The sequence below is a fragment of the Kitasatospora sp. NPDC058063 genome, from assembly GCF_042885395.1.
GTDB lineage: Bacteria > Actinomycetota > Actinomycetes > Streptomycetales > Streptomycetaceae > Kitasatospora > Kitasatospora lactacystinica.
In genome coordinates this window covers 118,878-173,383 of record NZ_JBHVSD010000021.1, presented here as the reverse complement: position 1 = coordinate 173,383, position 54,506 = coordinate 118,878, and the positions used below count along the sequence as shown (strand labels likewise).

58 protein-coding genes and 2 pseudogenes are annotated in these 54,506 nt (G+C 73.2%); 36 read left to right on the top strand and 24 right to left on the bottom strand.

Annotated elements, in window-relative coordinates; genetic code table 11:
* Window positions 1-78: 78 nt before the first annotated feature.
* The gene (locus ACFVUY_RS31180) at window positions 79-744 is read left to right on the top strand and encodes a GDSL-type esterase/lipase family protein (protein WP_387692489.1); all 666 of its coding nucleotides are present in this window, start codon (window positions 79-81) and stop codon (window positions 742-744) included.
* Between the two features lie 44 nt (window positions 745-788).
* On the opposite strand, the gene ACFVUY_RS31175 is transcribed toward ACFVUY_RS31180, so the two are convergent.
* Window positions 789-1,688 carry an endonuclease/exonuclease/phosphatase family protein gene (locus ACFVUY_RS31175; RefSeq protein WP_387692487.1) on the bottom strand — a complete coding sequence of 300 codons (900 nt, stop codon included), beginning with the start codon at window positions 1,686-1,688 and terminating at the stop codon, window positions 789-791.
* Window positions 1,689-1,924: 236 nt separating this feature from the next.
* Window positions 1,925-2,599 carry a M15 family metallopeptidase gene (locus ACFVUY_RS31170; protein ID WP_387692485.1) on the bottom strand — a complete coding sequence of 225 codons (675 nt, stop codon included), beginning with the start codon at window positions 2,597-2,599 and terminating at the stop codon, window positions 1,925-1,927.
* A 145-nt stretch (window positions 2,600-2,744) separates the two neighbouring features.
* Between ACFVUY_RS31170 and ACFVUY_RS31165 the strand changes: the two genes are divergently transcribed.
* The 3 genes from ACFVUY_RS31165 to ACFVUY_RS31155 are packed head-to-tail and all read left to right on the top strand — an operon-like array spanning window position 2,745 to window position 5,123.
* A complete protein-coding gene (locus ACFVUY_RS31165) occupies window positions 2,745-3,440 on the top strand; it encodes a response regulator transcription factor (protein ID WP_387692483.1) in 696 nt (231 codons plus the stop codon).
* A complete protein-coding gene (locus tag ACFVUY_RS31160; RefSeq protein ID WP_387735582.1) occupies window positions 3,437-4,669 on the top strand; it encodes a sensor histidine kinase in 1,233 nt (410 codons plus the stop codon). The genes ACFVUY_RS31165 and ACFVUY_RS31160 overlap by 4 nt, the downstream gene beginning before the upstream one ends.
* A 58-nt stretch (window positions 4,670-4,727) precedes the next feature.
* Window positions 4,728-5,123 (top strand): VOC family protein, encoded by a 396-nt coding sequence (locus ACFVUY_RS31155; RefSeq protein WP_387735579.1) that lies wholly within the window; start codon window positions 4,728-4,730, stop codon window positions 5,121-5,123.
* Here the strand turns inward: ACFVUY_RS31155 and ACFVUY_RS31150 are convergent.
* Both ACFVUY_RS31150 and ACFVUY_RS31145 read right to left on the bottom strand, forming a co-directional pair.
* Window positions 5,114-5,533, bottom strand: coding sequence for a hypothetical protein (locus ACFVUY_RS31150; RefSeq protein ID WP_387735578.1), 420 nt, complete (start codon window positions 5,531-5,533; stop codon window positions 5,114-5,116). The genes ACFVUY_RS31155 and ACFVUY_RS31150 overlap by 10 nt on opposite strands.
* Before the next feature lie 74 nt (window positions 5,534-5,607).
* On the bottom strand, window positions 5,608-5,988 hold the full coding sequence (locus ACFVUY_RS31145) for a winged helix-turn-helix transcriptional regulator (RefSeq protein WP_387692475.1): 381 nt from the start codon (window positions 5,986-5,988) through the stop codon (window positions 5,608-5,610).
* Between the two features lie 191 nt (window positions 5,989-6,179).
* On the opposite strand from ACFVUY_RS31145, the gene ACFVUY_RS31140 reads away from it, so the two are divergent.
* Both ACFVUY_RS31140 and ACFVUY_RS31135 read left to right on the top strand, forming a co-directional pair.
* Entirely contained in the window at window positions 6,180-7,190 is a 1,011-nt protein-coding gene (locus tag ACFVUY_RS31140) for a zinc-binding alcohol dehydrogenase family protein (RefSeq protein ID WP_387735604.1), read from the top strand.
* 98 nt (window positions 7,191-7,288) lie between these two features.
* On the top strand, window positions 7,289-7,702 hold the full coding sequence (locus tag ACFVUY_RS31135) for a hypothetical protein (RefSeq protein WP_387735575.1): 414 nt from the start codon (window positions 7,289-7,291) through the stop codon (window positions 7,700-7,702).
* A 24-nt stretch (window positions 7,703-7,726) separates the two neighbouring features.
* Here ACFVUY_RS31135 and ACFVUY_RS31130 read toward each other — a convergent pair whose 3' ends face one another.
* The gene (locus tag ACFVUY_RS31130) at window positions 7,727-8,167 is read right to left on the bottom strand and encodes a carboxymuconolactone decarboxylase family protein (RefSeq protein ID WP_380636383.1); all 441 of its coding nucleotides are present in this window, start codon (window positions 8,165-8,167) and stop codon (window positions 7,727-7,729) included.
* A 275-nt stretch (window positions 8,168-8,442) separates the two neighbouring features.
* On the opposite strand from ACFVUY_RS31130, the gene ACFVUY_RS31125 reads away from it, so the two are divergent.
* Window positions 8,443-8,961 carry a hypothetical protein gene (locus ACFVUY_RS31125; protein ID WP_387735572.1) on the top strand — a complete coding sequence of 173 codons (519 nt, stop codon included), beginning with the start codon at window positions 8,443-8,445 and terminating at the stop codon, window positions 8,959-8,961.
* Window positions 8,962-8,990: 29 nt separating this feature from the next.
* On the opposite strand, the gene ACFVUY_RS31120 is transcribed toward ACFVUY_RS31125, so the two are convergent.
* From ACFVUY_RS31120 to ACFVUY_RS31110, 3 genes are all read right to left on the bottom strand, one after another.
* Window positions 8,991-10,094 carry an NADH:flavin oxidoreductase/NADH oxidase gene (locus ACFVUY_RS31120; protein WP_387735569.1) on the bottom strand — a complete coding sequence of 368 codons (1,104 nt, stop codon included), beginning with the start codon at window positions 10,092-10,094 and terminating at the stop codon, window positions 8,991-8,993.
* 253 nt (window positions 10,095-10,347) lie between these two features.
* On the bottom strand, window positions 10,348-11,754 hold the full coding sequence (locus ACFVUY_RS31115) for an MFS transporter (protein WP_387735566.1): 1,407 nt from the start codon (window positions 11,752-11,754) through the stop codon (window positions 10,348-10,350).
* A gap of 442 nt (window positions 11,755-12,196) precedes the next feature.
* Entirely contained in the window at window positions 12,197-13,078 is an 882-nt protein-coding gene (locus tag ACFVUY_RS31110; RefSeq protein ID WP_387692463.1) for a MerR family transcriptional regulator, read from the bottom strand.
* Between the two features lie 499 nt (window positions 13,079-13,577).
* On the opposite strand from ACFVUY_RS31110, the gene ACFVUY_RS31105 reads away from it, so the two are divergent.
* Window positions 13,578-15,497, top strand: coding sequence for a protein kinase (locus tag ACFVUY_RS31105; protein ID WP_387735563.1), 1,920 nt, complete (start codon window positions 13,578-13,580; stop codon window positions 15,495-15,497).
* Between the two features lie 31 nt (window positions 15,498-15,528).
* On the opposite strand, the gene ACFVUY_RS31100 is transcribed toward ACFVUY_RS31105, so the two are convergent.
* Complete coding sequence (locus ACFVUY_RS31100; protein ID WP_387735560.1) at window positions 15,529-18,543, bottom strand: BTAD domain-containing putative transcriptional regulator; 3,015 nt, start codon at window positions 18,541-18,543, stop codon at window positions 15,529-15,531.
* Between the two features lie 215 nt (window positions 18,544-18,758).
* Here ACFVUY_RS31100 and ACFVUY_RS31095 point away from each other — a divergent pair, with 215 nt between their 5' ends.
* Both ACFVUY_RS31095 and ACFVUY_RS31090 read left to right on the top strand, forming a co-directional pair.
* On the top strand, window positions 18,759-19,256 hold the full coding sequence (locus ACFVUY_RS31095) for an aegerolysin family protein (protein ID WP_359910672.1): 498 nt from the start codon (window positions 18,759-18,761) through the stop codon (window positions 19,254-19,256).
* A 204-nt stretch (window positions 19,257-19,460) separates the two neighbouring features.
* Window positions 19,461-19,766 carry a hypothetical protein gene (locus tag ACFVUY_RS31090; RefSeq protein ID WP_359910675.1) on the top strand — a complete coding sequence of 102 codons (306 nt, stop codon included), beginning with the start codon at window positions 19,461-19,463 and terminating at the stop codon, window positions 19,764-19,766.
* Window positions 19,767-19,846: 80 nt separating this feature from the next.
* On the opposite strand, the gene ACFVUY_RS31085 is transcribed toward ACFVUY_RS31090, so the two are convergent.
* The 4 genes from ACFVUY_RS31085 to ACFVUY_RS31070 all read right to left on the bottom strand — a co-directional run bounded on the left by ACFVUY_RS31085 (window position 19,847) and on the right by ACFVUY_RS31070 (window position 23,366).
* On the bottom strand, window positions 19,847-21,559 hold the full coding sequence (locus ACFVUY_RS31085) for a DUF4157 domain-containing protein (RefSeq protein WP_387735557.1): 1,713 nt from the start codon (window positions 21,557-21,559) through the stop codon (window positions 19,847-19,849).
* A gap of 161 nt (window positions 21,560-21,720) precedes the next feature.
* Complete coding sequence (locus ACFVUY_RS31080; protein ID WP_387735554.1) at window positions 21,721-22,230, bottom strand: PH domain-containing protein; 510 nt, start codon at window positions 22,228-22,230, stop codon at window positions 21,721-21,723.
* Complete coding sequence (locus tag ACFVUY_RS31075; protein ID WP_387735551.1) at window positions 22,215-22,880, bottom strand: SMI1/KNR4 family protein; 666 nt, start codon at window positions 22,878-22,880, stop codon at window positions 22,215-22,217. The genes ACFVUY_RS31080 and ACFVUY_RS31075 overlap by 16 nt, the downstream gene beginning before the upstream one ends.
* A 75-nt stretch (window positions 22,881-22,955) precedes the next feature.
* Window positions 22,956-23,366 carry a winged helix-turn-helix transcriptional regulator gene (locus tag ACFVUY_RS31070; RefSeq protein WP_387735601.1) on the bottom strand — a complete coding sequence of 137 codons (411 nt, stop codon included), beginning with the start codon at window positions 23,364-23,366 and terminating at the stop codon, window positions 22,956-22,958.
* 92 nt (window positions 23,367-23,458) lie between these two features.
* On the opposite strand from ACFVUY_RS31070, the gene ACFVUY_RS31065 reads away from it, so the two are divergent.
* Window positions 23,459-24,208 (top strand): SDR family NAD(P)-dependent oxidoreductase, encoded by a 750-nt coding sequence (locus ACFVUY_RS31065; RefSeq protein ID WP_387735548.1) that lies wholly within the window; start codon window positions 23,459-23,461, stop codon window positions 24,206-24,208.
* 654 nt (window positions 24,209-24,862) lie between these two features.
* Here the strand turns inward: ACFVUY_RS31065 and ACFVUY_RS31060 are convergent.
* From ACFVUY_RS31060 to ACFVUY_RS31050, 3 genes are all read right to left on the bottom strand, one after another.
* On the bottom strand, window positions 24,863-25,423 hold the full coding sequence (locus tag ACFVUY_RS31060; RefSeq protein WP_387735546.1) for a hypothetical protein: 561 nt from the start codon (window positions 25,421-25,423) through the stop codon (window positions 24,863-24,865).
* A gap of 15 nt (window positions 25,424-25,438) precedes the next feature.
* Window positions 25,439-25,849, bottom strand: a complete 411-nt coding sequence (locus tag ACFVUY_RS31055; protein WP_387735545.1) for an ATP-binding protein — start codon at window positions 25,847-25,849, stop codon at window positions 25,439-25,441.
* Between the two features lie 164 nt (window positions 25,850-26,013).
* Entirely contained in the window at window positions 26,014-26,502 is a 489-nt protein-coding gene (locus tag ACFVUY_RS31050) for an NUDIX domain-containing protein (protein ID WP_387735542.1), read from the bottom strand.
* A gap of 344 nt (window positions 26,503-26,846) precedes the next feature.
* Between ACFVUY_RS31050 and ACFVUY_RS31045 the strand changes: the two genes are divergently transcribed.
* From ACFVUY_RS31045 to ACFVUY_RS31010, 8 genes are all read left to right on the top strand, one after another.
* Window positions 26,847-27,677 carry a helix-turn-helix domain-containing protein gene (locus ACFVUY_RS31045; RefSeq protein ID WP_387735540.1) on the top strand — a complete coding sequence of 277 codons (831 nt, stop codon included), beginning with the start codon at window positions 26,847-26,849 and terminating at the stop codon, window positions 27,675-27,677.
* A complete protein-coding gene (locus ACFVUY_RS31040; RefSeq protein WP_387735538.1) occupies window positions 27,674-27,886 on the top strand; it encodes a DUF397 domain-containing protein in 213 nt (70 codons plus the stop codon). Before ACFVUY_RS31045 ends, ACFVUY_RS31040 begins: the two co-directional genes overlap by 4 nt.
* Window positions 27,887-28,059: 173 nt before the next feature.
* On the top strand, window positions 28,060-28,266 hold the full coding sequence (locus ACFVUY_RS31035; protein WP_387735599.1) for a DUF397 domain-containing protein: 207 nt from the start codon (window positions 28,060-28,062) through the stop codon (window positions 28,264-28,266).
* A 151-nt stretch (window positions 28,267-28,417) separates the two neighbouring features.
* Window positions 28,418-28,618: a DUF397 domain-containing protein gene (locus tag ACFVUY_RS31030; protein ID WP_387735597.1), complete on the top strand. Its 201-nt coding sequence runs from the start codon at window positions 28,418-28,420 to the stop codon at window positions 28,616-28,618.
* 10 nt (window positions 28,619-28,628) lie between these two features.
* On the top strand, window positions 28,629-28,841 hold the full coding sequence (locus ACFVUY_RS31025; protein ID WP_387735536.1) for a DUF397 domain-containing protein: 213 nt from the start codon (window positions 28,629-28,631) through the stop codon (window positions 28,839-28,841).
* Between the two features lie 4 nt (window positions 28,842-28,845).
* Entirely contained in the window at window positions 28,846-29,079 is a 234-nt protein-coding gene (locus tag ACFVUY_RS31020; RefSeq protein ID WP_387735534.1) for a DUF397 domain-containing protein, read from the top strand.
* Between the two features lie 3 nt (window positions 29,080-29,082).
* A complete protein-coding gene (locus tag ACFVUY_RS31015; protein ID WP_387735531.1) occupies window positions 29,083-29,217 on the top strand; it encodes a DUF397 domain-containing protein in 135 nt (44 codons plus the stop codon).
* 150 nt (window positions 29,218-29,367) lie between these two features.
* Entirely contained in the window at window positions 29,368-29,571 is a 204-nt protein-coding gene (locus ACFVUY_RS31010) for a DegT/DnrJ/EryC1/StrS family aminotransferase (RefSeq protein WP_387735594.1), read from the top strand.
* A 50-nt stretch (window positions 29,572-29,621) separates the two neighbouring features.
* Here the strand turns inward: ACFVUY_RS31010 and ACFVUY_RS31005 are convergent, their stop codons facing one another.
* On the bottom strand, window positions 29,622-30,500 hold the full coding sequence (locus ACFVUY_RS31005; protein ID WP_387735529.1) for a glycosyltransferase family 2 protein: 879 nt from the start codon (window positions 30,498-30,500) through the stop codon (window positions 29,622-29,624).
* A gap of 29 nt (window positions 30,501-30,529) precedes the next feature.
* Between ACFVUY_RS31005 and ACFVUY_RS31000 the strand changes: the two genes are divergently transcribed.
* From ACFVUY_RS31000 to pepN, 3 genes are all read left to right on the top strand, one after another.
* Window positions 30,530-30,781 (top strand): hypothetical protein, encoded by a 252-nt coding sequence (locus tag ACFVUY_RS31000; protein WP_387735527.1) that lies wholly within the window; start codon window positions 30,530-30,532, stop codon window positions 30,779-30,781.
* A gap of 10 nt (window positions 30,782-30,791) precedes the next feature.
* The gene (locus ACFVUY_RS30995) at window positions 30,792-31,265 is read left to right on the top strand and encodes a hypothetical protein (RefSeq protein WP_387735524.1); all 474 of its coding nucleotides are present in this window, start codon (window positions 30,792-30,794) and stop codon (window positions 31,263-31,265) included.
* An 82-nt stretch (window positions 31,266-31,347) separates the two neighbouring features.
* The gene (pepN, locus tag ACFVUY_RS30990; RefSeq protein ID WP_387735522.1) at window positions 31,348-33,855 is read left to right on the top strand and encodes an aminopeptidase N; all 2,508 of its coding nucleotides are present in this window, start codon (window positions 31,348-31,350) and stop codon (window positions 33,853-33,855) included.
* 159 nt (window positions 33,856-34,014) lie between these two features.
* Here the strand turns inward: pepN and ACFVUY_RS30985 are convergent, their stop codons facing one another.
* Both ACFVUY_RS30985 and ACFVUY_RS30980 read right to left on the bottom strand, forming a co-directional pair.
* Complete coding sequence (locus tag ACFVUY_RS30985; protein ID WP_387735520.1) at window positions 34,015-34,275, bottom strand: hypothetical protein; 261 nt, start codon at window positions 34,273-34,275, stop codon at window positions 34,015-34,017.
* 8 nt (window positions 34,276-34,283) lie between these two features.
* Complete coding sequence (locus ACFVUY_RS30980) at window positions 34,284-34,595, bottom strand: hypothetical protein (RefSeq protein WP_387735518.1); 312 nt, start codon at window positions 34,593-34,595, stop codon at window positions 34,284-34,286.
* Window positions 34,596-34,827: 232 nt separating this feature from the next.
* On the opposite strand from ACFVUY_RS30980, the gene ACFVUY_RS30975 reads away from it, so the two are divergent.
* The 5 genes from ACFVUY_RS30975 (at window position 34,828) to ACFVUY_RS30955 (ending at window position 38,531) form a co-directional block, all read left to right on the top strand.
* Complete coding sequence (locus tag ACFVUY_RS30975; RefSeq protein WP_387735516.1) at window positions 34,828-35,466, top strand: hypothetical protein; 639 nt, start codon at window positions 34,828-34,830, stop codon at window positions 35,464-35,466.
* Between the two features lie 339 nt (window positions 35,467-35,805).
* Entirely contained in the window at window positions 35,806-36,888 is a 1,083-nt protein-coding gene (locus tag ACFVUY_RS30970; RefSeq protein ID WP_387735514.1) for a WD40 repeat domain-containing protein, read from the top strand.
* 243 nt (window positions 36,889-37,131) lie between these two features.
* Window positions 37,132-37,578, top strand: coding sequence for a peptidase inhibitor family I36 protein (locus tag ACFVUY_RS30965; protein ID WP_387735511.1), 447 nt, complete (start codon window positions 37,132-37,134; stop codon window positions 37,576-37,578).
* 45 nt (window positions 37,579-37,623) lie between these two features.
* Window positions 37,624-38,064 (top strand): peptidase inhibitor family I36 protein, encoded by a 441-nt coding sequence (locus tag ACFVUY_RS30960; RefSeq protein ID WP_387735509.1) that lies wholly within the window; start codon window positions 37,624-37,626, stop codon window positions 38,062-38,064.
* Between the two features lie 32 nt (window positions 38,065-38,096).
* Window positions 38,097-38,531 carry a peptidase inhibitor family I36 protein gene (locus tag ACFVUY_RS30955; protein ID WP_387735506.1) on the top strand — a complete coding sequence of 145 codons (435 nt, stop codon included), beginning with the start codon at window positions 38,097-38,099 and terminating at the stop codon, window positions 38,529-38,531.
* Window positions 38,532-38,636: 105 nt separating this feature from the next.
* On the opposite strand, the gene ACFVUY_RS30950 is transcribed toward ACFVUY_RS30955, so the two are convergent.
* On the bottom strand, window positions 38,637-39,365 hold the full coding sequence (locus ACFVUY_RS30950) for a heparin lyase I family protein (protein ID WP_359910753.1): 729 nt from the start codon (window positions 39,363-39,365) through the stop codon (window positions 38,637-38,639).
* 152 nt (window positions 39,366-39,517) lie between these two features.
* Complete coding sequence (locus ACFVUY_RS30945) at window positions 39,518-40,912, bottom strand: uracil-xanthine permease family protein (protein ID WP_387692420.1); 1,395 nt, start codon at window positions 40,910-40,912, stop codon at window positions 39,518-39,520.
* A 320-nt stretch (window positions 40,913-41,232) separates the two neighbouring features.
* On the opposite strand from ACFVUY_RS30945, the gene ACFVUY_RS30940 reads away from it, so the two are divergent.
* The 4 genes from ACFVUY_RS30940 to ACFVUY_RS30925 all read left to right on the top strand — a co-directional run bounded on the left by ACFVUY_RS30940 (window position 41,233) and on the right by ACFVUY_RS30925 (window position 46,242).
* Window positions 41,233-41,760 (top strand): peptidylprolyl isomerase, encoded by a 528-nt coding sequence (locus ACFVUY_RS30940; RefSeq protein WP_387735503.1) that lies wholly within the window; start codon window positions 41,233-41,235, stop codon window positions 41,758-41,760.
* Between the two features lie 519 nt (window positions 41,761-42,279).
* Window positions 42,280-45,318 (top strand): BTAD domain-containing putative transcriptional regulator, encoded by a 3,039-nt coding sequence (locus tag ACFVUY_RS30935; RefSeq protein WP_387735501.1) that lies wholly within the window; start codon window positions 42,280-42,282, stop codon window positions 45,316-45,318.
* Window positions 45,319-45,457: 139 nt separating this feature from the next.
* Window positions 45,458-45,943 carry a hypothetical protein gene (locus tag ACFVUY_RS30930; protein ID WP_387692414.1) on the top strand — a complete coding sequence of 162 codons (486 nt, stop codon included), beginning with the start codon at window positions 45,458-45,460 and terminating at the stop codon, window positions 45,941-45,943.
* Window positions 45,940-46,242 (top strand): hypothetical protein, encoded by a 303-nt coding sequence (locus ACFVUY_RS30925; RefSeq protein WP_387692412.1) that lies wholly within the window; start codon window positions 45,940-45,942, stop codon window positions 46,240-46,242. Before ACFVUY_RS30930 ends, ACFVUY_RS30925 begins: the two co-directional genes overlap by 4 nt.
* Here the strand turns inward: ACFVUY_RS30925 and ACFVUY_RS30920 are convergent.
* Window positions 46,239-46,433: pseudogene (locus ACFVUY_RS30920) on the bottom strand (hypothetical protein); the annotation flags it as partial. The gene ACFVUY_RS30925 and the pseudogene ACFVUY_RS30920 sit on opposite strands and share 4 nt — an antisense overlap.
* Window positions 46,412-47,074, bottom strand: a complete 663-nt coding sequence (locus ACFVUY_RS30915; RefSeq protein WP_387735498.1) for a CatB-related O-acetyltransferase — start codon at window positions 47,072-47,074, stop codon at window positions 46,412-46,414. The gene ACFVUY_RS30915 and the pseudogene ACFVUY_RS30920, both read right to left, overlap by 22 nt.
* A 223-nt stretch (window positions 47,075-47,297) precedes the next feature.
* On the opposite strand from ACFVUY_RS30915, the gene ACFVUY_RS30910 reads away from it, so the two are divergent.
* From ACFVUY_RS30910 to ACFVUY_RS30890, 5 genes are all read left to right on the top strand, one after another.
* Window positions 47,298-48,200: a SigB/SigF/SigG family RNA polymerase sigma factor gene (locus ACFVUY_RS30910; protein ID WP_359910774.1), complete on the top strand. Its 903-nt coding sequence runs from the start codon at window positions 47,298-47,300 to the stop codon at window positions 48,198-48,200.
* Window positions 48,201-48,283: 83 nt separating this feature from the next.
* Window positions 48,284-48,679 carry an STAS domain-containing protein gene (locus ACFVUY_RS30905; protein WP_380356015.1) on the top strand — a complete coding sequence of 132 codons (396 nt, stop codon included), beginning with the start codon at window positions 48,284-48,286 and terminating at the stop codon, window positions 48,677-48,679.
* Window positions 48,680-48,816: 137 nt separating this feature from the next.
* Window positions 48,817-49,314, top strand: coding sequence for an ATP-binding protein (locus ACFVUY_RS30900; protein WP_387735496.1), 498 nt, complete (start codon window positions 48,817-48,819; stop codon window positions 49,312-49,314).
* Window positions 49,315-49,594: 280 nt separating this feature from the next.
* Window positions 49,595-52,714, top strand: coding sequence for a phosphocholine-specific phospholipase C (locus tag ACFVUY_RS30895; RefSeq protein ID WP_387735494.1), 3,120 nt, complete (start codon window positions 49,595-49,597; stop codon window positions 52,712-52,714).
* A gap of 118 nt (window positions 52,715-52,832) precedes the next feature.
* The gene (locus ACFVUY_RS30890; protein ID WP_387735492.1) at window positions 52,833-54,143 is read left to right on the top strand and encodes a M14 family zinc carboxypeptidase; all 1,311 of its coding nucleotides are present in this window, start codon (window positions 52,833-52,835) and stop codon (window positions 54,141-54,143) included.
* On the opposite strand, the pseudogene ACFVUY_RS30885 reads toward ACFVUY_RS30890, so the two are convergent.
* Window positions 54,140-54,412, bottom strand: a pseudogene (locus ACFVUY_RS30885) (MMPL family transporter); the annotation flags it as partial. The gene ACFVUY_RS30890 and the pseudogene ACFVUY_RS30885 overlap by 4 nt on opposite strands.
* Between the last annotated feature and the right edge of the window lie 94 nt (window positions 54,413-54,506).

The following is a 54,506-nucleotide window of genomic DNA, read 5'->3' as shown; positions in this document are numbered from 1 at the left end:
CCGTCGGCCGCCGGTGTGCTGACGGTGCGGCCCGGCACCTTGGAAGAGGTCCTGCCCCATCTCTTCCAGGGAGCGCACATGACGATCACCATCCGGCCGGGAAGCACCGTGATGTTCACCGGCGACTCGATCACCGACGGCCGGCGCCGGGAGAGCGAGGACGGCCTCGGAACCGGCTACCCGCTGCTCGTCGCGGGCGAGTGGGGCCACCGCTACCCGGACCGGCCGGTGACCTGGCTGAACACCGCGAACGCCGGCGACAAGGCGATGGACCTGGAGGCCCGCTGGCGCACGGACGTGCTCGACGCGCGCCCGGACGTGGTGTCGATCCTCGTCGGGATCAACGACACGGGCTGGCACACCCTCGACCCGCAGGGGTACCCGATCCCCGCGGAGCGCTTCGAGGCGACCTACGACCGCCTGCTCGCGCCCCTCGCCGAGGCGGGCACCCGACTGGTCCTCGTCGAGCCGTTCCTCGTGCCGATCCGCGGCGTCGTCGAGGCCGGCGACGCGGTGCTCATCGGTGAGAAGGAACGCGAGCAGTGGCGCGCCGACCTGGACCCGAAGATCCAGGCCGTGCGCAGGCTCGCCCGCCGGTACGGCGCCCAACTGCTCGCCGCCGACGGCAGGTTCGCCGAACTCGGCGCGACGACCCGACCGGAGCACTGGTCCGCGGACGGCGTCCACCCGACCCCGGCCGGTCACGCCGCACTCGCGGCCGCCTGGCTGCGCCTGGTCGCCTGACCGGGCCGGGAGCACGGTCCCGGCCCGACCGCCGGGCCCTGCCGTCACCCCCGCAGCCTCGCCGCCACCGGGCGGTGGTCGCTGGGGGTGGCCGGGAGGGTCCAGGTGCCGGTGGCGGCGAGGCCGCGGGTGAGCACGTGGTCGATGCGGACCAGGGGGAACGCGGCCGGCCAGCTGAAGCCGAAGCCGCTGCGGGCCGGGGTGAGACGGCGGGCCAGCGGGGCCAGGGCGCGGTCGTCGGCGGCGGTGTTGAGGTCGCCCAGCAGCACGACCCGGTGCAGCGGTTCGGCGTCCAGGGCCCCGGCGAGGGCGGCGATGTCGCGGTCGCGGTGGGCGGTGGCGAAGCCGGAGAAGGTCGTGCGCACCGAGGCCAGGTGGGCGACGTACACCGCCAACGGCCCGCCCGGGGCGCTGACTTCGGCCCGCAGGGAGCGGTTCCAGCCGGGGTCGATGACCAGCCGCCGGGACTCCGTCACCGGGTAGCGGCTCCACAGGGCGACGGTGCCGGTGCGGGCGTGGTGGGGCAGTGCCCGGTCCAGCACGCTCCGGTAGGCGGGCAGGGCCGCGTCGGTGACCTCCTCCAGCGCGACGAGGTCCGGGTCCGCGGCGAGCAGCGCCCGGGCGGTGCCGGCCGGGTCCTGGTTGGCGGCGTTCACGTTGTGGGTGACCACCGTCAGGCCCGGCCCGCCGGCCCCGCCCGCCGGGGCCCCGCCGGACAGCAGCAGCGGCCCGAACACCGCCGCCCACACCGCCACCAGCACCCCGCCCGCGCAGGCCGCCGCCGGTGCCCGGCGCAGCGCCGCGCACAGCAGCGCCGCCACCGCCACCAGGCCGCTCCACGGCAGGGCGCTCTCCCACAGGCTGCCCAGGCCCACACCGAGCTCCGGCACCAGCCGGTGGCCGCCCAGGGCGAGCGCGGTGAGCAGCCCGAGCGCGGCGGGCACGCGCCCGCGCCGCCACCGGGGCACGGCCCGCCACGCGGGTGCGGCTCCCCGCCCCGGTGCGCCCGGCCCCCTCGACGCGAGGAGCCGCTTCAGTGCGATCAGCCACTTCGGCGCGGCCGGCCACGTCGGTGCGGCCCGTCGCCGCCGGCGCGGCGGGCCGGGCCGGGCGGGCGTCTCGGACGGGACGGACGGTACGGACGGTACGGACGGCACGGAAGACGTCACGGCGCGCCCCCTCACCCTGCGGCGTCCGGCAGCGGAGCCGGGCAGGTCCCGCCCGGCGGGGTGAGCAGTTCGAAGTGCCAGATCTCGTTGGCGTACACCTGGCACAGCCCGTACCGGGCGCCGTTCTGGATCAGCCAGTAGTCGGCGCTGGTCGGGCCGACGTCCACCGCCTTGCCGCTGACGTGCGCGGACTTCTCCGGGGTGTTGACGAACTTGCGGGCCTGCTCCAGGCTCCCGTACTTGACCACCCCCCGGTCCAGCAGCCGCTGCTGGTAGGCCTTGCTGCGCCAGCCGGAGGTGACGGTCATCTCGATGCCCCGGGCCCGGGCGTCGACGGCCGCCCGCTGCAGGGCCTCGAGCAGCGGCCCGTCCAGGTTGCCCACGGCGGGGGAGTCGGTGTCGGAGGGGGTCAGCGTCCGGCCGTCGGGTATCTCCCCCTCCGCCTCCGCCGACGCCTGCGTCGTGGCGGGCGAGGCGGTGACGGGCTGGGCGGTGACGGTGGACGCCAGGGTGCGCAGGACGGCCTCGGTGCCCGGCGGGTCGGCGGCGGCGCACGCCCCGGCCAGGGTCAGCACCGCCGTCGCGGCGGCGCCCGCGGCCAGCCGCCGCCGTCCGCTCCGCGCCGCCGTGCCCGTGCCGGTCCCCGTGCCCGTGCCCGTCCCCGTCGGGGTGTCCGTCGTGTCCATTCCTGCCTCCCGGTGTTGCTCGTCCGTTGCCGGACCATTGGAGGAGAACCGGTGTTGCGAGGACGTCTGCGCAGGCCGATACGTTTTCGATAGGTCCCATCGGGTCCAATGGGTACGAACAGCGAAGAGCTAGGGAGAACAGCACGTGCGGGTCCTGGTGGTGGAGGACGAGATCTACCTCGCGGAGGCGGTCCAGGCGGGCCTGCGACTGGAGGCGATCGCCTGCGACATCGTCACCGACGGCGACGCGGCGCTGGAGCGCCTGGCCGTCCACAGCTACGACGTCGTCGTCCTCGACCGCGACATCCCCGGCACCCACGGCGACGACGTCTGCCGCAGCATCGTCCGCGGCGGCCTCGGCTGCCGGGTCCTGATGCTCACCGCCGCCGCCCGCCTGAACGAGAAGGTCGCCGGCTTCGAACTCGGCGCCGACGACTACCTCACCAAGCCCTTCGACCTCGCCGAACTCGTCGTACGGCTGCGCTCGCTGGCCCGCCGCCCGGCCCAGGCCGCCCCGCCCGTCCTGGAGTACGCCGGGCTGCGCCTGGACCCCTTCCGCCGGGAGGTCTACCGGGACGGCCGCTACGTGGGCCTGTCCCGCAAGCAGTTCGCCGTCCTGGAGGTCCTGATGGCGGCGCGCGGCGGCGTCATCAGCGCCGAGGACCTGCTGGAACGCGCCTGGGACGAGAACGCCGACCCCTTCACCAACGCCGTCCGCATCACCATCTCCGGCCTGCGCAAACGCCTCGGCGACCCGTGGGTGATCCAGACCGTGCCGGGCGTGGGCTACCGCCTCACCGACCCCTCCACCGACCCCGGCCAGGAAGGCACCCCGCGGTGAACCCCGACCCCGGCCCCGACCCCTCCGACCCCTCCCACCCCTCCGGCCCCGGGCCCCGCACGGGCGGACGCCGCACCGGAAACCGCCCGCGCCGCCTGACCGCCCGGATGCGCCTGACCCTCAGCTACACCCTCTTCGCCGTCACCGCCGGCCTCCTCTCCCTCGCCGTGGTCTACGTCGGCATGCGCTACGTCCCCAACTACCCCCTCACCTCCTCCAACCCGCGCTACCGCTCCGACGCCCCCTCCCGCCAGGAGATCCTGGACTCGCTGCTCAGGGCCAGCGGCTACGCCCTGGCCCTGCTGACCGCCGTCGGCCTGATCGGCGGCTGGCTGATCGCCGGCCGGGTGCTGCGCCCGCTGCAGGACATCACCCGCGCCGCCCACCGCGCCGCGAGCGGGGCCCTGGAACACCGCATCGCCCTCACCGGGCCGCGCGACGAGTTCACCGACCTCTCCGACGCCTTCGACGAGATGCTGGCGCGCCTCCAGCGCTCCTTCGAGGCCCAGCAGCGCTTCGCCGCCAACGCCTCCCACGAACTGCGCACCCCGCTCGCGATCACCCGCACCATGCTCCAGGTCGCCGCCGCCGACCCGGCCGGCCAGGACTGGGGCCGCCTCGTCACCCGCCTCCAGGACACCAACCAGCGCGGCATCGAGATCAGCGAGGCCCTGCTCCAGCTCGCCGACCTCGGCCACGCCCCGCCCGACCTCGCCCCCACCGACCTCGCCGCCGCCACCGGCGAGGCGCTGGCCGCCGTCCGCGACGAGGCCGAGGCCTTCGGCATCACCCTCACCGCAGACCTGCGCCCCGCCCCGACCACCGGCAACCCCGTCCTGCTGCGCCAGGCGGCCGTCAACCTGCTGCACAACGCGCTGCGGCACAACCTGCCGCCCGGCGCCGGCGGGCGGGTCACCGTCGCCACCGGGGCCGACCCCGAGCGGCCCGGCCGGGTGCACCTGACCGTCACCAACACCGGCCCGCGGCTGACGGAGGAGGCCGTGGCCACCTTCACCGAACCCTTCCTGCGCGGACGCGGGCGCACCGCCGGGACCGACCCGGCCCGCCGCGGCCACGGGCTGGGCCTGGCGATCGTCGCCGCCGTCACCGAGGCCCACCACGGCGAACTCCACCTAGCCCCCGACCCGGCCGGCGGCCTGCGGGCGACCCTCGCCCTGCCCGGCCCGGCCGCCGACCGGGAACGGCCCGGCCCGCGCGCAGCCGGATGACCGGAAAAAGATCCCTCCGCCCGCCCGTCACATCCCCGGGCCGGGATCCGTCGGTGAGGTGACAGCGACCGACAGCCGGAAGGACCGCACCGTGCTCACCGACCTCATGTACGTGACGCTCTACGTCACCGACCAGGACCGCGCCCTGACGTTCTGCACGGAGCAACTCGGCCTGGAGAAGCGCATCGACTTCCCCAACCCCGGCGGACGCTTCCTCACCGTCGGCGTCCCCGGCACCCCGGTCGAACTCCTCCTGTGGGCGCACCCCGCCGCCGCGGGCCGGCCGGACGGGCCGGACGGGACACCCGGCCCGGTCGTCCTCGAAGCGGACGACCTGCGGGCCGACTTCCGGGTGTTCCGCGACCGCGGGGTGGTCTTCGACCTGCCGGAGCCGGTGCGGGCCGACCGGGCGAAGGGCGGTTCCTGCCCCTCGCCGGGCCCGGTTCAGGCATAGGGCCGGAGGTCGTCGCGGTGGGCGGTGCCGCTGCCGTCGGGCCGCCAGGAGCGGCTGTGTCGGGCCATGGTCCAGGTCTGCGGTGCCCGGCGGGCGGCGTCGATCCAGGCCGCGAGTTCGGGGAGCGCGCTCTGCCGCAGGAGGTGCCGGGCCGCGGCCCGTTCGGAGGCCGGGAGCGGGGCGACCCCGATCCGCACCGTGTACCACCACCGGGGGTGGATGCCGCCGCCGTGGTTGGAGGACAGGCCCGGCACCCACTCGACGTGCAGCGCGGTCCCGTCCTCCCACGGGCGGTTGCCGAACTCCAGGTGGGCGGCCTCCGCCTCCTGCGCGCCGAGGACGGTGCGGATGTCGGTCGGGGTGAGCGGCCACGAAAGATCGCGCGGCAGTCGGCGGTTGCGGGCTGGCATGCGCCCGAGGATGGCAGACGCCCCGACGGAAGCGCATGCGCGTTTCGCCCCGGGGCGCTTCGGGCGGGCCGGGCTCAGGCGGGGCCGGGGAAGCGGTCGATGTTGTGCTCCACCCAGGTGCGCAGGTGCGCCAGCGGGACGCAGGCGTCCGCGCCCAGTGCGGTGAGGCTGTACTCGACCCGCGGGGGGACCTCGGCGTGGATCTCGCGGTCGACCAGGCCGTGCTCCTCCAGCCGGCGCAGGGTCTGGGTGAGCACCTTGGGGCTGACGCCCTGCAGGCGGGTGCGCAGCGCGCCGAAGCGTTGCGGGCCGTCCTCCAGGGCGCCCAGCGCGAGGGCGCTCCACTTGTTGGCCAGCAGGTCGAGCATGTCGCGGCAGGGGCAGGCCGCGGCGTAGACGGACCTGGGGTCGGTGCAGTCGGGGGCGTGGGTCCTCGTCGTACGGGTCGTCGTCACCCGCCGATGGTACCCATCGGGTACTGCTTCGGTACCCGATGGGTACCAATGGTCCTTGCGGGTAACCACCACCCCTCGCATACCGTCGCCGACGTGCCCGGACGGCGGTGCGCCGCCCATCCCTTCCGACGAGGAGACCCCTGATGCCCGAGACGACCACGACCCCCGGGACGGCCGCGATCCCCGCGACGATGCCCGCCGTCGCCTACCGCAGGAGCCTGCCGGTCGACGACCCGCAGAGCCTGCTCGACGTCGAGCTGCCCGTGCCCCGGCCGGGCCCGCGCGACCTGCTGGTGCGGGTGGAGGCGGTGGCCGTCAACCCGGTGGACCACAAGGTCCGGCAGAACGCCGACCCGGGCGGTGAGCCGCGGGTGCTGGGCTGGGACGCGTCCGGCACCGTGGTCGCGGTCGGCCCGCAGACGGAACTGTTCGAGGTCGGCGACGAGGTGTACTACGCCGGCGCCCTGGATCGGCCCGGCACCAACTCCCGCTACCACGCGGTGGACGAGCGCCTGGTCGGCCACAAGCCGGCCACCCTCTCCCACGCCGGGGCAGCAGCGCTGCCGCTGACCGCGCTGACCGCCTGGGAGGGCCTCTTCGAACGCCTCGGCCTGGGCACCGGCGGCCCGGAGCAGGGCGGCACCCTGCTGGTGACCGCCGCCGCGGGCGGCGTCGGCTCCCTCGTCACCCAGCTCGCCCGCGCCCTCACCGGCCTGACCGTGATCGGCACCGCGTCCCGCCCGGAGTCGGCCGACTTCGCCCGCCGCATGGGCGCCGACCACGTGATCGACCACGCGCGCCCGCTCGGCCCGCAGCTGGCGAAGGCCGCCCCCGGCGGCCTCGACCACGTCTTCAGCACCGTCGCCACCGACCGCAACCTCGCCGCCTACGCCGAGGCCCTGAACCCCTTCGGCGGCATCGTCGCCATCGACGACTTCGACTCCCTGGACATCGGCGTCCTCAAGGGCAAGAGCATCTCCTTCCACTGGGAGTTCATGTTCACCCGCTCCCTGCACGCCACCGCCGACCGGGCGGTGCAGCACCGGATCCTCGACCGGGTCGCCCGCCTGGTGGACGCGGGCGTCCTGACCACCACCGCCACCCGCGACCTCGGCCCCGTCAACGCCGCCAACCTCCGGGCGGCCCACCGCCTCCAGGAGTCCGGTGCGGCGATCGGCAAGACGACCCTGACCGGGTTCTGAGCCGGTGCCCCGGCGCACCGGCCGGGTCGGGGCCCTCCTGGCCACCGGTGGCTGCGGCGGCGACGGCGGATCCGGTGAAGATCTGCCAAGCTGCTTCGGTGTTCGAATTTCGTCTCTGGCTCGCCGCACTTCCGGAACCCGTACCCGAGGCCGAGGCCCGCAGCTACTGGAACCTGAAGGACCTCCCCACCCCGAACCTCGACGGGGCGCTGAGGCGCGCGGACTACGTCTACGTCGGCGCCTGGCACGAGGGCCATCTGTCGGACGAGCCGCAGTCGGGCCGCTGCCCCGCCGTCAGGATCTCCAACTGGCTGTTCTACCGCGGGACCATCGACCGCTACCAGGCGCCGCTTCTCGACGCCCGGTTGCGGGACGAACTCATCAGGATCCACCGGCCCCGCCCGGGTGACCTGCCGGCGGAGTCCACCGATGCGGAGACGATCGCCGCGTTCCTCACGGCGCACCTCGGTCGGCACCTGCTGCCCGAGGAAGCACCACCGGCCACGGCCTGACACGCCGACGGGCCCGACTGCCGCTCAGCCGACCGACCGGTCCTCCTGCCCGTCCGTCACGACCGGCAGGAGGCCGCGCTCGCCGAACACCTTCTTGGCGACGAAGGTCGCGTTCAGCGCCTTCGGGAACCCGCAGTAGACGGCGGAGTGCAGCAGCGCCTCGACGATCTCCTGCGGCGTCAGCCCGACGTTCAGCGAGGCGTTGACGTGGACCTCCAGCTGCGGCTCGCACCCGCCGAGCGCGGTGAGCATGCCCAGGGTGACCAACTGCCGCTCGCGCGGCGCCAGCCCGGGACGGCTGTAGATCTCCCCGAACCCCCAGGCGACCACCTGGTGCCCGAGCTCGGGGCTCACCTCGCCCAGCGACTCCACCACCCGCCGCCCGGCCTCGCCGTCGATCCGGTCGAGCACCTCGGCCCCGTGCGCGAAACGCTCCCGGCGGACCTCGGCCTCACTCGCGGACATGCTCATCTGCGCCGCTCCTCTCCCGTTTCCCGGCCGCCGACCACGACGGCGGCGACCACGGAAGGAACCGTAGAACTTGGAGTGCACTCCAACTCAAGTCGCCACGCAGCTCCACCTCCGCAGGAAGATTTGCGGCCAGGACCCCCTGAAATGGCATCACCCCGCCCTAACCGGGCCGAAAGATTTCCTGTGGACACGCGGCCCGGCGGGACGGGCCGCGCTGCGCCGGGGTAGCGTTGCCCGTCCGTTCCCGGGTTTCGCGAGATGGAGCAGCCGTGTCCTCGAACGTCTTCCGCAGCGGTATCGGACAGCTGCTCCCCGATCAGGGGCCCGACGGGCTGAGGGTCTGGAGCGTGGCCCGGGCGCCCAGGAGCGCGCTGTACGGTGCCCCCGTCGAGGCCACCGTCCTGCTCGAAGGCACCGACGACCTCGACCGGGCCGATCTTCCCCTGGTCGGCGAGGTGCTCGGCAGGGTCGACCACTACATCGGGACGGGGATCCGCTTCGTGCGTGAGCAGGTGGAGGCCGACCCGGCCTTCTTCGGCCTCACCGAAGCGCAGGCGCGGCCCTACCGCGGCCTGCCCGTCGAGGACTTCCCACTGGACTGCCCGCAGCTCAACTTCTACCTCGACGAGTGGCACCTGCGTTTCGCCGAGGGTCGCCTGCCGATCTGCGACCCCTACGGCCTCGCGGTCGTGTTCGAAGGCCAACGGCCGGTGAGGGTGGAGGACTTGAGCGACGCCACGGCCGTGGACGACGAAGGCGCCGACGGCTCGGGGCGACAGGGGGCCTGAGCAGTCCCCGCCCCACCCGCATGCGGGCGTCAGGCGCGGTGGTACGGGGCGGGGGTGGCGACCTCGCCGCCGAGCGCGGCGGCGGCGTGGCGGGCCCAGTAGGGGTCGCGCAGCAGTTCGCGGCCGATCAGGACGGCGTCGGCGTGGCCGTCGGTGAGGATGTCCTGGGCCTGGGCGGGGTCGGTGATCAGGCCGACGGCGGCCACCGGCAGGTCGGTCTCGCGGCGCACGGCCTCGGCGAAGGGCACCTGGAAGCCGGGCCCGGCCTCGATCCGGGCGTCGGGGACGATGCCGCCGGTGGAGACGTCGAGCAGGTCGACGCCGTGGGCCCGGAGCTCCTTGGCGAGGCGGACGGTGTCCTGCGAGGTCCAGCCCTCGCGGCCGTCCTGCGGGTTCTCGGTGATCCAGTCGGTCGCCGAGACGCGGAAGAAGACCGGCAGGTCCTCGGGCCACACCGAGCGGACGGCGTCGACGACCTCCAGCGCGAAGCGGATGCGGCCCTCGTAGGAGCCGCCGTAGCCGTCGGTGCGGTGGTTGGACGCGGGGGAGAGGAACTGGTGGACCAGGTAGCCGTGGGCGCCGTGGACCTCGGCGACCTGGAAGCCGGCGTCGAGCGCGCGCCGGGCGGCGTCGGCGAACTGCCGCACGATCTCGCCGATCTGCTCCTCGGTCAGCTCGTCCGGGGTGGTGTGGGCGGGGGAGAAGGCGTCGGCGCTGGGGCCGACCGGGGTCCAGCCGTGCTCCTCGTCCGGGGTGACGGGGCGTCCGCGGTCGATCCAGGTGCGCTCGGTGGAGGCCTTGCGCCCGGCATGGGCGAGCTGGATGGCGGGGACGGTGCCCTGGCTCTTCAGGAAGTCGGTGATCCGGCGGAAGGCGGTGACCTGCGCGTCGTTCCAGATGCCGAGGTCGTACGGGCTGATGCGTCCTTCGGGGCTGACCGCGGTGGCCTCCGTGATGATCAGCCCGGTGCCGCCGGCGGCGCGGGCCGCGAGGTGGGTGAAGTGCCAGTCGGTGGGCACGCCGGCCGCGTCCCCGTTCGGGGCGGCGCTGTACTGGCACATCGCCGGCATCCAGATGCGGTTGGGGACGGTCAGCGACCGCAGGGTGAGCGGGGCGAAGAGAGAGGTGCTCATGTCGGACTCCCGGTGGGTCGGCCGGCGCCAGGACGCGAAGGCGAATCAAGGGCTGGTGTGCAACTTTTGCAGCTGCATTTACGTTCGCAAACAATAGTTGCGCACGCAGGGACTTGCAAGGGTTCTCCGTCGGCGCACCCTCCCGCCTGCGGGAAAAGGGAGTCGGCGCTCCGTAACGCCGGACGGCGCCGCCCGGGGGAACCGGGCGGCGCCGTCGGAAGCGGGGCGCGGGGGCCGTGCGCAGCGGCGGCCGTCAGCGCGCCGTCTGCGGGACCCGCTGGGTCGGGACGGCGGCCCGGGCCGAACGCGGGGCGGAGCCGGAGGCGCCGGGGGCGGCCGCGGGGGAGGCGCCGAGCGCGGTGCCGCGGGTCTCCTCGGCCCACAGGACGCAGACCAGCAGGCCGAGGGCGGTGGTCCCGGCGGCGATCAGCATGGTCGGGCCGGTGCCGAGCCCGGTCAGCGACAGCGGCAGCAGGTAGGTGCCGACGGCCGCGCCGATCCGGCTGACCGAGGTGGCGACGCCCACGGCGGTGGCGCGGATCTCGGTGGGGAACAGCTCGTTGGGGTACGTCCAGTCGAGCACGTTCGGCCCGCCGCACAGGAAGGCGTACGCGCACAGCGCCAGCAGCGCGACGGCGGCCGGGGCGGTGGGCCACGCGCCCAGCAGCGCCAGCGGGACGGTCATCAGCGCGAAGGACCAGATGATGACGGGCCGCCGGCCGCGGGTGTCGATCAGGCGCAGCGCCGGGTAGCAGCCGAGCAGGAAGACCAGGCTGATCAGGCCGGTGCCGAGGGTCTCCATCACGGTGCCGCCCGGCATGCCGAAGGAGGAGAGGATCTGCGGGCCGAAGGTGAGCATCGCGAACAGCGGGCCGACCTGGCACATGAAGAACAGGCCGCAGAACAGGGTGCGGCGCCGGTAGGGCTGGGTCATCAGCAGGCGCAGCCCGGCGGGGCGGCCGCGTTCGGCCGGATCGGGCATCAGCTCGCGGCCGTCGACCCGGACCCCGAGGTGCTTCTCGACCACGCGCACCGCGTCACCGACCCGCCCGTTGGCGGCCAGCCAGCGCGGGGACTCCGGCGAGCCGCGCCGGATCACCAGGAACACCACGCACAGCACCGTGGAGCTCGCCAGCATCCACCGCCAGCTGCCCGGCCCGGCCAGCTCCAGGAACAGGTAGCCCACCACGTAGGCGAGCACCGAGCCGGCGTACCAGGCGACGATCTGCTGCCCGAGCAGGCGGCCGCGCTTCTTGGCGGGCAGCCACTCGGCGAGCAGCGAGGTGGCGATGGGGTAGTCGGCGGCCACGGCCATGCCGAGTACGAAGCGCAGCACGGCGATCGCCCACACCGCGTCCACCCAGAAGGAGAGCACCGAGCAGGCGACCATCACGAGCAGGTCGGCGGTGTACATCACCTCCCGGCCGATCTTGTCGGTCAGCACGCCGAAGAGCGCGCCGCCGACGAACATCCCCACCAGCGCGGCGGCGCCGATCAGGCTGACCTCGGCGGTGGACAGCCCGAGGTCCGGGCGCATCCCGATCAGGGCGACGCCGACGATGCTCAGGATGTAGCCGTCGAGCAGGGGTCCGCCCGAACAGGCCAGGGCCAGCCTGCGGTGGAACGCGGTATACGGGGCGTTGTCGATGGTTTGGGACATGTGCTGGGGGTCCTCCGGAGCGTACGGCACGCACTGCGCACCGTGCGCCGGGTAGACGGCAGGGGAAGACGCCGCCCACCTCGGACGGCGCCATCGCCCGGTCACAACGGGCGACCGTCCACGGTTGCCCCGGCCCCGTGGGGCCGCCACCGGGCCGAAGGTCGAGGGGATTCACGACCAAGGTCCCGAAGCGGACGGGCCCTTCGCCCGTGCCGGAACGGCGCCCGCCCAGTCCTGCCGGGGGCGGCCGCCGCCGCGGGCCGCGAAAGCGCTCCGGGCGTGACCCTTCTCACCCGCGGCCCCCAACAGCCCTGGAACTGTGGCCCATTCCACACCCGGGCGGTGCCCGTCCGTACGGGGGCGACCCCGGTGCGTCATCTCTCGACGGGCCGCGGCGGGCCCTGTGTCGGCTCGCCGTCAGCCCCCGGCCGTGGCCGCGGGGCTACCGGCCCGCGGCCAGCGGCACGGCGACGTCCACGACGTGCTCCCGCGGTCCGGCGGTCTCCCGGTTCGGGTAGTACACCTCCCGGTTCGGCCCGCCCCGCCCGTACCCGCGGGCGGCGGCCCAGGCGCCCACCGCGTCGTGGGCGGCGGCCATCGCGGTGAAGCCCCGCCGGGTCAGGGCGGTGTACGCCTCGCGGTGCGCGGGTTCGATGCGCACCGCGAACGGGCCGTGCGGCCCGACGTCGTTCGGGGTGGGGGCGCAGACCTCGACCAGGGCGTCGCAGTCCTCGCCCACCAGGCCGTGGTACACCGCGAACAGCGGTCCGGACAGGCACGCGCCGACCTCCCGCAGCCGGCCGAGCAGCAGCTCGCCGGCCTCGGCGAGGAAGCCGGGCAGCGCGGCGGCGTCCACGTGCCGGCGTACGAACAGGACCCGCTGCTCGGGTACGTCGCGCTCGGCGATCTCGAACACGGTGGTGCTCCTTCCACTCAGAACTTCCCGGGCGTAGCCCACCGCCTCCCGGCGGGCCGCGTGCTCGGCCTCCCGCTCCCGCCAGTACGCCAGCAGCTCCCGCTCGCCCGCGTTGCCGTCGGTGTCGGCGTTGCCGTCGGTGTCCGCGTCGGCGTCGGTGTCCGCGCCGGGGTCCGGCCCGGCCGCGTCCAGCACGGCCGCGATCCGCGCCAGCGGCAGCCCGGCGGCGCGCAGCAGCGCGATCCGCCGGGCCCGCTCGACCTGCGCCGGGCCGTAGCGGCGCACTCCGGTGCGCGCGTCGACCAGGGCGGGCGGCAGCAGCCCCCGCTCGTCGTAGAGCCGCAGGGCCTTGAGGCTGAGCCTGGTCCGGGCGGCGAGTTCGCCGATGGTGATCACGTTCTCCTGCACGCCCGCCACTGTGCCGCCTTCCCCTGGGGGAGGGGCAAACCCCGGAACGCTATGCGGCGGTACGTCGGCATTCGCACCGGAACCGCCCACAGAAGCCCGCAGAACCCGCGGAAGCCGGCGGAAGTCCGTGGAAGCCCGCCGGATCCGCCGCCTGTTCGCGGTGCCGGGCGGGGCGGTTCACCGGGCCGTGGACCGGGGGCCGTCCGTGCACGGTCGGCTGCCTGCGACCTGCGCGGAGACGCCCCGGGGTGGCGCCGTCCGTGGGCGAACGACGGATCCGGCGCCCCGCACGCCGCCGGGGGAGAGCGGGCCCGCCACCGGCCCGCCGGGGGGCGGGGGCCGGTGATGGCCCGGGCCGAGAGCGGTTCATATGATGGGAATTCAGTAGTTGAATTGCCGGTGTCATGATCCTCGGAGTGCGCCCGGACCAGGGCATGCCCGGGGAACCGGGCCGGTCCCCGGATCCGCTCCGGTCCTCGGGCTCGATTCAGGGGGATGCATGCGCGGCACCGTGCTCGCCGACCGCTACCGACTGGTGGACTGGCTGGGCGGCGGGTCGATGGGCGATGTGTGGCTCGCCGAGGACGAGGTCCTCGGCCGCCGGGTGGCGGTCAAGGTGGTGAAGCCCGCCCTGCTGGACGAGCCCGGCTTCGCCGAGCGCTTCCACGCCGAGGCCCGGGTCATGGCCCGGCTGCGGCACCCGGGCATCGTCGGCGTGTACGACTACGGGCACGACCGCGGGCCCGGCCACGACCACGACCACGGGCTCGGCGACGACCACGGGCCCGACGCCGGGCCCGGCGCCGCGAACGGGCGGCGCCCGGTCGGCTACCTGGTCATGGAGCTGATCGAAGGGCAGCCGCTGAGCGCCGTCCTGGAGCGCCGCGGAGCCCTGCCGGTGGCGGAGGCCCTGGAGCTGGTCCTGCAGGTGCTGGACGCCCTGGAGGCCGCGCACGGGTCCGGGGTGGTGCACCGGGACATCAAACCGGCCAACCTGATGGTCCGCGGCGACCGGACGGTGATCGCGGACTTCGGCATCGCCCGGCCCGACTGCGACGCCCGGACGACCGTCCCGGGGATGGTGCTGGGCACCGCCGCCTACCAGGCACCGGAACAGGCGTCCACCGGGACGGTCACCGCCTCGGCCGACCTCTACGCGCTCGGCGTGGTCCTCTACGAGTGTCTCGCCGGCCGGCTCCCGTACGAGGGGGAGACCGCCCTCGAAGTGATCCTCAAGCACCTGACGGAGCCCGTGCCGCCGCTTCCCGGGGAGGTGCCCGCGCCGGTGCGGGCGCTGGTCGAGCGGGCGATGGCCAAGGAACCCGGTGAGCGCTGGCCCGACGCGGCGACGATGGCCACCGCCGCACGCCGTGCCCTCGCGGCGGTGGAGGCGGCGCCGTCGCCGGGCCCGTCCCCGGCCCTGTCCTGGACGGGGACCGGGACCGGTCCCCGGCCGGTCGCGGCGCGTGCCCCACGAACCGGGCGTGCCCCGCGGACCGGACCCGCCCAGCGGACCGGGCACCGCCTGCGGGCGCTGGCCGGGGCGACGGCCCTGACCCTGCTCTGCATGGCCGGGGCCGCCGGGGCGGCGGTGGTCCGGCCCGGCCGGGACGGCGCGCCGCAGGACACCGCCGCCGTCGCCGGGCCCACGGACGGCCCCGCCCGGCCGGACGCCGCCGCGTTCGTGGAGGCCGGCAGCCCGCTCACCGGACAGCCGTCCGCCTCGGCGACGTTCCCGTTCCCGCCCCCGCCGGCCGTGCCGGGCGCGGGCGAGAGTCCCGCCCCCGCCCAGGCCGCCCCCGCGCCGACCACCCGGAGCCCCTTCGCCACGCCCCCCGCCCCGGCCGCCGCCGTGCCCACCCGCGGCTCCGCCCCGCTCCCGGCCCCCGCCTCCACCGCCGGGGAGAACCCCGCCGCGCCCGCGCCGACCCCCACCGCCCCGGCCCGGCCGGATCCCGCCGAAACGGCCACACCCACGCCGTCCGCGACGCCGACGCAGCCCACCCATCAGCCGGTGGCGCCGCTGCCCGAGCTGGCGCGGATCAGCAGCAACGGCGGCACGCTGGACAACTCCTACTCCAAGGACCGGGACGGCAACCAGGTCGACACCTTCGATGCCAACGGCACGCTGGCGCAGGTGTGGCGGCTGGACAAGGTCGACGAGGGTAGGTACTACCTGCGCAACGCCTCCAGCAACTTCACCAAGGGACTGGACCAGGACAGGGACAGCGGCCGGGTGCAGATCTGGACGAGCCCGCCGTCCAACTGGAACCAGGTCTGGGCCATCACGCCGGTTCCGGGCGGCCACCGGATCGTCAACGCCGACACCAGCCTGTGCCTGACGTCCGACGGCGTGGGCCACTGGGTGCGAGTGGCGCCCTGCTCGGGCGCGGACAACCAGGTGTGGACGTTGAGGTGAGCCGCCGGCCGCCGGCCGGGCCGTGGTCGGCTCACTCCGGCAGCCAGGACGGCCACTGCCGGCGGGGCCGCACGGCGGGCCCGCCCGGGCCGATCAGGGCGCGCAGCCGGTTGGCCTCGGGGGAGCCGAGGGAGGCCAGGATGTCGTAGGCCTCCGACCGGTGGGCCCGGGCCGCGTCGCCGTCGCCGTCCCCGCCGCGCTCGGCGAGTACGTCGCCGAGCGCCGCCAGGGCCAGCCCCCGTCCGCGGCGGTCGCCGTCGAGCGTCAGCACCTCGACCGCCCGGTCGGCCGCCGCCACGGCCTCCTCGCAGCGGCCGACGGCGCGCAGCGACTCGGTGAGCCGCAGCAGCGTACGGCCCGTGCGGCGCCGGTCGTCCGGCCGCAGCAGGGACAGGGCGTTGCGGTGGTGGTGCAGGGCCTGCTCGAACTCGCCGCGGTCGTGGGCGATCGTCCCCATCGAGTCGAGGGCGAGCGCCTGGAGGTCGTGGTCGGCGAGCCGGTGGCAGATCAGCAGGGACTGGTCGACGACGCGGACGGCCGCGTCGAACCGGCCGAGTTCGGTGAACGCGCGGGCCAGGTTGAGCAGTTCGGCCGCCACCGAGCGCCGGTCGCCGAGCTTCTCCCAGGCCGAGACCGCCGCCGTGAAGCCGGCGACCGCGTCGCCCGGCCGGCCGACCTGGACGAACAGGGCGGCCAGTGAGGCGTGGGCCAGGGCGAGCAGCGGCCCGGGCAGGTCGTGGGCGGTGCACAGGTCGCGGGCCCTGAGCAGTTCGGCGAGGGCCGCGGGTTCGGAGCCGACCTCGGTGAGCAGCCGTCCGAGCACCAGCCGGGCCCTGACCTCGGCCGTGCGGTCGCCCTGCCGGAGGGCGGCCCGCAGCAGGACCTTGGCCGCGTGCCCGAGCGGCCGGGTGGCCTGGCCGGTGTCGCACAACAGGCTGCAGCCGAGCAGCAGTTCGGCGACCAGGTCGAGCCGGGGCGGCTCGGGGAGCCCGGCGTACTGGCCGACCAGTGCGCCGATGCCGTGGTAGTCGACGCGGCCGTGGGGCGGTACCGCCGCGCGGGAGCCGGCTCCGGCCCCGGCCCCGCCACCGGCGTCGGCAACGGCACCGGGCAGGGCGGCGCGGGCGGCGGACGGGCCGAGCGCCGCGACGGTCTCTGCGTGGTGGTGGGCCGCCAGCCGGGTGAGGACGGCGGCCGGGAAGTCCTCCGCCGCCTCCTGCGAGCCGGCCGCCTCCTGCGGCCCAGCCCCCGCCTGCGGCCCGGCCTGCGGGGCCGGGGCGAGCTGCTGGGCGAAGGCGCGCAGCAGGTCGTGGTACCGGTAGCGGTCCGGGGGCGCGGTCTCCAGCATCGAGCAGTCGACCAGCGACTCGGCCAGTTCCTCGGCCTCCTCCTCGGGCAGGCCGAGCACCGCCGCGACCGCGCCCGGCGACAGGTCCGGCACCTCCGGCACCGCCAACAGCCGGAAGGCCCGGGCCTGTTCGGGCGTCAGCTGGTCGTAGCCGAAGCGGAACGCCGGTTCGACGGCGAGGTCCCCGGCGCGCAGCACGTCCAGCCGGCGCCCGTGGCCGGACAGCTTGTCGAGCAGCCGGGCCATGGTCCAGTCCGGCCGGCAGGCGAGGCGGGCGGCGAGGATGCGCACGGCCAGCGGGAGGTGCCCGCAGAGCCGGACGAGTTCCGCGGCCGTCCGCTCCTCGGCCCGCAGCCGCTGCCCGCCGATCACCCGGCCGAGCAGGCCGAGGGCCTCCTGCCGGGCGAAGGCGGAGAGCTCGACGACGTGCGCGTTGGGCAGCGAACCGAGCCTGGCCCGGCTGGTGACGAGCACGGCGCAGCCGGGCCGGCCGGGCAGCAGCGGCCGGATCTGCTCGGCGTCCCGGGCGTTGTCGAGGACGACCAGCACGCGTCGGTCGGAGAGCAGTGAGCGGAACTGGGCGGAGCGTTCGGCGAGTCCGGGGGCCAGTGCGTCCGCCGGTACGCCGAGGGAGCGCAGGAAGGTGCCCACGGCCTCCTCGGGGCGGGTCGGGCGGCCGTCGGCGCCGTGCAGGTCGAGGTAGAGCTGGCCGTCGGGGAAGTCGGCGGCCAGCTCGTGCGCGACGTGGACGGCCAGCGCCGTCTTGCCCACGCCGCCCAGGCCGGAGACGGTGGCGACGGGCACGGTGCGGGGGGCGAGCAGGACGGCCCGCAGGGCCTCGGTCTGCGCCTCGCGGCCGGTGAAGTCGGCGAGGTCGGCCGGGACCTGGGTGGGCCGGACCGCCGCCCGGTACGGCGGGCGGGTCGCGGCGGCGGCCCGGGGCCGCGCGGGCGCCACCAGGCCGGTGTCGGCCACCAGGATCCGGCGCTGCAGTTCGCGCAGCCCGGGCCCCGCGCTGACGCCGAGCTGCTCGCGCAGCCGCCGGTCCGCCGTGCGGAAGACGCCCAGGGCCTCGGCCTGCCGGCCGGTTCCGTAGAGGGCGAGCATCAGCAGTTCGGAGAACCGTTCCCTGAGCGGGTGTTCGGCCACGACGGCGGTCAGTTCGGCGACGAGCTCGCCGGACGGTCCGGCCTCGATCTCGGCCTCCAGGCAGGACTCCAGGACGGTCACCCGGCGTTCGGCCCACTCGCCGCGCTGCCGTTCGGCGTAGGGGCCGGGGAGCGCGGTCATCGGCTCGCCCTGCCACAGGGCCAGCGCCGAGCGGAGCACTCCGGCGGCGTGGGCGTGCTCGCCGTCGGCGCGCAGCTCCTTCGCCTCGTCGAGGAGCTCCTCGACGCGGTGGGTGTCCAGTGCGCCCGGGTCCAGGGCGAGCAGGTAGCCCCCGCTGAGCGTGGTCGGCACGTCGGGCCCCAGGACGCGGCGCAGGCGGTGGACGTAGGTGCGGATCACGGCGGAGGGCTTGGCGGGCGGCTCCTCGCCCCACAGGTCGTCGACGAGCTGACCGGTCGACACCGGGTGGTTGGCCCGCAGCAGCAGCGCGAGCAGCAGGCTCCGCTGCTGCGGCGACCCGAGCACGAGCTCGCCGCCGTCCCGCCACCCCCGCAGCGGCCCCAGCACCGCGAACCGCAAACCACCCACCGGCCGTCCCCCTCCGCCCGCGCAACGATCCCCCCGGCGCATGATACCGACCGCATCACCCCTGGTCAGAGGCGCCGTGCCCGGTCCGGGCGGTCGACGGCGCGCTGCTTGTCCATCACCTGTCAACACATTGTCGACCGCCTGTTGACGGGCCCGGCCGAGGCTTCGAGCAGCCGGACCGCACCGACGCGGTCCGGGAACGAGAGGAGTACTCCATGGCACAGCGGAAGTCCCTGGTCCGTTCGGCCCTGGCCGCGGCCGGCGTCGCCGCCGCGCTGTTCGCGACGGCCGCCCCGGCCGGCGCGGCCACCGCGGACCAGCAGCCGGCGCAGGCGCTCAGCGCGGCGCGCAGCACGCAGGTCGCGGTCGTCAACTGGACGGGCTGCGAACTGCGCCTGCAGAACGCCTGGCTGGACCACGGCATCTGGTCGAGCGGCCTGGCCCCGGACGCCATCGTGCGCGACGGGAACACCGGGCGCTGGCAGTCCGAGAGCAACGGCTTCCTCACCGGGACCGAGGGCCACGTCATCTACGACGCGGAGAACTGCGGGAACCCCGGGCTCAACGGCAAGCGCGTGCAGCTGCACTGGAACAACCCGTACGCCGGCAGCAACGGCTACGACTCCGCAGGCTCCGACCCGATGTTCCGGTTCGCGCAGAGCGGGGGCAGCGGCAACAACGCCGCCGTGTACTGGACGATCACGGGCCCCTGAGCGGTAGCCGGTTGACCGTCGGGCGCCCGGCCGGGACCTTCCCTCCCCGGCCGGGCGCCCCGGGCGCGCGGCGGCTCCGGCAGGTGCTGCCAGGAGAAGCGGACGGGCAGGTTTCGGCCAGTCGTGCCGACGGTGGATACATCCGGTCACGTCTTCGGCATGCTGACCGCACATTGTGTTCGAGACGCGACAAAGGAGAAGGCCATGCGTCGAATTGCGGCTCTGGGAACCGGTGCGGCACTGCTGGTCGCCGCCGGTGTGATGGCGGCGCCGGGGGCGTCGGCGACCTCGTACTGCAGCACCACCCAGGGCACGAACTGGGGGTCGGTGAGCTGCCAGACCACCGCCACCAAGAACCACTGGCAGCTGGTACTGGTCTGCAACAACGACAACGTCAAGGGCAACCAGACGACGGTCTTCGGCTCCTGGCACATGGGCAACGGGAGCGACACCCTCTACTGTCCGACCGGCTACAGCTCGGCCTACACCAAGGTCAACAACGACAACTGACCCACCGCACACGGGAGTCGGCCGTCGTCGCGGCGACGGCCGACACCTCGGCGCCTGCGGGATCCGGGGGGCCGGCCCGCTCACGTCATCGTGTAGCTGAAGTTCGACTTGAAGGAGTTCATCGAGCCGACCGCGATGGTCTCGCAGGCCGTGTAGAACTGCTTCTCGTCGTTGGGGTCGAAGCCGTTCGCGGACACCAGCTGGGCCAGCGACCTGAACTCCTGGAGGATACGGGCGTTGAGCTCCGCGTCGGGCTCCTTGCTGTCGCGGTGGTACTGCGAGTCCGCCGATCCGCCGCCGGCCTTGGCGAACAGGGTGAACCGGTTCATCGCTTCGTGGAGCGTGGCCGTCTCACCGGTGACCACCTTGTTGAACGCCGCGACGGCCGCGGTCGGGTTGGCGGCGGCCCGGCGGAACTCGGCGCCCTGGATGATGGCCACGATCTTGGCGCAGTACTTCTGCGCGTCCTTGGGCAGATCGTCGAACGGCTTGCTGCCGCTCTCGACCAGCGCCTTGATGAACCGGTTCGCCAACTGCTGCTCGGTGAGCCCCGAATTGCTCCTGGCCAGGTCGAACAGCTGGGAGTAGTCGCCCTCCTGCACACTGCCGAGGACGAAGTTCCCGCCGGCGCCGATGGTGTAGGAGGCGCCGTCCTCCACGTCGCTGTACGTGAACGGGTTCACCATCGCCTGCCGGTTGCGGAACGCCTCCAGGTCGAGGCCGACACCGCGCAGGGACAGCCGCCGGCGCACTTCCCTGTGGCGCTTCATCTGCTCCTCGTCGGAGATCGTCAACGCGTGCTGGAAGCCACCGGTGGCGATGGCGACGGGAGTCACGGGCGCCAGGTTCTGCCCGCTCGCCGCCCGCACCCGGGCGTGGGCCGCGTCGATGAGCTTCTCGTACGAGGTGAAGTGTTCGGTCCCGTCCGCCTCGGCCATCCTCCCGATCTCGGCCAGGATCGCCTGCTTGTCCGCCGCCGGCAGCCTCTTGTGACGCTCGGCCTTCCACTGGACCTTTTCGGTCTCCTCCGCCGTGCTGAGGGTTCCCCTGGCAACGGTGACGACCCGCTGCACCGCCGGTACCGCCCCGCCCGCTACCGCCCCGCCCGGGGCACGGTCCGCACCGCCGGGCGCGTCCGGGACGGCGACGGCCCGCTGCACCGGCGCCGCCATCACCCGGCGCGCGGTCGCCTCCGCCTCGCGCTCGAAGCGGTCGGACGGGTCGCTGACCCGCAGGCCGTTCCCGTGGTCCGTGCCGGCCACCGGGCCGTTGCGCTGCTGGATCACATGGGTCAACTCATGGGCCAGGGTGTGCTTGTCCGCCCCTCCGGCACCGAGGACGACATGGCTGCCCGAGGTGTAGGCGCGGGCGCCCACCTCCTGCGCCGAACGCTGCGCGGCCGTGCCGGTGTGCACCCGCACGTCGGAGAAGTCCGCCCGCAGCCGCTGCTCCATCTCCTCCCGCAGCCCGGCGTCGAGCGGCCGGCCCGGCGAGCCGAGGACCCGGTGCACGGCCGAGCGCTGCACGGGCTCCCCGCCGCCCGGCTCCTGGTGCCCGCCGCCCGGCTCCTGGTGGCCGCAGCCCGGGGCGTGCCGGTGGCGGGCCTCCTCGAACATCCGGGCCACGGCGGCGTTGCCGACGCTGCGCTGCAGGGCGGCCACCTCCTGCGGGGACGGAAGGCCCGCCCCCGGCCGCACCGGTACGGCCGCGGTGCGGGCCGTCCGCGCGGAGTCGGCGCCCTGGCGGCCGGAGCGGGCGCCGTCCGGCGTTCTGGCGGCTTCCCGTGCGTGCATGAGGGGGACCCTTTCGGGGCGGAGGACGGCTCAGCCTCCTGTATACGTGCCGCGGTCGGCGCCCGACCAGGTACGCGGGGGCAGAGTCACTGCCCCCGCGGGGCAGACCCGGCCGGGCCGCCCGGCCGTCCCGGCCGGGGCAGCAGGCCCGTCGAGCCGCGTCACCCGGCCGCGGCAGCGGATCGGTACGCGGTCCACGCGGCCCGCAGCTGGGACAGTCGCGACCGGAGCTCCGGGTCGTCCGCGCTCGACGCGACCAGGCCCGGCAGGACGACTGCCCGCCCCTGGTGCAGGCGCACCTCCAGGAGGCAGTGCTCGATGCCGCGGTTGACCTCCGGCGAGAACCCGAACGACCGCACCTGCGGCCAGGTGACCACACGTGTCCTCAGCAGGGTCCGCGTGGTCAGGCCCGCGGAATCCACTGTGGTACTGCCGCAGAACGGGCCCACGAAGGAGGCGGCGACGACATAGGCGACGATCAGGCAGACCGTGAAGGCCGCGATCATCGCGGGATCCCGGCCCTTGGCCCCTGCGGCGAGGACGAAGGCAAGGGCGCAGGCCAGAGCGGTCGGGAAGAGGACCAAGGTCCGCCGGCCCGTCCGCCGGTACCGGATCGGCGCCTTGAAGCGGAGCCGCCCGTCGCGCCGATCGCCCGTCACGTCCTGACCCACGGCATCTCCGTCGACCCGGGCGCGTCGAGGAATCCCTCGATACCCCACTCGGCGCCCCAGTTCCTGCCCGCCCAGTCGCTCTTGGGAGACCAGAGGGGCCGGGCCGGCTGAGGCCCCCACACCTCGGGGTCCGCGCGCACCAGCAGCTCGTCCTCCGCCGCGTAGCCGCCGGTCAGCACGGTTGCCACGAACTCCGCGAAACCCCCGTCGAAGTGGTCGAGCCGGTCCTCGTAGAACACCGTCACCGGCCACTGCTCGGGGTCCGGACCGGTCGTCAGCCAGCAGCACTGGTCGTGGTTGCTGTTCCAGCCCCAGGACAGCAGGCCGCCCGGGTCCGGGAACACCGGGGTGGGGCCCGGCTGGTCCCACCGGTGCTCCTCGCCCTCGATCTGGTCGCGGAGATCGAGGTCGTTCGTGATGCGCCAGTCCGCCAGGCCGCCCGGCGCTTCGTAGAAGGACGGCTTCTCGCTCGGCGTGTACACCCCCCACTCGCCGTTCAGGCTCACCCCGCCGTACAGGTCGATGAACGCGCGGTAGTCCGAGGGCAGCTGGACCCCGAGTTCGGCGGGCGCCAGCTCCCACGGGACCCGCGCCGGGGTGTACACCGGCTCTCCCATGATTGCCCGCAGTCGGTCCCACGCCTCGGTCATCGCCCATCCCTTGTCGGCCGTCGTCGCATCCGATGCCGCACTCTAGGCGACGGCTCCGACAGGCGGCCGCCCCGCTCAGGACGCGTGCGGTGGCTCCTGCCGGCTGTCGTAGTGCTCCTGGGCGGCGAGGAGCTCGTCCCCCTGCCGGCCGAACCACTGGATGAGTTCGGTCAGCGGCCCGGCCAGGCTGACACCGAGTTCCGTCAGCTCGTAGGTGACCTGGGGCGGGGTGGTGGGCGCGACACGGCGGTCGACGAGCCCGGCCCGGGCCAGTGCCTTGAGGTTCTGCGACAGCATCTTCTGGCTGATGCCACCGACCCGTTGGTGCAGCTGCGCGAAGCGGTGCGGGCCGGCGACGAGGGCCGAGATGATCAGTGTCGCCCAGCGGCTTGTCGTCCGGTCCATGATCGGCCTGAGCACGCACCTGTTGTCGAAGGTGTCGTGGGCCAGGAGACGGGCGGCCGTCGCGACGTGCTGAGTTTCCATCACGTCACGAGCTTACAAAAAAGTACGTACTTCCCAGTGGTAACCAGCTTTCCTACGGTGACTCCGCAGGCACCAACGCTCGAGGAGCCACTGTGATCAGCAGCAACGCACGTACGGCGATCGTCACGGGAGCATCGAAGGGCCTCGGCGCGGGGATCGCCAGGACGCTGGCCGGGACCGGCGCGGCCGTCGTGGTGAACTACCGGGAGGACGCGGAGGGCGCCGAACGGGTCGTCGCGGGCATCACCGCCGACGGCGGCCGGGCGATCGCGGTCCGGGCGGACGTGGCCCGCGGCGACGACGTGCGCCATCTGTTCGATCGCGCGCGCGAGGAGTACGGACCGGTCGACGTGCTCGTGAACAACGCGGCCGTCGCCGCCTTCGCGCCGCTGTCGGGCATCACCGAAGAGGAGTTCCAGCGCGAGATGACCACGAACCTGCTGGGGACGATCCTCACCACGCAGGCCCTGGCCGCGCAGGACGACATCGGCGCCGCGTCGATCATCAACGTCTCGACGGCCGGAACGCTCACCCACCCGCCGTACGCCTCGCTCTATGTCGCGTCCAAGAGCGCCGTCAACGCGTTCACCATCGTGGCGGCCAAGGAACTGGGCCCGCGCGGCATCCGGGTCAACGCGATCATGCCCGGACCCTCGGACACCGAGGGCACCCGGGCCATGGGATTCCCCGGCTCGGCCCAGGAAGCACAGGCGATCGCCGGCACCCCGCTGGGCCGCACGGGCACCCCGGACGACTACGGCCCGCTGGTGGCCTTCCTGGCCTCCGACGACGCGCGCTGGATCACCGGGGATGTCATCCTCGCTTCCGGCGGCATGCGTTGACGCTCTGTCTGTTCGGGGACGGGCTCCGCCGCGTGCCCGCGTGCCCGCGTGCCCGCGTGTCCGCAGTCGGCGAGTCCTGCGGCCTGATCGGTGAACGTCCGTCCGCAGGAGGTCCGTGCGGTTGCCTCGGGGTGGCTCGCGCAGCTGACGGGTGGCCGGCCCTGTCGCCCGTCGTGACGGATCCGTTCCCGAAGGGTGAGCGCCGGGCGCCGCCGCATCGGCCTCGGCGGCAGCGTGATGGTGATCCACCGCTTCAAGCGCCACCGCGCGGCAGCCACGAGACGGGACACGACGAACTCGCTGACCGGCACGAAGCAACGGTGCTGGTCGAAGCCGCCAACGAATGTCTGTGGGCCGTACATTTGGGACGCGCCCCAGTGGCCGAGAGGTTGCTCGGGTAGGGCTGCGCCCGTTCCTGTCTCTCCGTCGGACCGCGTCCTTGCCGAACGTCAACCCGCGTTGATCCGAGCCGGCCTTCGGACAACGGGCGCACCTCTCATGCCCTCACAGAACGCTCTGTCCGGGCTGGCGTACAGGAAGTCGGCGGGGTCGACTTCTCGTGCGTGGGGTGGCTGGGTTTGGGGCGGGCGATCGTCGTGTGCTGCTGCGCAGGAAGTCGGTGGGGCCGACTTCCTGCGCAGCAAGGGGTGTTGGTCAGGTTCGGGTGGCGGCTTGGACCTGGGTGCGGCAGTGGGTGAGGGCGTATGTGATGCGGGTGTCGGGGTGGGGGGTGGTGGTGAGGAGTTCGCCGGCGGTGACGAGGGTGGTCCAGTAGAGGGTGGGGTTTCCGGTGCGGGGGAGGGGTTGGGCGGCGGCGAGGGAGAGGTAGGCGGCGGTGAGGTTGCCGGTGGTGAACCAGCGGTGCAGGCCGTGGTGGTGGCCGGGTCGGATGCCGCCCATGGCGTCGATCGCAGTGAGGAAGTGGTCGACGACGGTGAGTTCGGTGTCGGTGAGGGAGGCGGGGACGTCGAAGACGCCGAGGGCTTCGAGGAGTTCGCCGGTGTCGGTCTCGGAGTTGGGCCGGGGGTTGGCGAGGAGGGCGTCGTGGCACTCGTCGAGGCGGCGGAGGGTCTCGGCGAGGGGGATGGTGAGGGCGAGGCAGACCGCCCGCGCGGAGGGGAGCGGCTTGTGGGTGCGGCGGGCGAGGAGGGCGTAGGTGTCGGCGGGGGTGCGGCCGCGGGAGAGGGCGTGGCCGGCGAGGGTGGTGAGGTGCATGGGGGTTCTGGGCTTTCAGGCGGTGGCGAGGGCGGGACCGGGGGCGGGCGCGACGAGGGCCCAGACGTACTTGCCGATGCCGCCGGGGAGGGAGGTGCAGCCCCAGCGCTCGGCCAACTCGTTGACGAGGAACAGGCCGCGGCCGTGTTCGTCGTCGGGGGCCGGGGTTCGGGGAGTGGGGTGGTTGGTGCCCGCGTCGTGGACTTCCAGGCGCAGGCGGGAGCCGGCGACGGTGAAGCGGACTTCAATGTGGAGGTCGTCGGGGGCGTCGGAGTGCTGGACGGCGTTGGCGAACAACTCGCCGAGCAGCAGTTCGGCGGTGTCGCAGTACCGCTCCCCGGAGGGCAGCCCGGAGAGGTACGCGCGGAGCAGGTAGCGGGCCAGGGGCGTGGACTCGATACGGGAGTCGAGGCGCGCGACGAACATGCGGGGACGGCGGTGGGTTTTGAGCATGGGGGAGTGCCTCAAGGGAGGATTGCGTGCGAACGGAGTGCGTCGTGCGGTGCGCTACGACGCCGACTCGGGGGTCTTGCTGAAGTGAGGGCCCGGACCGCAGCGATGGCGGTCCGGCCTCGGGGGTGTCGGCGTGATCAGCCGACCGGGACCGGGACGCCCCGGACGAGGAGGGGGAGGCCGTCGCCGTGCTCCCAGGCGTCCCAGGCGTCCTCGACACGGCGGCACTGGTCCTCGGCCATGAGGTCGCGGAGCTGGTGACGGGGGACCCAGTGGAGGGCGCGGAGTTCTTCCGGGGGCTGGTGGTGGCTGGTGGTGTTGGCCTGCTGGGGTGTGAGCTTCCCGCCCGCGTAGACGAGGTTGAGGCCCTCGGGGAATTCGGCGGCGGGCATGTAGTCGATGGTGAGGACGGTGCGGAGGGGCAGGACGAGACCGGTTTCGGTTTCGAGGTGCCGACGGGCCGCGAGGTGGGGGAGCTCGTCCTGTTCGGCGCTGCCGCCGGGGAGGATGAGGCCGTCCATGTAGACGGGGTCGACGAGGAGGACGAGCAGGCCGCCCGATCCGTCGGGGTCCTCGCGCAGGGCGAAGATCTGCTGACCCGACCGGCGGGCCGGGGGCTTGCTCATGATGCGGGTCCTGCTCAACTCTGCTCCAGGTAAGAGGGGTTGATGAAGGGTGGCAGCGCCCGCCCGTCGACGGGCGGGCGGTAGGCCTTCCCGGGCGTGACCTCCGCGACGATGCTCCCGCGCGGATCGCCTTCCTCCGGGCTGGTGAAGTCCAGTGCGAGTTCGTGGAGTTGAAGGCGAGTATCGGGATTTCGCGCGGGGTGCATGAGGTCTCCGCTGGTTGCTCTGTGCTCCCGATGAATCACCGGGTGTAGCCATAGTGGCGCCTCGCCCGCTACGATCGGAAGGCTTTCCCACTTGACAGTTCCCCCGTGTGGTATTCGCGCAGCAGTGGAGGTCTGACGATGCGTGAGTCTCAGCTGGATCCATCGGCCTCGCCTCTCAAGGCGTTCGGGGCCCAACTGCGCAAGCTGCGCAAGGCGGCAGGCTTGACGCAGACCCAGCTCGGCCAGCGTACAAACTTGAGTGATAGTCAGATTTCGAACCTCGAAAGAGGGACATGCAATCCCACGCTTGACTGGGTTCGTAAGGCTGACAAGGTCATCGATGCCGGTGGAACATTGGAACTGACGTACTGGAGCCTGAGTCGGTCGTCATTGCTGGAAGGGTTTCCCGAGTACGCGGCGCAAGAGGCGAAGGCTCAGGGCATCTCCCACTTCGAGCTGGGCGTCGTGCCCGGCCTGGCTCAGACCATGGAGTACGCCAACGCCTTTGCGTCCGCAGCCGTGCGGCGCGGCAGCATTACCGAGGAGCAGGCAGCAGATCGGCTCGACTTCCTGGCCACACGGCAGAAGCTGCTCGACCAGCGGTCGGTTCCGCGCCTGCACTTCGTCCTGGATGAAGGTGCGCTCCTGCGAAGGGTGGGAGGGCCCAGGGTCATGGCGCGGCAGCTGTCGCACCTTGAAGACCTCGCGAGCCGTCCGAACGTCACCATCCAGGTGGCGCCGTTCTCACTCGCAGAAGAGCTGCCGTTCACCATGGTTGTTACGCTGCTTACCCTGGCGGATCGATCACTCCTGGCATACTCGGAGTGCCAGCTGCGCGGCTTCCTCGCGCGAGACGCTGATACGGCCCAGGCCTGGGAACGGGACTACCATCAGCTCCAGGTGGAAGCGCTGTCGAAGGCCGCGTCACTGGAGATGATCCGCAAGCAAGGCGTGAGAGGAACGTCATGATTTCCCCTGTAGACCTGTCCGACGCCGCATGGTTCAAGAGCAGTTACAGCAACAACGGTGGTACCTGCGTCGAGGTGGCTCCCGACTTCCCCGGCCTGACTCCTGTCCGTGACTCCAAGGACCCTCAGGGCCCGGCTCTCGTCTTCCCGGCCGAGTCGTGGAAGTCGTTCGTCGCGGCTGTCCGCAGTGGCGAGTTCGGCGACGTCTGAGTCCGATCCCGGAAGAGGCGGCCCCGCTTGGGGGCAGTTTCCGGGGGCATGGCGTCACGTGGCCGGCTGACCAGGGTCAGGCTGTGAAGAGACAGTCAGGCGCTCGGCTGGGGGTAGCCCCAGCCGAGCGTTTTTGTGTGCGCTGGGGAGGGCACGGAAGGGCTGTGAGCGCTATGGAGTTCGATCCGGCCAGCGCCAGGTGGCGGAAGAGCACGTACAGCAACAACGGGGGTAACTGCGTCGAGGTGACAGCGGACTTCCCGGGTCTTGCTCCCGTTCGTGACTCGAAGGACCCCGATGGTCCGGCTCTTGTCTCCCCGGCGGAGGCCTGGATGTCGTTCGTCGCCGCTGTCCGCAGTGGCGAGTTCAGCGACATCTGAGGCGGGAGGAGGTCTTCGGAGACATGGCGGCACGTGGTTGGTTGCGGCCCAAGTCGAGGCTGTGAAGAGGTAGTCGGGCGCTCGGCTGGGGTTGCCCCGGCCGAGCGTTTTTGTGCGTGCGGGGGAGGGCACGGAAAGGGCTGTGAGCGTTATGGAACTCGACCTGACCGGCGTCGGGTGGCGGAAGAGCACGTACAGCCAGCAGGGCGGCAACTGTGTCGAGGTGGATGATGCACATCCGGGCAGGGTCCGTGACTCCAAGGACCCCCAGGGCCCGGCTCTGGTCTTCCCGGCGGAGGCCTGGGTGGCATTCGTCGCGGCCGTCCGCAGCGGCGAGTTCAGCGAAGCCTGAGAGGGGAGTCATGGCCGACGGCGTAGATCTGTCCGGGGCTCGGTGGTTCAAGTCTTCCTACAGCAACAACGGGGGTGACTGCGTCGAGGCGACAGCGGACTTCCCCGGGCTGGCTCCTGTCCGTGACTCCAAGGACCCCCAGGGCCCGGCTCTGGTCTTCCCGGCCGAGGCGTGGATGTCGTTCGTCGCGGCCGTCCGCAGCGGCGAGTTCGGCGAAGCCTGAGAGGATGACCATGCACGACGGCACCGCCCTCGACCAGGGGGGCTACAGCTGGGCCAAGTCCAGCTACAGCAGCAGCGAGAACGGCAACTGCGTCGAGGTCGGCCGGACCCCGGCCGGTACCATCCCGGTGCGCGACACCAAGCAGCACCGGCGCGGCCCGGTCCTGGAGTTCACTCCTGCGGCCTTCCAGAACTTCCTCGACGCCGTCAAGGCGGGTGAGTTCCCGGTCCAGCCGTAGCGGTTGGCTCCCGACTTCTCCGGCCTGGCCCCGGTCCGTGACTCGAAGGATCCTCAGGGTCCGGCTCTTGTCTTCCCGGCCGAGGCGTGGGTGTCGTTCGTCGCGGCTGTCCGCAGTGGCGAGTTCGGCGACATCTGAGGCGGGAGGAGGTCTTCGGAGACATGGCGGCACGTGGTTGGTTGCCGTCCGAGTCGAGGCTGTGAAGAGGTAGTCGGGCGCTCGGCTGGGGGTTGCCCCAGCCGAGCGTTTTGTGTGAGTGGGGGAGGGCACGGAAGGGTTGTGAGCGTTATGGAGTTCGACCCGGCCGGCGCCAGGTGGCGGAAGAGCACGTTTGCTCCGGTGCACCGGCTCGCCGCTCACCGGCAGCTGGCATGCCACCTGCCGATCACCGAACAGGTGGCCGCCCGGCAGCTGTCCCTGCCGTGCTGCCCGGCGATGACCGCCACCGACGTGCAACGGGTCATCGACGCGATGCACGCCATCTGGGCCTGACCGGCCCGGCCGGCCCCGGCCACCGATCGTTCGGCGGCCGGGCCCTGTGATCAGAAGATCGGAGGCCGCCCCAGCCGGGCCATCCGGCGCACCGTGCTCCACCGCATCGGCCGACGCGGTGGGTACGCCACGCGCACCCCCTCGAAGAACCCGCCCCACCAGGCCTTCAGGCCCTCCATCGGTGGGCGGCGCAGCAGGGTGTAGCCGATCCAGGAGGCGAGGTAGACGGGCACGAGTGGAGCGGGGAGGTGGCGTTTGGCGAGCCAGACGCGGTTGCGGGCGGTCATGCGGTAGTAGGCGGCGTGGCGGGCCGGGTCGGTGCGGGGGTGTTGCAGCACCATGTCGGCGCGGTAGTCGATCCCCCAGTCGGCGTCCAGTGCGCGCCAGGCGAAGTCGGTCTCCTCGTGGGCGTAGAAGAACTTCGTGGGGAACTCGCCGACCTGGTCGATCACGGTCATGCGGATGGCGTGGCCTCCGCCGAGGAAGGTCGTGACGGGGCCCGACTGCATCGGGTCGGACGTGCCGAGGCGGGGGACGTGGCGGCGCTGGGTGAACCCGGTCTCGTCGGCGATCCGGAAGGAGACGATGCCCAGCTTCGGGTCCTGCTCGAAGGCCTCCCGGATCAGGCGGAAGGTGTCGGTGCGGGGCAGCAGGCCGTCGTCGTCCAGCACCACCAGCACGTCCGTGCCGCCGAGTCCGCGCAGCCGCTCCACGCCGGCGTTGCGGCCGCCCGGGATGCCGAGGTTCTCCGGCAGTTCCACCGCGTCCACCCACTCCGGCAGCTCCGGCAGCTCGATGCCCTGCCCGAGAACCACCGTACGCACCCCGGTGTCGGCGCCGTCCTGCGCCCGCACCGACTCCAGCAGCGCCGCCAGCTCGGCGGGCCGGTTGCCCATCGTCAGCACCACCACGCCCAGCGTGACGCCCATGCGAACCGACCTGACCCTTCGAGGACTCGATGAACTCTCCGACACCCACCGCCCACGGTCGCCGGTCACTGTACGAGCTGGCGGCCGCGGGACGCCTGCCCGACCACCAGGTGATGGACCGGCCGACGCTCATGTGGATCGCCGGGCAGCGGCCGGGTGGTCCGGGTGTGCGGCCCAGACTGCCACACCCCGCGACGGCCCTGGTACCCGATCGGTCCTGGTTCGCCGGCACGGAGACCGCGGCCTCTCACCTGGCGCTGCGCGCCCTGTCGACCGAGTAGGAGCCTGCCCGTGCACCCCGACTGGGACCTCGCCCACACCGACCTCGACTCCCCGACCGGCAAGCAGCTGCCGGCCGGCCTCGCCGCCACCCCGGACCACTGGCGCCAGCGCTTTCAGCACACCCCCAACGGGCACCTGCTACGGCCGGACGGCAACGCCATGCTGACCGCGCTCGCCTCCGGCCGCCCCCTGTACTTCGAACAGGAGAAGGCAGCCGAGGCATGGACGTACTGGAATCGCCAGAGCATCACCGCGCCCTTCAACAGCTCCTGCGGCCCGAAGGGAGAGATCGGCGTGAACCCCGCCACCCCGCTGGCCCGGGTGACCGTCTGGACTGCCGAGCAGTGCTCCCGCGGCTTCCTCCACCCCATCGAACGCGTGGCGGCCGTGCCGGCCCCGCGGCTGGTGCCCTGGCTCGTCGCCCACCTGCGCGACAGGACGGAGGAAGAGCGGTGGAACAACCGGTCATCGGCTCCAGCGTGAGCGGCCGTGAGCGGCTGAAGGAGCCCCGCCCGGGGCCGAAAACCGGTGCCGTCCGCCCGCCCGATGGAGCAGCATGACCCCTGTGTCTGATACCTCCATCCTCACCCGCACCGAGGCCGCCGAGCGCCACCGCCTGCTCGACGTCCGCACCGTCCGCCTCGACCTCGACCTGACCCGCGGCCGGGAGGTGTTCGGCTCCACCACGGTCATCCGCTTCGCCTGCTCCACCCCGGGCGCCGCCACCTACGTGGACGTCAAGCCGGCCGCACTCCACCGGGTGCTGCTGAACGGCCGCGAACTGGACGTCACCGCTCTGCGGGACGGGCGCTTCCCGCTCACCGACCTGGCGGCCGACAACGAACTCACCGTCGAAGCCGACATGGCCTACTCGCACACCGGCGAGGGCATGCACCGCTTCACCGACCCCGCCGACGGCGAGGACTACGCCTACACCCAGTCCTTCCTCGACGACGGCCCCCGGGTGTTCGCCTCCTTCGACCAGCCCGACCTCAAGGCGCGGTACACGGTGTCCGTCACCGCGCCGCAGCAGTGGACCGTGGTCGGCAACAGCCTGGGCCGCCAGAGCTCGCCCGGCCGCTGGGAGTTCGACCCCACCCCGGCGATCAGCAGCTACCTCCTCGCCGTCGTCGCCGGCCCGCTGCACTCGGTGCGCGCCGAGCACGACGGGATCCCGCTCGGCCTGCACTGCCGCCGCTCGCTCGCCGCCCACCTGGACGCCGACGCCGCCGAACTGCTGGAGATCACCCGGCAGGGCTTCGACCACTACCACCGGGTCTTCCGGCACCGCTACCCCTTCGACAGCTACGACCAGTGCTTCGTCCCGGAGTTCAACGCCGGCGCGATGGAGAACCCGGGCTGCGTCACGCTGCGCGACGAGTACGTCTTCCGCTCCGCCGTGACCGACACCAGGCGCGAGGAACGCGCCATGGTGGTGATCCACGAGATGGCGCACATGTGGTTCGGCGACCTGGTCACCATGAAGTGGTGGGACGACCTGTGGCTGAACGAGTCCTTCGCCGAGTACATGGCCTACAGCGTCACCGCCGCCTCCACCCGCTTCACCGGCGCCTGGACCGGCTTCGCCGCCGACCGCAAGCCCTGGGGCTACGACGCCGACCAGCGCCCCTCCACCCACCCGGTGGCACCCGGCACGGTCGACGACACCGCCCAGGCGCTGCAGAACTTCGACGGCATCTCCTACGCCAAGGGCGCCGCCGTCCTGCGCCAGCTCGTCGCCTGGCTCGGCGAGGAGACCTTCCTGACCGGGGTCAACGACTACTTCGACGCGCACGCCTTCGGCAACGCCACCCTCGACGACCTGCTCCGGGCCCTGGCCGCCGCCAGCGGCCGCGACGTCCACGCCTGGGCCGACCGCTGGCTGCGCACCAGCGGCGTGGACACCCTGCGGGTGACCGACGGCCGCATCGAGCACACCTCCGCCGACGGCGCGCCGCGCCCGCACCAGCTGACCGCGGGCCACTACCGGCGCACCGCCGACGGCGCCCTGGAACTCGCCGAGCGCGTGCCGCTCGACCTGCCCGGCGACCTGCCCGGCGACGGCGCCGTGCCGCTCGACCCGCCGGCCGACGGCACCGAGCTGACCCTGCTCAACGACACCGACCTCGGCTACGTCAAGATCCGCCTCGACCCCGCCTCCTGGCGGACCGCGCGCTCCTCCCTCGGCGCCGTGCCCGAGGAACTCGCCCGGGCGGTGCTCTGGGGCGCCGCCCGCGACCAGGTGCGCGACGGGGAACTCGCGCCCGGCGAGTACCTGCGGCTGGTCGCCGACCACCTGCCCGGCGAGACCTCGGTGCACCTGGTGGACGCGGTGCTCTCCTTCGCCCGCGACTTCGTGGCGGACTGCGCCGTGCCGCCCGCCGAACGGCCGGCCGCACTGGCCGAACTGGCCCGGGTCTGCCGCACCCTGCTGCGGCGCACCGAGGGCGAGCCGGACCGCACCGGCCTGCGCCTGGTCGCCGTACGCGGCGTGATCGCCACCGCCGACGGGGACCGGACCGCCGAACTGCGCGACTGGCTGGCCGCCGGCACGGTGCCCGGCGGGCCGGAGCTCGACCCCGACCTGCGCTGGCAGCTGCTGGCGCGGCTGTGCGTGCTCGGCGCGGCGGGCGAACCGGAGATCGCCGCCGAACTCGCCGCCGACCCCAGCGACACCAGCGAGCAGGGCGCCGCCCGCTGCCGCGCCGCCCTGCCCGACCAGGCCGCCAAGGAGGCCGCCTGGCAGGCACTGTTCCACGGCGAGCTCTCCAACTACCTGGCCGCCGCCACCGCCAAGGGACTGTGGCAGCCCGAGCAGGCCGAACTGCTCGACGACCTGACCACGCGCTACTTCAAGGAACTGGGCCCGGCCGCCGCCCGCCGCGGCCCCGCCCTGGCCCGGGTGCTCACCACGGCGGCCTTCCCCGCCTTCGCCGCCACCGACCGGACCCTACGGGCGGCCGAGGCCTGCCTCGCCGACCCGGACCTCACCGTGGCGACCCGGCGCGGCCTCGTCGACCAACTGGACACCCTGCGCCGCGCCGCCCGGGCCCGCGCACTGACCGGGCAGTAGAGCCCACCAACCGGTCGGTCACCGGCCCCGCCCGTGACCGCCCCGCCACCCGCAAGAACCCGCAGGCCCGGACCGCACGTTGTGACGGTCCGGGCCTGCGGTCCGTCCGGTCAGGGCTGCGGCCGCTTCCGGTTCCGGTCGCCGCGCGGTTTGCGGCCCTCACGAATCCCGTACCGGGCCGAATCGCTCCGTCCGCATCGGCAGCACGCCGTAGTCCGTCAACTCGATCGGGTTCGAGAACTTCTGTCCGCTGTTCGGCCCGGTCATGTCCTCTCCGCGCAGGTACCGGCAGAACCATTCCGCGAATGTCAGGTCGTAGCGGTAGAACTCGTTGTCGTGGCCGACGTAGACCACGATGCACCAGCCGTACCCGGTGCCGGTGCGCAGCAGGAACACCGCTTCCCCGTGCGCGGTTGACATGATGGGGATCAGGCCGTCCGGCGCGCCGAACCCAGGGGTGCGGGGAATCCGGGGAAGTTCTCGTCCGTGAACTCGCAGTCCTGGTAGGCGACCACGGTCTCCCGTATGTAGTCGCCCAGGTTCTGGGCCTGACCGGCGGGGCCCCTCAGCCAGATCGACCGGCCGATCTCGATCGGCGCGTAGCGCTCGGCCAGGGTCTTGAAGTCTCCCGGCAGTTCCACGCCCAGCTCGGTTTCCAGCCCGTGCCAGCACTCCGCCGGCACGCCGGGTCCACTGGGCGGTCCGATGATCGCGCGTATTTCTTCCAGAAAGTCGATCACGGGTCGGCTCCAGTCAACTCGGGGCAGTTCGCGGTCCCCTTGGTGGTTCCACCCGTGGGGCTCTGCATGATCACACAGTGCTCGGACATTTCAGTTTCGAGTGGGAATGTCGGCTGCTGGACCGTTCGGGCGATGCGCCCCTCCGTGTCTCCCGGCGGTGGGTTTGGGGTGTTCGGGGTGCCGGAATCCTGCACTCCAGAATCCGGCTCTCCGTACGAAGGGAATCGATGCCATGAAGAGCATCACGCAGAGGGTGCTGCTGCTCTCCGCAGTCACCGCCACCGCGGCCGCGGTCAGCGTTGTCCCGGCACCCCTCGCCCAGGCCCGCACCGAACTGGTCACCTCCCCTCAGCTCGGCGTCCAGTTCAACCCCGATGGCGACCCCGGCCAGTGCGGTGGAAGAACGGGCGAACAGTGGAAGGACGACTTCGGCGTGACCGAGGCGATCCGCTTCGACACCGACTCCCGCCCCGGCGGTTGTCTGCTCGCATTCGGTATCTACGATCCGGACAATCGACTGGCAGGTTCGTCCGTCACCTACACCTTCAAGGCCACGCCCGGTGGTGATCCCGCCCAGTGCGGAAACCCGGGCACCCACCAGGTGCCGATCGGGACGACCCGGACCTTCGGCCCCAGCATCCGGATCGACACCGACAACCGGCCGGGCGGATGCGATCTCACGTTCGCCCTGTCGAGTTCCACCATGAAGATGGGCATCAACTTCTACTCGGACGGCGACCCCGCCCAGTGCGGGAACGCCGGCCCGGATTACGGCATCTTCAGCCCCGTGGACAACTTCAGCTCACCCACCATCCGGATCGACACCGACGACCGGCCCGGCGGCTGCGGGCTCAAGCTCCGGCTGGAGTAGCTTCCGGCCTCAGGGGGACATCTCATGGCCTTCGCCGGGGTCGCGGCAGCCGTCGTCCGCACCCGTGGGCTCCCCGACATGAGATGTCCTCCACGAGGGCCACAGGTCGGGCCCCGGAGCCCGGCCGATGTACTCGTCGGCGTCGGGGCCTCTCCCGTCAGGACGGCGGCCGGGAACTCGGTCGTGCCGCCGGGCGCAGTTCGGGTGCAGGTGTCTCCCCCGGGCATTAGGGTCGCCTGAGTGTCAGGGAATTACCGGCACTTGACGGCTCATCAGATTCACCGAAGGGGGGCGGGGGTGGCGACGGTCAATGCGGGCCTTCCGCGTGGGTTGCACATCGTGGTGTTCCGGATCCTGCGGATACGCCTGCTGCTGGTCGTCATCGTCGCGCTGGCTCTGTTCCGGGTGCTCTCGGTGGTCCAGGCGCTCATCGCCGCCCTGGCGGTCGCGGTGGTTCTGATCGCCGTGAGGAAGGCGGTGCTGAAGGCGCTCGCCCCGAGGTTCAGTGCCGTGTGCCAGGTCCGGGTGGGCGACCGGCCCTTGCTGGCCTTCGCGGGCTCCCAGCGGGTGATCAGGGTCGGCGACCCGGACACGGGGGACCTGGTCGGCTTCCTGAAGGGGCACGGAGGGTGGGTGAACGCCCTGTGCGAGGTGGAGGTCGGCGGCCGGCCCCTGCTGGCCTCCGGTGGGGACGACCGGACGGTACGGCTCTGGGAGCCGGGCACGGGCAGGCAGGTGTCCGTCCTCAAGGGGTCGCGGGCCGCCGTGCGCGGGGTCTGCCAGGTGCGGGTGGGTGACGGAGTGCTGCTGGCCGCCGGCGGGGACGACGAGGCGCTCCGGCTGTGGGAACCGGGCACGGGCGAGCCGGTCCGGGTCATCTCGCCCGGCGCCGGCGGGGTCATGGCGGTGTGCGCGGTCCGCTCCGAGGGCAGGGACCTGCTCGCCTCCGCCCACGGGGACCGGACGGTACGGCTGTGGGAGCCGGGCACGGGCGAGCAGGTGCGGGTGCTGACGGGCCACGACGGCTGGCCGACGGCCCTGTGCCAGATACGGGCCGCGGACGAGGTCCTGCTCGCTTCGGCCGGCATCGACGAGAAGGTGCGACTGTGGAACCCGGGCACCGGGGAGCAACTCCACGTCATGGAGGACGACTTCGGCTGGCTGCACGCCCTGTGCCAGATCGAGGTGGGGGAGCGGTACCTGCTGGCCTCCGGCGGCGACGGGCCGGGCGTGAAGCTCTGGGACCCGACCACGGGAGAGCGGGTGGGCACGGTGGGCGGCGCCCAGCACCTCCTGGGGCCGTTCGGCTGCGGCTGGGTGCGCGCCCTGTGCCAGATCCAGGTCGACGGCGAGCCGCGGATCGCCACCGGCGGATACGACAAGCGGGTGGAGACCTGGCGCCTCACGGGACAGAACACCTAGGGCCTACCCACCGGCCCCCCCCGAGGGGCCGGGCCTGCCTCCGCGTGCACCCCGATGACCCACGACGGTACGGGGATACCTATGCCGGCGGACGCCGGTGGGTCGACTTAGGTCGGTGACGTCGGCTTCACATGCAGTCGGATGACTGATGCCTCCCCTGGGCCCTCGCCGCCACAGTGGTGTTGCTCCGCGAGCGGAACGCCGGAGCGCCCCCTGGGCAGTTGAAGAGCAGCAGAGGAGATCATGATGAACCTGCGGAAGACGGCGATGAGGCTCGGCGTGGGTGTCGCCACGGTGGCCGGGGTGCTCGCCGCCACGACGACGAGTGCGAGTGCCGACATCCTCACCTCGATCGAGACCGGCCCCGGCAAGTGCCCCGCCAACTGGGTGTGCCTGTGGAGCGAGAACAACTACATCGTGGGCAACCCCAAGGGCGGGGTCGACTACGGGGCGGTGGGCGCGAACGAGAACATCGCGGACCTGGGGAAGTTCAAGTTCGAGAGCAAGCTCTGGCGCTGGAAGGGCATGGCGGACGATGCCTCCTCGGTCGTGAACAACACCGGGAGCAGCATCTGCTTCTACGAGAACACCAACTACGGCGGCCTGGAGTTCAGGATCGGCCCCTGGGAGAAGTGGGCCTCGGTCCCGTCGTGGATCAACGACAAGATCAGCTCCTTCAAGTTCTGCTGACCTCCCCTTCCCCCCTTCCCCCCTCTTCGACCTGAACGGATCGTCATGAAGCTTTCCAGGAACCTGGCCAAGCTCGGCCTGAGCGCCGCCGCCGCCGTCGGTTTGATCGTGACCGGGGCGACCTCCGCGAGCGCCACCAACGTCTACGACATCGGCCACGGGGCCGGGTCGTGCCCCAGCGGCTACGTCTGCCTGTGGTCGGAGGCCAACTTCATCCGCGGCACGACCATCAACGACAACAAGTTCGGCTCCTTCGCGTCGAACCAGAACACCGGCGACATGGGCAAGCTCCAGAAGCGCGACTCCGGTGGCGACAAGGGCATGCAGGACATCACCTCGTCGGTGCTGAACAACACCGGGAGCAGCATCTGCTTCTACGAGAACAACTGGTACACCGGCCTGGAGTTCAAGATCGGCCCCGGGGAGCACTGGCCCTCGGTCCCGTCGTGGATCAACGACAGGATCAGCTCCTTCAAGTACTGCTGACCTCCTCCTTTCCTCGACCTGAACGGATCGTCATGAAGATTTCCCGGAAGATGACCAGGCTCGGCCTGTGCGCCGCCGCCGCCGTCGGGCTGGTCGTGACCGTCGCGGGCTCCGCCAGCGCCAACACGATCCTCGGCATCGGGCAGGGCGCCGGAGCGTGCCCCACCAACTACGTCTGCCTGTGGTCCGAGAGCGGTTTCGTCGCCAACACCGGCCACACCGGCAAGTTCGGGGCGATCGCCTCGGACCAGAACATCAGCGACATGGGCAAGCTGGAGCAGAAGGGCGGCCTGTGGACGGGGATGCAGGACACCACCTCGTCCGTGCTGAACAACACCGGGAGCAGCATCTGCTTCTACGAGAACAACAACTACGGCGGCCTGGAGTTCAGGATCGGCCCCCGGGAGCAGTGGCCCTCGGTCCCGTCGTGGATCAACGACAGGATCAGCTCCTTCAAGTACTGCTGACCGTTCGCAGGGCCCGAAGTCCCCGACCGGTTTTCGCATGTGCCTGACGCGCAGGCCCGGACCGCATCCACTGCGGTCCGGGCCCGCGGTCTGTCCCTCAAGGTCCTACGAGCCGGCGGTGGCCGCCTCCAGGGTCGTGGCCATCACCGGGCTGGTGAAGGTGTTCGTCGCGTCGCCCGTGGAGGGGTGGTACGAGCCCCACTTGAGGTAGTTCCGGTCGCCGTCCCAGGTGGTGCCCTTGAACGTGCCCGACCCCGTCGTGAACGTCTGCTTCACGCCGTCGAACCAGAAGTCGATGGTGCCGTCCGTGCGGCCCAGGCGGATCTTCAGCGCGTAGGAGTGCCAGGTGTTGTTGGCCGTCTGCGCGGTCCACAGGGAGTGCGACACGTGGGCGGTGTCCCACTCCTGCAGGCGGACACGCCCGTTCACGATGTCGATCTCGATCGGGTGGTTGGCCGTGTCGGTGCTCGGCGAGCACTTCAGCTGGAACACGTACCGGCTGTTGGTGTCCTGGATGTCCACCTTGGACGACCAGCCCAGGTAGAAGGTGTCGCCCTCCTTCAGGTCCGGGCTGAGCGTCTCGCAGCGCTCCTCCCCGCCGGCCTGGAAGGCGCGCCACACGTTGCCCTTGGCGGAGTCCTTCACCACCCCGAAGTTGCCGGCCGCGCACTGGACCGCCTTGAACGAGGACGGGCCAGTGCTGGTGCTCGGCGTCCACAGGACCTTGCCCGCGGCGGCGGAGCTGCTCGCGGAGGCCTGGCCGCAGGTGATCGCGAACGTGGCGAGGGCGACGGCCGCGGCGGCGGCCTTGCGGCGGTGGGTCAGAAGGGACATGCCTCTCCCGGGGGGATGAGTGGCGGACACGGGCGAGCAGTGATTCGACCACCGCCCGGCCCGCCCGGCCAGACGAACGGCCGACGGAAGATCCTTTTCGGACACTTCCGCCGGCCGCCCTCTTGACCTGAACCCGGCCCCGCTCCCGTCCGTTACGGAGTGCGCGGCTCCTCGGCGCCCTGGTCGTACGAGGAGGTGCCCTCGTCCAGCAGCGGCTCCTGCGTCTTGAGGTGCGCCGGGGCCAGCGCCCGCAGCACGTGGTAGCCGGTGATGACGACCAGCGTGCCGAGCGCGATGCCGCTGAGGCTGAAGGTGTCGGTGAACTTCAGCGTCACGTTGCCGATGCCGATGATGATGCCCGCCGCGGCCGGCACCAGGTTGAGCGGATTGCGCAGGTCCACCTGGGACTTGGTCCAGATCTGCGCGCCCAGCAGCCCGATCATGCCGTACAGGATCACGGTGATCCCGCCGAGCACCCCGCCCGGGATCGCGGCCACGATCGCGCCGAACTTCGGGCACAGGCCGAACAGCAGCGCGAAGCAGGCCGCCGCCCAGTACGCCGCCGTCGAGTAGACCCGGGTGGCGGCCATGACGCCGATGTTCTCCGAGTACGTGGTGTTCGGCGGGCCGCCGACCGCGGTGGAGAGCATGGAGCCGACGCCGTCCGCGGAGATCGCGGTGCCCAGCTTGTCGTCCAGGTTCGAGCCCGTCATCTCGCCGACGGCCTTGACGTGCCCGGCGTTCTCCGCGACCAGCGCGATCACCACGGGCAGCGCGACCAGGATCGCCGACCACTGGAAGGACGGGCCGTGGAAGGTCGGCAGGCCGACCCAGTCCGCCTTGCCGACGCCCGACAGGTCCAGGCGCCAGTGGTCGGTCATGTGCCCGCCGCCGTCCACCGAGTGGATCTTCCCGAAGACCCGGTCGAACAGCCAGGAGATCCCGTAGCCGAACAGCAGCCCCAGGAAGATCGCCACCCGCGACCAGAAGCCGCGCAGGCACACCACGGCCAGGCCGGTGAACAGCATCACCAGCAGCGCCGTCCACTGGTCCTGCGGCCAGTACACCGAGGCGGTCACCGGGGCGAGGTTGAAGCCGATCAGCATGACCACCGCGCCGGTGACGATCGGCGGCATCGCGGCGTGGATGATGCGCGCCCCGAACCGCTGGACCGCCACACCCACCAGGAACAGCGCCACGCCCACCACGAACACCGCGCCGGTCACCGTCGCGCTGGTGCCGCCCTGCGCCCGGATCACCGCGGCCACGCCCACGAAGGACAGCGAGCAGCCCAGGTAGCTGGGCACCCGGCCCTTGGTGGCCAGCAGGAAGATCACGGTCGACACGCCGGACATCATGATCGCGAGGTTGGGGTCGAGCCCCATCAGCACGGGCGCCACGAAGCTCGCCCCGAACATCGCCACCACGTGCTGGGCGCCGAGGCCTGCCGTGCGGGGCCAGGAGAGCCGTTCGTCGGGACGGACCACCGCCCCCGGTGCGGGCGTGCGCCCGTCACCGTGCAGCTTCCAGCGCACGCCGAGATCCATGGTGAGGTATCGCTTTCTCTGTACTTCCGGGGAACTGTCCGCACCATTCTCGTGGCCGCCGGACGTCCCGGCGATCACACGGACCCGCGTGAGCTGCGGATACGTGCGACGAGGCCCGACGGGCCCGGTGCTGTCGGGGATCTTACGGCCACCGCCCGCGCACCGCGGATCCGGCCGCGCGCCACAGGATCCGGCTGCCGGCCGGATGCCCGTTCGCGGGGATGTCACCCGTGCGGGTGCATCACCGCGTCGCCACCGCTCGGACGGGCCGGCCGGCCTGAAGACTGGCCGCATCCGTAGGACCTAGCGAAGGACGTGCCATGGCGGAAGAGCTGTACGCGACGCTGAAGACCAACAAGGGCGACATCGTGATCCGGCTGCTGCCGAACCACGCCCCCAAGACCGTGAAGAACTTCGTGGAGCTCGCCACGGGCGAACGGCAGTGGGTCGACCCGAGCACCGGTCAGCCGACCACCGCGCCGCTGTACGACGGCACGGTCTTCCACCGGGTCATCGAGGGCTTCATGATCCAGGGCGGCGACCCCCTGGGCAACGGGACCGGCGGCCCCGGGTACAAGTTCGCGGACGAGTTCCACCCGGACCTGGCCTTCACCAAGCCCTACCTGCTGGCCATGGCCAACGCCGGACCGGGCACCAACGGCTCCCAGTTCTTCATCACCGTCGGGGCGACCACCTGGCTCACCGGCAAGCACACCATCTTCGGCGAGGTCGCCGACGAGGCCGGCCGGAAGGTCGTCGACGCCATCGCGACGGCGGACACCAACCCCCGCAACGACCGCCCGGTCCAGGACGTGGTCATCGAGAAGGTCGTCATCGAGACCCGCTGACCGGAAGACTCTCCCGGGCGCCCGGCCACGGGCGCCCGGCCACGGGCGCCCGGCCCCGGAACGGCGCGCGCCCGCTGACGACCCGCTCCACCGTACGGCCCCGCGTTCCATCCCCGCGTTCCAGGGCCCCGGCATTTCCCCTGCTCGGAGCCCGTTCCAGTGTCCCGCCGTCCCTGATCGGCCGTTGACCCTTGCGGCCGGGACGGATCACCGCGCAGGCTCCGGTCGTCCGAGCACAGCTCCGACCCGAGCACAGCTCCGGCCCGAGCACAGCTCCGACCCGAGCACCGAAGGGCCACGGCCGCACCGGGACGACACCGGCCGTCCACCTCCAGGGCCCCTCGGGCAACGAGAGTGTCGACGCGGGAAGCAACCCTTCGCTGCCCGTCGGGGGTCTGTACATCGACGACTCGATCAAGGTCGCCTACCGGCAGCGGATCATGGACGACGCTCCGCGATCGAAAGATCGCCTGGTGTCATAAGCTTGTCATATACATCTAATCCATCTAAGGGGGGTGCGTGGAGTTCCGACTGCTGGGCTCGGTGGCCGTGGTGGCCGCGGACGGCCGGGAGCTTCCGGCCGGATCGGCGAAGCGCCGCAGCCTGCTCGCCATGCTGCTGCTGAACCCCGGAGCACCGGTCACCGTCGAACGGCTCACCGAGACCCTCTGGGACGAGGAGCCGCCCCGGCACTCGCGCACCGTCATCCACAACCACGTCTCCGGACTGCGCGCCCTGCTCACCGCCCACGACGCCCCCGCCGCCGGCGTCGAACTCGTCACCGACAACGGCGCCTACCTGCTGCGGGCCCCCGACCACGCGGTGGACACCGTACGGTTCGAACAGCTGGTGGTCCGCGCCCGCGCCCTGGAGGACGCCGCCGAGGCCGCCACCGCCCTGCGCCAGGCACTCGCCCTGTGGCGGGGCCCCGCCCTCGCCGGCACCATCCCCGGCCTGCCGCTGCAGTGCGCCGCCCAGGCCCTGGAGGAACTGCGGCTGGCCGCCGCCGAGGAACTGGCCCGCGCCCACGGCCGGCTCGGCGACCACGGCGCGGCCGCGAACCTGCTGCACGCCGAGGTCACCGCCAACCCGCTGCGCGAACCGCTGGTCGCCGACCTCATGCACGCGCTCGGCCGCGCGGGGCGCCGCTCGGAGGCCCTGGACTGGTTCCACCGCACCCGCCGCGCCCTGGCCGAGGAACTCGGCATGGACCCCGGACCGGAACTCACCGACGCCTACGACCGCCTGCTGCGCACCGACCTGCCGCAGCGCACCGACCTGCCGCAGCGCGGCGAGGCCCCGCGGCACACCGAGGCCCCTCCGGGCCGGTCCGACCGGGTGCCGCCGCCCCGGCTGCCCGGCGACCAGGAGCAGCCGGCCGGCCGGGCACCGTCCGACCGTGCCGCGTCCGACCGCGCACCGGCCGACCGGGTCCCGCCCGCGCGGGTCCCCACCGTCGGCGGTCTGACCTCCGTCCCCGACCGGGCCCCCGGCCCCGAACCGCTGCCGGCCGCCGCCCCCGAGCCCGCCTCCGCCTCCTCCTCCTCCTTCGCCGCCGCGTCCGTGCTCGCCCCCGCGCCCGCGCCCGCCCCCGTGCGTCCGGCGCCCTGGCACCAGCCCGCGCCCTGGCCCTTCCCCCGCCGCCCGCGCGGCTTCGCCGGCCGGGAGGACGAACTGGCCGCGCTCGACCGGGCCACCGCCGCCCCCGGCGCCGTCGCCGTGCTCACCGGCGGCGCCGGCGTCGGCAAGACCACCCTCGCCCTGTACTGGGCGCACCGCCGCCAGCAGGACTTCCCCGACGGCCGGCTCTTCGTCGACCTGTGCGGCCACAGCCCGCTGCCGGAGCGCGACACCGCCGCCGTCCTGCGCGAACTGCTGCTCGCCCTGGGCCTGCCCGCCGAGCAGATGCCCGCCACCCCCGAGGCGATGGCCGCCCGCTACCGGGAACTGACCGCCACCCGCCGGATGCTGATCGTCCTGGACAACGCCCGCCGCTCCGAGCAGGTCCGCCCGCTGCTGCCCGACGGCGACGACTGCGTCACCCTGGTCACCAGCCGCGACCGGCTCGGCGGGCTGGTCGCCTCCGACGCCGCCCGCCCGGTGCCGCTCGCCGAACTCTCCTCCCCGCAGGCCGTTGGCCTGCTCGCCGCGACCCTCGGCCCCGACCCGGTCGCCGCCGAACCCGAGGCCGCCGCCCGCCTGGCCGGCCTGTGCGACGGCCTGCCGCTGGCCCTGCGGCTGGCCGCCGCCCGCCTCGCCACCGGCCCCGCCCGCGCGCTGGCCGCCCTCGCCGAGGAACTCGCCGTCGAGCAGGACCGCCTGAACCTCCTCGACGTCGAGGACACCAGCGTGGCCGCCGCCCTCGCCCTGACCGTCCAGCACCTGAGCGAACCCGTCCGCCGGACGTTCCGCAGCCTCGGCGCCCACACCGGCGCCACCCTCGACAGCCGCACCGCCGCCGCCCTGGCCGGCTGCCGCCCCGACGAGGCCGCCGACGCGCTGGCCCAACTGGCCACTGCCCACCTGATCGTGGAGATCGGCCGGGACGCCTACACCCTGCACGACCTGGTCCGCCTCTACGCCCGCAGCCTGCCCGGCGACACCGACACCCAGGTCCTGCCCCGCCTGCTCGACCACCTGCTGAACACCCTGCTCACCGCCTGCTCCGCCGCCGAACCCGGCAGCGAACCGTGCTGCACCCTGCCGCCCGGCACCCGCCGCCCCGCCGAGGTCCGCCCCTTCCCCGACCGGGCGGGCGCGCTCGCCTGGTACGCCGCCGAACGCGACACCCTGCGCGGCGCGGTCGAGGCGGCGGTCGCCGCCGGACTGCACGACCGCGCCTGGCGCCTGGTGCTGCTCCAGTGGCCGCTGATCGTCTGGCAGGTCCGGGACGGCTGGGCGCCGCTGCTCGAACACGGCCTGGCCGCCGCCGAGGCCGACCGCGACCCCGGCGCCCAGTCCCGCGCCCGGGCCCTGCTGGGCTGGGTCCTGCTGGAGGAGGGCCGCCCCGAACAGGCCCTCGTCCACCTGGAACGCGCCCCCGACCTCGCCGCCCGGGCCGGCGACAGCTCCGCCCAGGCCGTCGCCCTGGTCAACCTCGCCGTCGCCCTCGCCCGCCACGGCGACCGGGCCGGCCGCGCCCGGGCGCGCGGCCTGCTGGTGAAGGCCCTGTCCCTGGCCGAACGGGCCGGGCGCGCCGAAATCGTCGCCCTCGCCCGCCAGCACCTGGCCGGCGAGTGCCTGGCCGCCGGCGCCGCCGAGGAGGCCGCCCACCACGCCGCCCGCGGCCTGGCCGTCGCCGAGCCGCCCTTCCCGGTCGCCCGCCGGGTGGTCCTGCAGACCCTCTACGGCCGCGCCCTGGCCGCCACCGGCCGGCCGGAGGAGGCCGCGCTCCACCTCGGGGCCGCCCTGCGCACCGCCCGCGCCCACCAGTACGGGGAGGGCGAGTCGGAGGCCGGCGCGGCCCTGCGCGCCCTGTCGGCCGGCACCCCCGCCGTGGCGGGCGCCGTCGCGACGGTCACCGCCGGAGCGACGGCCACCGCCGGCGCGCGGCACTGACGGCGCGCGGCACCGGCGGTGTGCAGCACCGCCGGCCGCGCAGCACTGACGGGCCGTCCCGCCGGGAAGGATGAACACCACGGGGGGAGCCCGGGCAGCGGGCGAAACCGGCACACCACCTGCCCGAGGGGGTTTCGCGATGACCACGCCGCCGGAGCCGAACCGTCAGACCGAGCTGCTGGAGCTGTACAAGCTCGCCGTGGAGATGGCCGACCGGGTCTCGGCCCGCCGGGGCAACGCCAACACCTTCTTCCTGTCCGTGCAGACCGCGCTGGTCACCCTGATCGGCTTCGGCATACCCAAGCTGTCGGAGTCCCCGTGGTGGGTGGCGACGGCCGTCGCGCTGGCCGGCATCACGCTCTCCGGCGCCTGGTGGATGCAGCTGCGCAGCTACCGGGACCTCAACGGCGCCAAGTTCCGGGTCATCAACAGCATGGAGGAGAAGCTGTCCGCGCGGATCTACACCGACGAGTGGGACGTCCTGCGCAACGCCGCGGCGCCCGGCCGGCGCCACCGGCACTACACCGAACTCGGCACCACCGAACGGCTCGTGCCGATGATATTCGCGGTGGCTCATCTGATCCTGCTCACGGGCACGCTCGCCACCGGCACACTGGCCGTATGAGCCACCTCGATCCCATCGCCGACCTGATCCGCTCCTGCCTGCCCTCGGAGGCCAGACCCCCCGCGGGCTCCGACGACCTCTTCCGCATCTACGCCGTGCTGCTCCAGGCCAAGGGCGAGCAGGTCACCGACGAGGACGTCCACAACGCCTGGACGGCCTGGACCCAGACCACCGACGACACCCACAAGGCCCTGGTGGCCTTCGACGCCCTCGACGCCCGCACCCGCGCCCTCGACGCCCCGTACACCCTCGCCATCCGCACCGCCGCCCGCCGGCTCCACCACCCCACCGGGCGTTAGGGAGCCGAGGCCCCGCCGTTTCCGGGGGACTGTGCGGGGCCGTCCTGCGGCCCCGGGTCGTACTGGGCGAGGCCGTGGCCGAGCGACCAGTCGACCGGCGCGTTCTCGGTGAGGACGACGAACACGTTGCGCGGCTCGGTGCCCGCGTACGCGTGGGTGGATGGCGGTCTCAGGCGCCCGGGGCGGCGGCCGCGAGCTCGTCGACGGTGCCGGACATGACGGTGCGCAGGTGGCGGGTGAGGTGCTCGACGGGCCAGTCCCACCAGGCGATGTCCAGCAGGCGGGCGATGTCGGCCTCGTCGTGGCGCAGCCGGATCACCCTGGCCGGGTTGCCGCCGGCGACGGCGTAGTCGGGGACGTCGGAGGTGACGACGGACCCGGCGGCGACGATCGCGCCGTGGCCGATGCGCACGCCGGGCATCACGGTGGTGCGGTAGCCGAGCCACACGTCGTGGCCGATCACGGTGTCGCCGCGCCCGGGCAGGCCGGTGATCAGGTCGAAGTGCTCGGCCCAGGCGCCGCCCATGACGGGGAAGGGGAAGGAGGAGGGCCCGTCCATCCGGTGGTTGGCGCCGTTCATCACGAACCGCACGCCGGTGGCGAAGGCGCAGAACCTTCCGATGACGAGCTTCTCCGGCCCGTAGTGGTACAGCACGTTGCGGGTCTCGAACGCCGTCGGGTCATCCGGGTCGTCGTAGTACGTGTACTCGCCCACCTCGATCAGCGGCGAGGTGACCAGCGGCTTGAGCAGGACCACCCGCGGCTGTCCGGGGAATGGGTGCAGCACGGTCGGATCGGGCACGGCGGGGAGGTCGGGCGCGGCGGGGGTCACGGGGGCGGCACCGCTTTCATGTCGACGGGGTGTCAGGGGCATCGGGGCGCCGGAGCGCGCCCTGCCATGATCCACCGGACGGCGCCACGGACCACCGGGTTTTCCGGCCCCTGCCCGGACGCCCGTCCGGGATTCACCAAACCTCCACGCGGCGTCGCTGCATCGATCGGCCGGGGCGGGGTATCCGGGGCGTTCGACCGTGCCGACAAGAGGAAGGACTCCGATGGTCACGACCACTGGTGAACTGACCGCCTCCGCCGCTTCGCCGACGAAGGACCCCTCCCGCACGGCCGGCTCCGCCACGGCGGGGCTGCGCGACCTGCTGCCACCGGAGCTGGCCGCCGCCGAGGACCTGCGGGAGGTCGCCCCGTCCGACGCCCGTGAGCTGACCCGGGTGCTGCTGCGCCGGCTCGCCGCGCTGGAGGAGGGCACCCGGGAGTACTCGTACGTGCGGGCCACCCTGGTGGAGATGAACCTGTCCCTGGTCCGGTTCGCGATCCGCCGCTTCAACGCCCACCGGGAGCCGCAGGAGGACCTGCTGCAGGTCGGCGCGGTGGGCCTGATCAAGGCCATCGACCGCTTCGACCCGGAGCTGGGCGCCGAGTTCACCACCTTCGCGCTGCCCACCGTGCTCGGCGAGATCCGCCGCCACTTCCGCGACACCACCTGGGCCGTCCACGTGCCCCGCCGCCTCCAGGAGCTGCGGATCGCCCTGGCCAAGGCCCAGGAGCGGCTGGCCCAGGAGCTGGACCGGGCGCCCACGGTGGCCGAACTGGCCGACCACCTCCAACTCGCCGAGGAGGAGGTGGTCGAGGGCCTGACCGCCTCGAACGGGCACACCGCGGGCTCCCTGGACACCGGCACCGAGGACGACGACCGCCCCGGCTGCCTGGGCGAGCGCCTCGGCGAGGAGGACCCGGACCTCTCCAGGGTGGAGGACCTGGTGGCGCTCAAGCCGCTGGTCGCCGCCCTGCCGGAACGCGAGCGGCAAATCCTGTCGATGCGCTTCTGCGAGGACCTGACGCAGTCGCAGATCGGCGCGCGCCTGGGGCTGTCCCAGATGCACGTCTCCCGGCTGCTCTCCCGCACCCTGCGGCGCCTGCGCGAGGGGCTGGAGGAGGACTGAGGGCGCCCCGCGCCCCCGGCACCCGCTTGGCCGCGGCACGCCGCCTACGTAAGGTCGGAGGGCACGGACACGAGGGGACGACGATGATGCCATCCGACAACGACCAGCGGGGCCTCGCGCCGGCGGCTTCCCCCTACCGTGCGGAGCTCGCGGTACGGACCCGACCCGCGGCGGGCGGCGCGGTGGTCTGCGCCCTGGCGGGCGACCTCGACATCGAGACGCTCGCCCCCGCCGCCGACACGCTCACCGCCCTGGTCGCCCGGCGGCCCGGCGCGGTGGTGATCGACCTCGCGGGGGTGGGATTCTGCGACTCCTCCGGACTGAACCTCCTGCTCAAAACGCGCCTCGCGGCGGGGGAGGAGGGCGTGGGGCTGCACCTGGCCGCGGTGCCGCCCACCGTCATGCGGGTCCTCGAACTGACCGGCACCCGGGCGGTGTTCTCCATCCACGGCTCGGCCGAGGAGGCCCTGGCGGCCTGAGCCGGCCGGGCACGCCGCCGCGGGGCGGGTGCCGCGCGTGTCGCGGGTGCCGCGTACCCGGCGCCGGGGAAGGCATAATCCCGGGAGCGCCGGGAAACCGACATGCGAACCGCCGTCGATCCGAAGGGTGCCCTCACATGACGATGAGCCGGGGAACCCTGGACGGCGACGCGCACCGGGCCCGCCCCGCCCTGCCGCCCGGCGGCCAGCGCCGCCGGCTGCCGCTGGCCGGGCTCCCCAAGCCGGTCGCCCGGGCCCGGTCCTTCACCGCCGAGGCGGTCGGCGACTGGTACCCGCCCGCCGGGGCGCCCGGTGCACCCGGCGTGCCCGGCGCCCACGAGGGCGTCGGCGCGGACGTCGTGCTGCTGGTGGCGGAGCTGGTGGCCAACGCCATGCTGCACGGGGACGGCCCGCTGGAGCTGGTCCTGGACGCCACCGGGCAGCGCCTGCGGGTGGAGGTCAGCGACCGCAGCCCGGCCATGCCGGTGCTGCGCCTGCCGCACGAGCCGGCCCTGCCGGGCGGCCACGGCCTGTTCATCGTGGAGCGCACCGCCGACCGCTGGGGCGCCGAGCCGAACGGCCGGGGCAAGGCGATCTGGGCCGAGTTCGACGCCCACCGGCTGACCCGCCGCTGACCCGCCGCTGACCTGCCGTCGAACCGCGGCCGGCGCGCGGGCCGTCCCGCCGCCGACCCCGCGGCCCCGCACCGCCGCCGGCCCGTCGATCGACCGACCGTTTGATCATGGGGCGTCAAGTTGTCTGTACAGCTCGGGGCCTCTTGCCGGTCATCGGCCCGTCATCGGACACCACGGCTGCGTCCACCTCGGTCTCGTACACATAACGGGTCCGGTCCGAACCGCGCGGCCGGCCCCCGTACCGAGGAACCGCGGTCCGTCAGCAAGGAGCCCCACCCCGATGAGTCCGAAGCCCGAACTGTCGCGCCGCAGCGTCCTCGGCGGCGCGGCGGCGGCCGCGGTGCTGTCCGCCCTCCCGCTCAGCGTCCAGCAGGCACTCGCCGCACCGGCCCGGCCCGGACGGCTGGCGGACATCCAGCACGTCGTGGTGCTCATGCAGGAGAACCGCGCCTTCGACCACTACTTCGGCACCCTGGCCGGCGTGCGGGGCTTCGGCGACCGCACCGCCGTGCGCGGCATCGACGGCCGCTCGGTCTTCCACCAGCCCGACCCCGGCCGCAAGGAGGGCTACCTGCTGCCCTTCCCGATGAACGCCGCCCACACCAACGCCTACCAGCAGGGCGCGCCCGCCTTCGGCTACGGCGACTCCATGAACGCCTGGAACGACGGCCGCGCCGACGGCTCCGTCACCCGCCGCTCCTCCGGCTGGCTCGGCCAGGGCTACTACGAGTCCGCCGACATGCCCTTCTACCACGCCCTCGCCTCGGTGTTCACGGTCTGCGACGCCTACTACGCCTCCGTGCAGTGCAACACCAACACCAACCGCGACCACCTGATGACCGGCACCAGCGGCGGCACCGTCCGCGACACCCCGGTGACCGACAACACCGAGATCCCCGGCGGCTACGAGTGGACCACCTACGCCGAGCGCCTGGAGAAGGCCGGCGTCAGCTGGAAGACCTACCAGGCCCTCGACAACTTCGACGACAACGCCCTCGCCTGGTTCGCCCCCTTCGTCAAGGCCAAGCCCGGTGAGCCGCTGTACGAGCGCGGCATGCGCGCCGTCGGCGACCCGGCCAAGGCCAAGGACCCCTTCGCCATGGGCGACGCCCTGGTCGAGGCCTTCACCGCCGACGTCCAGGCCGACCGCCTCCCGCAGGTCTCCTGGATCGTCGCCCCCGCCGCACTGTCCGAGCACGCCAACTACGCGCCGCCGAACGGCGAACACCTCACCTCCCGGCTGCTGTCCGCGCTCGCCGCCAAGCCCGAGGTGTTCCAGAAGACCGTCTTCATCCTCAACTACGACGAGCACGGCGGCTTCTTCGACCACCAGCTGCCGCCCGTCCCGCCGCTGGCCGACGGCCGCGGCAAGTCCAACGTCCCGGTCGACGGCGAGATCGTCGTCCGCGTCTCCAAGGGCTCCTCCACCTACCACCGGGTCGTCGGCCAGGACGGCCGGTACCGGGTCAGGGCCGCCGACGGCACCCTCACCTGGTCCGACACCCTCCCCGCCGGCGAGACCCTGGTCTCCGGCCCCTACCCGATGGGCCTGGGCGTACGGGTGCCGATGGTCGTCGTCTCCCCGTGGACCCGCGGCGGCGTCGTCGACTCCACCGTCTACGACCACACCTCCGTGCTGCGCTTCCTGGAACAGCGCTTCGGCGTCCAGGAGCCCAACATCAGCCCCTGGCGGCGCGCGGTCTGCGGCGACCTCACCAACGTCTTCGACTTCTCCGGCCGCAACCCCGCCTGGCCGCAACTGCCCGACACCAGCGGCAACCGCCAGAAGGTCGTCGACACCGGCAAGCTCCCCGCCCCCACCGTGCCCAGCCCGCAGACCTTCCCGAAGCAGGAACGCGGCACCCGCTCCGCCCGCCCCGCCCCGTACAACCTGCTCGTCAAGCCCCGCCTCAAGGGCGACGAACTGACCCTCGACTTCGTCAACCAGGGCCGCCAGGGCGCCGTCCTCGCCGTCTACCCCGCCCCCGGCGAGGCCCCCAAGCACTACACCGTCGCCGCGAAGAGCCGCCTGTCCGACGTCTGGAAGGTCGGCCCCGCCGGCTACGACCTGCGCGTCCACGGCCCCGACGGCGCTCTGTGGCACCTGCGCGGCGACACCGCCTCCGCCTACGAGGTCTCGCTCTCCGAGGAGAGCGACGGCAAGGTCCTGGAGGTCGACGTCATCAACCGCTCGCGCACCGCCCGGACCTTCCTGGTCGGCGACCTCGCCTACGGCGACGGCCTGCGCGAGGTCCGCGTGGCGGCCGGCGACGACCGCACCGTCAACCTCAAGGTCGGCCCCGAGGGCTGGTACGACGTCGCCGTCGCCGTCCAGGACGACCTCGGCTTCCGCCGCCGCATCGCCGGCCGCTTCCCCTGGGACGACCGCACCGTCACCGACCCCGCCCTCGGCCTGGCCGACCCGCTCACCGTGAACCTCGCCCTCGGCGCCGCCTCCACCACCATCGACGAACCCGTCCTGCTGCCCGGACACCCCGCCACGATCACCGCCACCCTCACCGCCGCCACCGCCCTCACCCGCCTGGAGGCCCAGCCGCTGCTCCCGCCCGGCTGGAGCGCCACCACCGTCACCGCCGCGCCCGACCGGCTCGCCGCCGGCGCCGCCGCCACCGCCGTCTGGCAGGTCACCCCGCCCGCCCAGCTGCCCGCCACCGCCACCCACCGCCTGCTGGTCACCGCCCGCGCCCAGGCCGACAGCCGCTTCGCCCTCGCCGACGGCGAACTCGCCGCCCGCCCCGCCCCGGTGATGACCGGCCACCTCCTCGACGAGGACTTCGAATCCCTCGCCGGCACCCTCGAGCCCGAAGCCGGCGTCCTCGGCTGGACCGCCCGGGCCCCCAAGGGCTGGACGGTCGTCAACGCCCCCGCCATGCCCCAGGGCACCGTCCGCCTCCAGGGCTGGACCTTCCACACCAAGCGCGAGTGGTCCGTCCCCGCCGGCCAGGACCGCGGCAACTTCACCCGCGCCCTGGGCGTCGTCGCCGTCGCCGACCCCGACGACTGGGACGACACCGGCTCGCCCTCCCGCAAGGGCGTCTTCGACTCCACCCTGGTCTCGCCCGCCGTCGCCGTTCCGGCCGGCACCGACACCCTCCACCTCGCCTTCGACTCCCACTACCGCCAGGAGGCCCCGCAGAAGGCCTCCGTCACCGCCGTCTTCGACAACGGCACCGAGACCCGCCTGCTCGCCTACAGCTCCGACGCCACCGGCAACGACAACGCCGGCAAGGACGCGCAGAACACCCGGATCACCCGCAGCTTCGCCGTCCCGGCCGGAGCCCGCTCGGTGACCCTCAGGTTCCGCATGTACGACGCCGGCAACAACTGGTACTGGGCCGTCGACCACATCCGCCTCGACACCCGCCCCATCACCGGCTGACACCCCCCGCCCCACCCGGGCCCGCCCGAGCCCCCGCGCCCGGGCGGGCCCGGCCCGTACCGGCGGCCCCGCGCGCCAGGTAGAACTACTGCCACGACCACAGGGGAGGAAACCGAAGGTGATCGACACGACGACCCCGGCCGGCCGGGCCGCCCAGCTCCACGACCGCTACCCGAGCCTCGACGAACTCACCGCCACCGCCCACCAGTTCGCCGCCCAGCGGCCCGACCTGTGCCGGGTGCGCACCGTCGGCACCTCCCGCGCCGGACGCCCCCTGACCCTGCTGACCGTCGGCCGCGGCCCGCACAACCTCCTCGTCGTCGCCGGCGCCCACGCCGACGAATTCGCCGCCCGCGCCGCCGTCACCGACCTCGCCCACCACGCCCTCGCGGCCCAACACCCGGCCCTGGCCTGGCACTTCCTGCTCTGCCTCGACCCCGACGGCGCCCACCTCGCCGACGGCAGCCGCACCGCCCGCACCCTGCCCGCCTACTACGACCACTACTACCGCCCCGCCGCCGAGGACCAGCCCGAATGGGCCCCCGCCATCGGCTCCGACCTCCCCGAGAGCCGCACCCTCCTCCACCTCATCGACGAACTGCGCCCCACCCTCCAGTTCTCCCTGCACAGCACCGACGTCGGCGGCACCTTCGTCCAGGCCACCGGCGACCCCGCCGCCCTCGCCCACCCCTTCACCCGCTCCGCCGCCGACCTCGGCATCCCCGTCGAGACCGGCAACTACGACACCTTCCACCTGCACGAATCCGGCCCCGGCCTCTACCTCATGACCCCCCACCACATCGACCACCAGGAGACCACCACCGGCATGCTCACCCCCCACCAGGACGGCGGCGGCCGGGCCGGCACCTGGTTCGCCCCCCACCGCCACGGCGGCCGGACCGTCCTGGTCGAAGTCCCCGCCTGGACCAGCGCCCACCTCGGCGACACCCGCCCCGCCGACGCCGTCCGCCCGTACCTGCGCACCTGCGCCGACCGCCTGCGCCACCGCGGCACACTCCTCACCGCACTCCTCGACGCCGCCCTGCCCTACGTACGAAACCCCGACACCCCCCTGCTGCGCGCCGCCCGCACCCCGCTGACCGCCCTGCACCAACTCGCCGACCAATGGGACCCGGACGTCCACGGACAGGACCTCCTGCGCACCCCGCTCACCCGCGCCCGCCTCGCCGGCATCGACCTGTGGGCCCACCGCGTCCCGGTCCGCGCCGCCGCCCTGCTGCGCCGCGCCGTCCGCGTCGCCGGCGCCCCCGCCGCACCCCAGGCCGCCCGCCTCGACCACCTCCTGCGCGACTGGTGCGCCCAGTACCAGCGGACCTTCCAGCCCGCCTGGCTCCCCGTCGCCCGCCAGGCCGCCCACCAGGCCAACACCGTCCGCGCCGCCGTCGCCCTGCGCCACCCGCAGCGTTAGGCGTTCGTGCCCTCGGTGTCGATGTGCGGCAGCACCCGGTCCAGGAACCGCGGCGTCCACCAGGCCGCCGCCCCCAGCAGCGTCATCACCGCCGGAACCAGCAGCAGCCGCACCACCGTCGCGTCCACCAGCACGCTCACGGCCAGGCCCAGCCCCATCATCTTGATCACCACGTTGTCGCTGACGATGAACGCGGCGAACACGCTCACCATGATCAGCGCCGCACAGCTGATCACCCGCGCGGTGATCTCCAGCGCGTGCGCCACGGCGTCGGGGGGGGGGGGGCGGGGGCGCCCCCCCCCCCCCCCCCCCCCCCCCCCCCCCCCCCAAAAACACAAAAAAAAAAAAAACCCCCCCAAAACC

Coding starts and splice junctions, on each gene's coding strand:
- ACFVUY_RS31180 (WP_387692489.1), top strand. CDS start 79: ATGACGATCACCATCCGGCCGGGAAGCACCGTGATGTTCACCGGCGAC.
- ACFVUY_RS31170 (WP_387692485.1), bottom strand. CDS start 2,599: ATGGACACGACGGACACCCCGACGGGGACGGGCACGGGCACGGGGACC.
- ACFVUY_RS31150 (WP_387735578.1), bottom strand. CDS start 5,533: ATGCCAGCCCGCAACCGCCGACTGCCGCGCGATCTTTCGTGGCCGCTC.
- ACFVUY_RS31140 (WP_387735604.1), top strand. CDS start 6,180: ATGCCCGCCGTCGCCTACCGCAGGAGCCTGCCGGTCGACGACCCGCAG.
- ACFVUY_RS31130 (WP_380636383.1), bottom strand. CDS start 8,167: ATGTCCGCGAGTGAGGCCGAGGTCCGCCGGGAGCGTTTCGCGCACGGG.
- ACFVUY_RS31120 (WP_387735569.1), bottom strand. CDS start 10,094: ATGAGCACCTCTCTCTTCGCCCCGCTCACCCTGCGGTCGCTGACCGTC.
- ACFVUY_RS31115 (WP_387735566.1), bottom strand. CDS start 11,754: ATGTCCCAAACCATCGACAACGCCCCGTATACCGCGTTCCACCGCAGG.
- ACFVUY_RS31105 (WP_387735563.1), top strand. CDS start 13,578: ATGCGCGGCACCGTGCTCGCCGACCGCTACCGACTGGTGGACTGGCTG.
- ACFVUY_RS31095 (WP_359910672.1), top strand. CDS start 18,759: ATGGCACAGCGGAAGTCCCTGGTCCGTTCGGCCCTGGCCGCGGCCGGC.
- ACFVUY_RS31090 (WP_359910675.1), top strand. CDS start 19,461: ATGCGTCGAATTGCGGCTCTGGGAACCGGTGCGGCACTGCTGGTCGCC.
- ACFVUY_RS31085 (WP_387735557.1), bottom strand. CDS start 21,559: ATGCACGCACGGGAAGCCGCCAGAACGCCGGACGGCGCCCGCTCCGGC.
- ACFVUY_RS31075 (WP_387735551.1), bottom strand. CDS start 22,880: ATGACCGAGGCGTGGGACCGACTGCGGGCAATCATGGGAGAGCCGGTG.
- ACFVUY_RS31070 (WP_387735601.1), bottom strand. CDS start 23,366: ATGGAAACTCAGCACGTCGCGACGGCCGCCCGTCTCCTGGCCCACGAC.
- ACFVUY_RS31060 (WP_387735546.1), bottom strand. CDS start 25,423: ATGCACCTCACCACCCTCGCCGGCCACGCCCTCTCCCGCGGCCGCACC.
- ACFVUY_RS31055 (WP_387735545.1), bottom strand. CDS start 25,849: ATGTTCGTCGCGCGCCTCGACTCCCGTATCGAGTCCACGCCCCTGGCC.
- ACFVUY_RS31050 (WP_387735542.1), bottom strand. CDS start 26,502: ATGAGCAAGCCCCCGGCCCGCCGGTCGGGTCAGCAGATCTTCGCCCTG.
- ACFVUY_RS31045 (WP_387735540.1), top strand. CDS start 26,847: ATGCGTGAGTCTCAGCTGGATCCATCGGCCTCGCCTCTCAAGGCGTTC.
- ACFVUY_RS31040 (WP_387735538.1), top strand. CDS start 27,674: ATGATTTCCCCTGTAGACCTGTCCGACGCCGCATGGTTCAAGAGCAGT.
- ACFVUY_RS31035 (WP_387735599.1), top strand. CDS start 28,060: ATGGAGTTCGATCCGGCCAGCGCCAGGTGGCGGAAGAGCACGTACAGC.
- ACFVUY_RS31030 (WP_387735597.1), top strand. CDS start 28,418: ATGGAACTCGACCTGACCGGCGTCGGGTGGCGGAAGAGCACGTACAGC.
- ACFVUY_RS31025 (WP_387735536.1), top strand. CDS start 28,629: ATGGCCGACGGCGTAGATCTGTCCGGGGCTCGGTGGTTCAAGTCTTCC.
- ACFVUY_RS31020 (WP_387735534.1), top strand. CDS start 28,846: ATGACCATGCACGACGGCACCGCCCTCGACCAGGGGGGCTACAGCTGG.
- ACFVUY_RS31010 (WP_387735594.1), top strand. CDS start 29,368: ATGGAGTTCGACCCGGCCGGCGCCAGGTGGCGGAAGAGCACGTTTGCT.
- ACFVUY_RS31005 (WP_387735529.1), bottom strand. CDS start 30,500: ATGGGCGTCACGCTGGGCGTGGTGGTGCTGACGATGGGCAACCGGCCC.
- ACFVUY_RS31000 (WP_387735527.1), top strand. CDS start 30,530: ATGAACTCTCCGACACCCACCGCCCACGGTCGCCGGTCACTGTACGAG.
- ACFVUY_RS30985 (WP_387735520.1), bottom strand. CDS start 34,275: ATGTCAACCGCGCACGGGGAAGCGGTGTTCCTGCTGCGCACCGGCACC.
- ACFVUY_RS30975 (WP_387735516.1), top strand. CDS start 34,828: ATGAAGAGCATCACGCAGAGGGTGCTGCTGCTCTCCGCAGTCACCGCC.
- ACFVUY_RS30965 (WP_387735511.1), top strand. CDS start 37,132: ATGATGAACCTGCGGAAGACGGCGATGAGGCTCGGCGTGGGTGTCGCC.
- ACFVUY_RS30960 (WP_387735509.1), top strand. CDS start 37,624: ATGAAGCTTTCCAGGAACCTGGCCAAGCTCGGCCTGAGCGCCGCCGCC.
- ACFVUY_RS30955 (WP_387735506.1), top strand. CDS start 38,097: ATGAAGATTTCCCGGAAGATGACCAGGCTCGGCCTGTGCGCCGCCGCC.
- ACFVUY_RS30950 (WP_359910753.1), bottom strand. CDS start 39,365: ATGTCCCTTCTGACCCACCGCCGCAAGGCCGCCGCCGCGGCCGTCGCC.
- ACFVUY_RS30945 (WP_387692420.1), bottom strand. CDS start 40,912: ATGGATCTCGGCGTGCGCTGGAAGCTGCACGGTGACGGGCGCACGCCC.
- ACFVUY_RS30940 (WP_387735503.1), top strand. CDS start 41,233: ATGGCGGAAGAGCTGTACGCGACGCTGAAGACCAACAAGGGCGACATC.
- ACFVUY_RS30930 (WP_387692414.1), top strand. CDS start 45,458: ATGACCACGCCGCCGGAGCCGAACCGTCAGACCGAGCTGCTGGAGCTG.
- ACFVUY_RS30925 (WP_387692412.1), top strand. CDS start 45,940: ATGAGCCACCTCGATCCCATCGCCGACCTGATCCGCTCCTGCCTGCCC.
- ACFVUY_RS30910 (WP_359910774.1), top strand. CDS start 47,298: ATGGTCACGACCACTGGTGAACTGACCGCCTCCGCCGCTTCGCCGACG.
- ACFVUY_RS30905 (WP_380356015.1), top strand. CDS start 48,284: ATGATGCCATCCGACAACGACCAGCGGGGCCTCGCGCCGGCGGCTTCC.
- ACFVUY_RS30900 (WP_387735496.1), top strand. CDS start 48,817: ATGACGATGAGCCGGGGAACCCTGGACGGCGACGCGCACCGGGCCCGC.
- ACFVUY_RS30895 (WP_387735494.1), top strand. CDS start 49,595: ATGAGTCCGAAGCCCGAACTGTCGCGCCGCAGCGTCCTCGGCGGCGCG.